Source organism: Domibacillus sp. PGB-M46, assembly GCF_022668875.1.
Taxonomy (GTDB): Bacteria; Bacillota; Bacilli; order Bacillales; family Domibacillaceae; genus Domibacillus.
Window position 1 is genome coordinate 1 of sequence record NZ_JAKGCR010000030.1, and the last position, 47,341, is coordinate 47,341.

Sequence of the window (47,341 nt, forward strand, 5' to 3'; positions counted from 1 at the left end):
GAACACGGCCGTTAAGCTCTTCAGCGCCGATGGTAGTTGGGGGTTTCCCCCTGCGAGAGCAGGACGCCGCCTGGCAATAGTGAAAAAGAGATGACCTCGTGTCATCTCTTTTTTTATATTGTTTATTCGATAAAGGAGAATTCGTAAATGAATCATTCCCATATGCCTCTGCTTGAAGCTTTAAAAAGGCATCAGCAGAAAAAGCCTCTTTCTTTTCACGTACCCGGTCATAAAAATGGATTGCTTGCTCCTTGGATGGAGCTTTCACTGGATGTAACCGAATTAACGGGCTTGGATGACCTTCATGCTCCAGAAGAATGTATTAAAGAAGCAGAAGACCTGCTTTCGGACTTACATCATACGGTGGAAAGCAAGTTTCTTGTGAATGGAAGTACAGTCGGCAACCTTGCCATGATTCTTGGCACCCTTTCCAAAGGTGATATTGTGTTTGTTCAGCGCAATTGCCATAAGTCTGTGTTAAACGCCTTAAAAATGGCTCAAGTCTTCCCCGTTTTTTTAACACCTGGTTTTGATGAACATACACAGACAGCAGCCCAAATATCAAAGGAAACATTAATGGAGGCATACAAAACATATCCTGAAAGTAAAGCGGTCATTTTTACGTATCCGACGTATTATGGAGTAACCGGTTCTTTTCAGGAATTGGCGGCTATTGCCAGGTCTCACGCTTCCTTGGTGCTTGTGGATGAAGCGCATGGAGCCCACTTTGGGGCTGTGAAAGGGGAAGTGCCCATGAGCGCCCTGCAGCTGGGTGGAGATATCGTTGTACAGTCTGCGCATAAAATGCTGCCTGCTATGACGATGGGTGCTTACCTTCATATTAATTCTTCCCAAATCGACCGCACGCGCCTTCAATTCTATCTGCAGGCTTTGCAGTCAAGCAGTCCATCTTATCCAATTATGGCTTCCCTGGATTATGCCCGTTTTTATGCGGCTTCCTATACGAGGATAGATCATACTTACTCTATGGCTGTAAAAAACAGAGTGATTCAGTTTCTCCAATTAGAGGGGTTCGCTTGTATATCTACAGATGATCCGTACAAACTGCTTGTAAGGGCTGAAGGGCTGACAGGATATGAGTTACAGGCTTTATTTGAAGAAGCAGGCATTTATATTGAACTCGCCGATCCTTATCAGATACTGCTCGTTTTTCCTCTTTTAAAAGCAGGAGAGAATCTCTTTGAAGCACAAGCCATGCAAAAATTGGGCAGCTTATCGTTTAAAGCAGGAAAAACATCTCCTTCATTTTCAGAAAAATTTCCGTCTGCTCATGTATCCACTCTCGACTTGCCTTATAATGAGCATAGTTGCTTCCAAAAAGAAGCTGTTTCCTTGAAAGACGCAGCCGGCGAAGTGGCAGCTGAAATGATTATTCCGTACCCGCCTGGTATACCGCTTGTAATGGAGGGGGAACGGATTTTAAAGGCTCATGTAGAGCAGATTGAGTGGCTGGTCAGTCAAGGCGCCCGCTTTCATGGGGGAGAAAGATTGAACGAACAGAAGCTTATGGTGTTTCGGAAGGAGAACTAACGTGCCGGGATTATTTATTACAATAGAAGGACCAGAAGGAGCAGGGAAAACGACCGTGCTACAGCGGATTGTTGAAGAGCTTGGAAAAAAGGGGTACCCGATTGTTCAAACGAGAGAACCGGGCGGCATAGCCATTGCGGAGCAGATACGCTCGGTTATTTTAAATAAACACAACACAAAGATGGATGCGCGCACGGAAGCACTTCTTTATGCAGCAGCCCGCCGCCAGCATCTGGCCGAAAAAGTCATGCCGGCCCTTCAAAAAGGCTTTATTGTCCTTTGTGACCGGTTTGTCGACAGCTCACTTGCGTACCAAGGCTATGCAAGAGGGCTTGGTATGGAGGAAGTGGCCTCTATCAATGCTTTTGCGATTGATGGCATGATGCCTGCCTTGACGTTATTATTTGATGTGCAGCCTGAAGTCGGGCTTGCCCGTATTCATCGCCATGAGGGACGGGAAGTCAACCGGCTTGATCTGGAGGACCTTTCTTTTCACCAGAAAGTACGGGAAGGATATTTGAAATTGGCCGAGGCCAACCGGGAGCGCATCGTGGTGATCGATGCCGGGCAGGAGCAGGAGCTCGTGTACCGAGCTGCACTTTCCGAAATTGAAAAAGTGCTTGGCTAAAAGATTTGGTATAATAGAAGAAATCCTGTAAGGGGGAAAAAAATATGAAATTGATTACCGCAGTCGTACAGGACCAGGATAGCAATAAATTATCACAGGCGCTGATTAAACATCAATTCCGCGCAACGAAGCTTGCTTCAACTGGTGGCTTTTTAAGAGCAGGCAATACAACATTCATGATCGGCGTAGAAGATGACCGTGTGCAGGAAGCACTAGAGCTCATCAGAAAAAATTGCCAGTCTCGTGAACAGGTTGCTCCTCCCGTATCGCCGATGGGCGGCAATGTGGATGCGTATGTGCCGTATCCGGTAGAGGTGCCAGTGGGCGGTGCGACCGTTTTTGTTCTGCCGGTTGAACAGTTTCATCAATTTTAAAGGGTGTGAAGTTCGTGTCTAACCCGTGGAAGGAAGCAGAAGGGCGCCAGCCGATCGTCATGAGGATGATTGAAAACAGTTTACTTCGTGACCGTGTAGCGCATGCTTATTTGTTTGAAGGCGATCCGGGAACCGGAAAAAAAGAAACAGCCCTGCTGTTTGCAAAAAGTTTGTTTTGCCGGGAACCACTGGATGGGTATCGGCCGTGCGGGGCATGTATTAACTGCCGCCGCATCCAAAATGGGAATCATCCCGACCTTCACATGATTGAGCCGGATGGCTTATCGATTAAAAAAGAGCAAATTCAATTTTTACAGCAGGAATTCAAAAAAACTGCGGTTGAATCCGGCTGGAAAGTATATATTATCAATCAGGCAGACAAAATGACGGCAAGTGCGGCGAACAGCCTGCTCAAGTTTTTAGAAGAGCCTTCTGCCCGCACCGCCGCCTTTTTATTAACAGAGCAAAGCAGTCTTGTGCTGCCGACCATTTTGTCGCGTTGCCAGCAGCTGACATTTCGTCCGGTTGATTCAAGCGAGCTTAAGCAGCGCTTGATCCAAGAAGAAATTAATGTGCCGATGGCTTCCATTGTCTCCAAATTAACCAATCATTTGGATGAAGCGCTCCGGCTTGCACACGATGAGTGGTTTGCACAGGCACGACTAGTAGTGTTAAAATTATACGAAGGTCTGAAAGGCGGCAGGCTCTCGGCTATTGTTTCGCTTTCAGAAGAATTTCACTCTCATTTTAAAGAGAAACAGCAGGTCAGTCTTGCCCTTGATCTTTTTGTTCTAATTCACAGGGATTTGCTTTCCATTATGACCGGGGAAGAAAAAGGTCTTGCATTTCCCGACCGTCTTGCTTCTTTTCAGCAGGATGCCCTGCATTTGTCAGCAGAAGCGCTGGCAGACCGGATGGCATTCATTCTAGAGGCAAAACGAAAGCTCAGCCGCAATATGAACCAGCAGCTGCTAATGGAGCAGCTTTTGTTAAAGTTACAGGGGGGACACGCCTTTGTGTAATGTAGTAGGTGTACGCTTTAAACAAGCGGGTAAAATATATTATTTTGATCCAGGTGACCTCGGGATCCAAAAGGAAGACCACGTTATTGTGGAAACGGTACGCGGGGTTGAATATGGACATGTTGTTGTCGGGCCAAAAGAAATCGATGAAGATGATGTCGTTCTGCCATTGAAAAAAGTGATCCGGGCGGCGGATCAGAAAGATCGTTTGGCTGTACAGGAAAACAGTGAAGCAGCTATACAGGCATTTGAAACTTGTACGAGTAAAATTGCCGAGCATAATCTAGATATGAAGCTTGTTGATGTAGAATACACCTTTGACCGCAATAAAGTGATTTTCTATTTCACAGCGGACGGGCGGGTGGATTTCCGAGAGCTCGTAAAAGATTTGGCTTCGATTTTCCGGACGCGCATTGAGCTGCGCCAAATTGGCGTTCGGGATGAAGCAAAAATGCTCGGCGGCATCGGGCCATGTGGACGGATGCTTTGTTGTTCAACATTCCTTGGGGATTTTGAGCCGGTCTCAATCAAGATGGCAAAAGATCAAAACCTCTCCCTGAATCCAGCTAAAATTTCCGGTTTATGCGGCCGATTAATGTGCTGCTTAAAGTACGAAAACGATGAGTATGAGGATGCGCGCCGTGAATTGCCGGATGTGGGCCAAAAAGTAACAACGCCAAGCGGGAACGGGCGTGTGACGGGCTTAAATATTTTAGAACGGCTCGTACAGGTGCATCTTCCGGAACTGGAACGGACGCTTGAATTCTCATCTGATGAGATCGGAAGAGAGGGAGCCGTTTCTGTGAAAGCAGGTGATTGAGACGGTGGAAAAGTTAGATAAAAAAGGTATTTTTGATTCTGTCAGCCATATGGAGCTGCAAATTGGTGAATTATATCAGCAGCTTGGCGAAGTAAAGGTACAGCTTGCGGAAATACTGGAAGAAAACAATTCATTACTGATTGAAAATGATCACTTGCGCCGCCGTCTTGAAGAATTAGACCATCAGGAGCAAAAAGTGTCAGGACCTGTCAGCGTGCAAGCACGCGGAGCGGATATCGGTGAAGGATATGATAATCTGGCCCGCTTGTACCAAGAAGGCTTTCATATTTGCAGTGTGCATTTCGGGAGCCCGCGTAAAGATGAAGACTGTCTATTTTGCTTGTCTTTTTTAAATAAAAAATAATGTGATCGAAGCCTTCCTTTTCAAAGGAAGGTTCTTTTGTGCAAAAGGAGAAACAAGTATGGTTGAATTAAAACAAGATGAGCGGCTTGATTATCTGCTGGCGGAAGAGCTGCGGATTATCCAAAGCCCGTCTGTTTTTTCGTTTTCGCTGGATGCCGTCCTGCTGGCACGGTTTGCTTCCGTACCTAAAACACGCGGCGCTATTATAGATCTTTGTTCCGGCAATGGTGTTGTGCCGCTTTTAATGTCAGCAAGAACAAAGGTGCCGATCATCGGGGTGGAAATACAGGAGCGCCTGTACGATATGGCGGTCCGCAGCGTAGCGTATAATGGCTTGGATGAGCAAATCGGGATGGTGCACGGTGATTTAAAGCAATCACCACAGCAGCTCGGAAAAGAAAAGTACACGCTGGTGACGTGTAACCCGCCTTATTTTTTAACGCCGTCTCAAAATGAAATGAATGCAAATGAGCATTTTGCCATTGCCCGTCATGAAATTATGTGCACACTCGAAGATTGTATCGTATCAGCTTCCCAGCTTTTAAAGCAGGGAGGAAAAGCCGCTTTTGTTCACCGGCCCGGCCGTCTGCTTGACATTGTCACGCTGATGAGAACATACCGGCTTGAGCCGAAGCGGATTCGCTTTGTGTACCCAAAAGCAGGAAACAAAGAAGCCAATACCGTTCTTGTGGAAGGGATAAAAGATGGAGCACCGGACTTAAAGATTTTGCCGCCGCTTTTTGTGTATGATGATAAAGGCGAATATACAGATGAAGTGAGGACTCTTCTATATGGAGACGAGCCACCATTTTTACGTCGTTAAATGCAAGGATGATTCTCTGTATGCAGGATATACAACTGATCTAAACAAGCGGATAAGCGTTCATAATTCAGGAAAAGGTGCAAAGTATACGCGAGCCCGCCGGCCTGTTACCCTTATTTACAGTGAATCGTTTGAAACAAAACAAGAAGCGATGCGGGCAGAATATGCGTTTAAGCAGCTATCGCGTCCCCAAAAAATGAATTATTTGCGGAAAAGAGGTGCAAAGGATGAAATCACAGAAAAGTTTTGACCGTGAAGAAGGGCTTCTTTACCTTGTTCCGGTTCCCATTGGCAATTTAGAAGACATGACAATACGGGCCCTGCGTATCTTGAAGGAAGCCGATGTTATTGCAGCAGAAGATACCCGCAATACGAAAAAGCTGTGCAATTATTTCGAGATCGCGACACCTGTTGTCAGCTACCATGAACACAGCAGTGAAGCAGCCGGCCGCAAGCTTATTGAACGCGTGCAATCCGGTGAAACCGTTGCGCTTGTGAGTGATGCCGGTACACCTTGTATTTCAGATCCAGGACATGAGCTTGTGCTGCTGGCCCTCCAAAATGAGGTGAATGTGGTGCCGCTCCCAGGAGCAAATGCTGCCGTAACGGCACTGATTGCATCAGGTATTGCGCCGCAGCCTTTTTATTTTTATGGTTTTTTAAATCGGGGGAAAAAAGAAAAAAAGAAAGAGCTTGAGAAACTGTCCTCTTGTCGCGAAACATTTATCTTATATGAATCCCCTCACCGTTTAAAAGAAACGCTGACGCTGATGGAAGAGTTTTTAGGAGCGGAACGGCAGATCGTTTTATGCCGGGAGCTGACGAAAAGGTTTGAAGAATTTTTGCGCGGGACGATCAGTGAAGCACGTGTGTGGGCCGAGGAGTCCAAAATAATGGGTGAGTTTTGTCTCATTATAGAAGGGAATCCAGAGGCATCAGACTCTTTGGAAAAAACAGCATGGTGGAGTGAGTTGTCCATTGAAGCGCATGTTGAACAGTATGTAACAGAGCAGAAAATGACGCCAAAAGAAGCGGTAAAGCAGGTGGCAAAAGAGCGTGGCCTGCCGAAGCGGGATGTATACACTGCTTATCATACATAAAATCTCTTTATTCATTCAAAACGTAGGCTGGCTGCCAAATGCAATAGGCGCCAGTTTTTTATTTTGTTTAACACCCTATACAATGCGTTCGGTCCAGTCCCTAAATCATATTGGGAGGCTTTAGGTAATAAGATGAATGGACATTGTGTTGGAAGGCGGGGCTGTAAAGATGAGAGTCCATGTAGTGAGAAGTGGAGATTTACTCTGGCGTATTGCCCGGCAATATCGAATAGATCCTGCCCTTATCGTTCGGGCTAATGATCTTGAACAGCCGGATCGGCTGGTGATTGGCCAGGCACTGGTGATTCCCGAACCTTATTTTCAATACCTTGTTCAGCCTGGAGATACGCTTGGAAACATTGGGAGTACGTACGGCGTAACGGTTCAAGAAATACTGCAGCTAAACCGACTCAACAATCCTTCTGCTATTTATCCAGGACAAATACTTACGGTTCCAGTGATTTATCACACCGTGATGGCCGGGGAGAGTCTTTCTGTTATCGCCAGCCGCTATGGAACAACCGTTCAATCAATCGTTCAGGTCAATCGGTTAACAGCACCATCACGTCTTTATATCGGCCAGGTTTTAAGAATTCCAGCCCCAACAAAGCCCGTTATTGATGTAAATGCTTTTACATATGCATTTGGGCAGACAGGAGCCAGAGAAGTACGTGAAGTCGCTTGCGATTTAACGTATATCAGTCCGTTTGCGTATAGGATGCAGGAAGACGGCGGTCTCGAACCAATTGATGATACTCCTGCTATAGAAGCTGCCCGCTCAAATGGCGTTGTTCCCATGATGGCTATTACAAACTTTTCAAGTACAGAAGCAGGGACTGAACTTGCCCACACGATCCTCTCAAGCCCAACTTTAGTTGAAACACTGTTAACGAATGTAATAGAGGTGATGAGGGAAAAGGAATACAGCGGTGTGAATATCGACTTTGAAAACGTAGCACCGGAGGATCGCCAGTTTTATAACCGATTTCTTGAAAGAGCGGTAGAACGGCTGCATGCTGAAGGTTATTTTGTTTCTTCTTCTCTCGCTCCAAAAACGAGCGGTGAACAGAGGGGATTGTTAGTTGAAGCGCAGGATTACCCGGCACACGGGCGCATTCTTGATTTTGTTGTGTTGATGACATATGAGTGGGGATATCGCAAAGGGCCTCCGCAGGCTATTTCACCTATTAACCAAATGAAGCGTGTTCTCGATTATGCGGTAACGGTTATTCCAGGAAATAAAATCCTGCTCGGTTTTCAGATCTACGCCCGGGATTGGCTTTTGCCTCACAGGGAAGGACAGGAAGCGGAAACATTCGATATGCAGGAAGCCATCAGGCGTGCGATTCGATATGGAGCAGAGATAAAATATGATCAGGTGAGTCAGTCACCTTATTACCGTTACGTAGACAATAGTGGACGGTCTCATGAGGTTTGGTTTGAAGACGCACGCAGTGCAAAAGCAAAATTCGACCTGGTCAACGCGTATAACCTTAGAGGACTCAGTTATTGGGTGCTTGGTTATCCATTTCCCCAAAACTGGGAACTTCTTGGAGATACATTTATTGTGCGGAAGAGGTAAGAATCATACGTTTTTGAAGATACACCATGGCGCGGCATAAGGGATCCCGTGTTTCTGCCGGTCATATGCGTGGGGGAACGGCTTATAAAAATACCCGGATACAACAAACACCCGGACTTTTTCATTAGATTTTTTATCTAATGTGAAGTCCGGGTGTTTGTTTTGCGATAACAGCGGATTACTTGCCGCTTTTGAATGCTTCCTGAATTTCTTTCATAAGAATTTCAGCGCCTTCATGGCTAAGGATCAATTTGCCGTCAGCAAGCTTGATGTTGTCATCAGATACTTCGCCTGTTACCTGGCAAGTCATGCTTGGCTTATATTTTTTAAGGATGATTTTATCGTCATCCACGTAAATTTCAAGTGCATCTTTTTCAGCGATGCCCAATGTGCGGCGCAATTCAATCGGAATAACAACTCGGCCGAGTTCGTCAACTTTACGTACAATTCCTGTTGATTTCATGTTAAAACTCCTCCCAAATGGATACATTTATTTTAAATAACTTCATATAAATTTAATTCGTCAATATTCGACAAAAAATTAATGCTTGACGTAATTGTACCAAGAGTTCCCATAGACGTCAACAATAAAATGTAATTTTTCAATTAACTGTAAGAAGAGAAAACGTTAGTATATCAACGTTTTAAAGGATACTCTGTAAAAGAGCTGGAAAAATATTTTTCGAATTTGTCGAAGGGTGTCGAATAAGGAAGAACATTCGACAAATAAATCAATAGAAAAAAAGGGGTTCATATTTACATTTATTCTTATATGGGGGACAATAAAAGAAGTGACTAAAAAAGCTTACGCCATATAAGTAGACGCTTTTTAAGGAGGATTTTCGAGTGAGTGAACATAAAAAAACGTTTTATTTAACAACACCTATTTACTACCCGAGCGGTAATTTGCATATCGGGCATGCGTATACAACAGTAGCAGGAGATGCCATGGCGCGCTACAAGCGTCTGCGTGGATTCGATGTTATGTATTTAACGGGAACAGACGAACACGGTCAAAAAATCCAGGAAAAAGCAGATGAAAAAGGCGTTACACCGCAGGAATATGTCGATGAAATTGTAGCCGGCATTCAAAAGCTTTGGAAAACGATGCATATTTCAAACGATGATTTTATCCGTACGACAGAAGAGCGCCACAAAAAAGTAGTCGAAAAGATCTTTCAGCGCCTGCTTGATCAGGGAGACATTTACCTTGGTGAATATGAAGGCTGGTATTCTGTTCCAGATGAAACTTTTTATACAGAAACACAGCTTGTTGACAAAGAACTGAATGATCAGGGAGAAGTCATCGGCGGGAAAAGCCCGGACAGCGGCCACCCGGTCGAAAAAGTACGGGAAGAGTCTTACTTTTTCCGGATGAGTAAATATGCGGACCGTTTGTTGAAATATTACGAGGAAAACCCGACGTTTATTCAGCCGGAATCACGCAAAAATGAAATGATCAATAACTTCATCAAACCAGGTCTTGAAGATTTGGCAGTATCCCGGACAACGTTTGACTGGGGCGTAAAAGTACCGGGTAATCCGAAGCATGTTGTATATGTATGGATTGACGCCCTTTCAAATTATATTACCGCACTTGGCTACGGAACAGAAAACGATACGAAATACAAACAGTACTGGCCGGCTGATGTTCATTTAGTCGGAAAAGAAATTGTCCGCTTCCATACTATTTATTGGCCAATTATGCTGATGGCGCTTGACCTGCCGCTGCCAAAGAAAGTCTTTGCTCATGGCTGGCTGCTGATGAAGGACGGCAAAATGTCTAAATCAAAAGGCAATGTTGTGGATCCTGTTACGCTTATCGACCGTTATGGCCTGGATGCGCTTCGTTACTATTTACTGCGCGAAGTGCCATTTGGCTCTGATGGCGTATTTACACCGGAAGGGTTTGTTGAGCGGATCAATTACGACCTTGCCAATGACCTAGGCAATCTGCTGAACCGGACTGTAGCGATGATCAACAAATACTTTGGCGGAGAGATCCCGGCATACAGCGGCTCAGAAGGTGAGTTTGAAAAAGCGCTTATGGCTGCAAACGAAAAAACGATCCGCGAGTATGAAGAAGCGATGGAAAACATGGAGTTCTCCGTCGCGCTGACATCCCTCTGGCAGCTTATCAGCCGGACAAACAAATATATTGATGAAACACAGCCGTGGGTTCTGGCGAAAGAAGAGAAAAAAGGTGAACTCGGTACAGTAATGTATCACTTAGCGGAATCACTGCGCCGTGCTGCTGTCCTGTTAACGCCATTTTTAACCGGAACACCGGAAAAGATTTTCGAACAGCTGGGATTAGCCGATAAAAGCCTTCAAGAGTGGGAAAGTCTTCAAACATTTGGAGCCATTCAAGCCGGCGTTAAAGTAGTGAAAAAAGGAGAGCCGATTTTCCCTCGCCTTGATATAGAAGAAGAAGTGAACTTTATCAAAGAAAAAATGCAGGACCCTGCTCCGGTTGAGGAAGAAAAACCAGCGGCGGAAGACTATGCTGCTGTTGGTGATGAGATCAGCATCGATGATTTTATGAAAGTGGATCTTCGGGCTGCAACAGTCATTGAGGCTTCTCCTGTTAAAAAAGCAGATAAGCTGTTAAAATTGCAGCTGGATCTCGGTTTTGAAAAACGCCAGGTTGTTTCCGGAATCGCCCAGTACTATAAACCGGAGGAGCTTGTTGGCCGAAAGGTTGTCGTTGTCGCTAACTTAAAGCCGGTAAAACTGCGCGGAGAACTGTCACAGGGAATGATTTTGGCCGGATCAAAAGATGGCATTTTAACCCTGGCCGAGGTGCCGGAAAACTTGCCAAATGGTGCAAAAATCAAATAATTGTTTCACGTGAAACAAAAGACGGGTGATAACATGCTGTTTGATACACACGTTCATTTAAATGCAGATCAGTTTCAAGAAGACATAGAAGAAGTAATCGGGCGCGCGCAGGAAGCGGGTGTTCATCGTATGGTTGTTGTCGGGTTTGACAGGCTGACGATCGAGCGGGCTATGAAGCTTATTGAAAAGTATGATTTTCTTTATGCTGCAGTGGGCTGGCATCCGGTTGATGCGATCGATATGACCGGTGAAGACCTGGCTTGGATTGAAGAGCTGGCAGCTCATCCAAAAGTTGTCGCGATAGGAGAAATGGGTCTCGATTATCATTGGGATAAGTCACCGAAAGACGTACAGAAGGATGTGTTTCGCCGCCAGATCGCTCTGGCAAAACGAGTGAAACTGCCGATTGTCATTCATAACCGGGAAGCAACGCAGGACATTGTTGATATCTTAAAAGAAGAAGGCGCGGAAGAAGTGGGCGGCATTATGCATTGTTTCAGCGGGAGTGCGGAGACGGCCCTTGAATGTGTTAAAATGAATTTTTATATTTCTCTTGGCGGTCCGGTTACGTTTAAAAATGCCAAAAAACCGAAAGAAGTAGCCGAAGCCGTACCGCTTGAGAAGCTGCTTATTGAAACGGACTGCCCGTACTTAGCGCCGCACCCTTACCGCGGAAAACGAAATGAACCTGCTTACGTCAAGCTCGTAGCCCAGGAGATCGCTGCGCTAAAGGGAATTACGTACGAGGAAGTAGCAGCTGCAACCACTCAAAACGCCAATACATTGTTTCAACTTAAATAAGCAGGGGGCTCACACAGCCTCCGCTTTTTTACATGTCCGGGCAGCATGGACTAAATGGAAGAATGGGATAACGCGTTTTGACCGACAGGATATAAGGTGATAAAAGGGCTGAAGTAAAAAATGGATTGACAGCTTTTCGTCATCATGGAGGAAAAATGAAAATAAAAGAAATTATTGTAGTGGAAGGAAAAGACGATACCGTTAAAATTAAACTGGCGGTAGATGCCGATACGATTGAAACGCGCGGATCGGCTGTGGATGACAGTGTGATCGAGCAAATTCGGCATGCCCAGGAAACGCGTGGTGTTATTATTTTAACAGACCCGGATTATCCCGGACAGCGCATTCGCAGTTTAATCGATGAAAAGGTACCGGGCTGCCGTCACGCTTTTCTGCCCAAAAATGAAGCCATTGAAAAGCACGGGCGCGGTGTAGGGATTGAGCATGCGTCGGTTGAATCAATTCGCAGAGCGCTTCGCCATGCGCAGTATACAGATGAAGAAGCAGTGGAAGAAATAACGAGAGAGGACCTGGTTACAGCCGGACTTATTGGCGGTCCAACGGCAAAATCACGCCGTGAAGCTATTGGACAAAAACTTAAAATTGGTTACGTAAACGGAAAACAGCTGCACAAGCGGCTGATGATGTTTCAGATCACAGGCGAGCATTTCGCCAAAGCATTGGCGGAAGTGCTGGAGGAGGAACAATCATGAAGGATATTGCAACACCCTCGCGGACAAAGGACATTCTGGCCCGTCATGGTTTTTCATTTAAGAAAAGCCTCGGTCAAAATTTCTTGATTGACCCAAACATATTACAGCGAATCACCGAAACAGCCGAGCTGACAAAAGAAACCGGTGTAATTGAAATTGGACCGGGAATTGGGGCCCTCACAGAGCATTTAGCCCGTTCTGCTGGAAAAGTGGTCGCATTTGAAATTGACCAGCGCCTGCTGCCTATTTTGGATGAAACGTTAGCACCGTACGATAATGTCACCGTTATTAATGAAGATGTGTTAAAAGCGGATGTAAAAGGAGTAGTAGAGCGGGAGTTTGCCGGATTTGACCGCTTAATGGTTGTCGCGAACCTTCCTTATTACGTGACAACACCGATTATTATGAAGCTGCTTGAAGATAAAATACCGGTAAACGGATTTGTGGTGATGCTGCAAAAAGAAGTAGGCGACCGTATTTCGGCCCGGCCGTCTTCAAAAGAATATGGATCGCTTTCGATTGCTGTCCAATATTACACAGAAGCCTCCATTGCGTTTATTGTCCCAAAAACGGTGTTTATGCCGCCTCCAAATGTGGATTCTGCCATTATTAAACTTGATGTGCGCAGTAAGCCGGCCGTCTCTGTAGAAGACGAAGACTTCTTTTTCCTTGTCACGCGGACATCGTTTGCCCAGCGCCGGAAAACGATTTTAAACAACCTGGTCAACGGTCTTCCGGGAGGGAAAGAGAAAAAAGAAGCGATTACCGAAGCACTTGAGGAAGCAGGCATTGAGCCATCGAGACGCGGTGAAACGCTGTCACTGGCTGAATTTGCTGCATTGGCTAAGGTATTAGCAGACAAAGGAATACGCCAATAAAAAACCGCTCTTTCAAAAAGAGCGGTTTTTTTTTAGAGGTTGGGAAATACTAGCGTTAGCGAAAAAAATCGTTATTTGCCGAATAAAAAATATTGACATTAGATGGACACGCTGATAAAATATTTTGTTTATTTGACTAAAACGAAAGTTTGTGCTACACTAAACATAGTGAGGTGGATGCAGATGCCGAAAACATTAGCTGACATTAAAAAAACGCTTGATTGTCATTTGGGTAAAAGATTATTGCTGAAAGCAAATGGTGGACGTCGGAAGACCGTTGAGCGTTCTGGTATTTTAACGGAGACGTATCCTGCTGTTTTTGTTGTAGAACTTGATCAGGACGAGAATTCATTTGAACGCGTTTCTTACAGTTACGCGGATATACTCACTGAGACAGTGGAACTAACATTTGAAGATACAGCGGCAGGCAGCGCAGTATAAATGACGTGCTTCTCGTAAAACAGCACATCGGAGAGCAGGCTCAAAAGATTCAATTCGAATCTTTTGAGCCTGCTCTTTTTCTTTTGTGATAAAATAAGACAATAATTTATTGTGTATAACGCAAAGTAGGTGGATTGAAATGAAATTAATGATTAAAGCGCCGGCGAAAATTAATTTAACGCTCGATGTGCTGCATAAACGGCCGGACGGTTACCACGAAGTAGAAATGATTATGACGACAGTTGATTTAGCAGACCGGCTTGAGCTGGAAAGCTTAAATAAAAATGAAATCCGAATCATTTCCCACAATCGGTTTGTGCCGGATGACAGCCGAAATCTCGCTTATCAGGCAGCAAGGCTGTTAAAGGATCGATATGGCATTAAAAAAGGTGTATCTATTCAAATCGACAAAATCATTCCGGTTGCCGCAGGGCTGGCAGGCGGAAGCAGTGATGCGGCAGCGGCACTCAAGGGATTGAACCAGCTGTGGGGCCTTGGCCTGTCACTTGATGAGCTTGCGGAGATTGGAGCAGAGATCGGTTCGGATGTTTCATTTTGCGTCTATGGAGGCACAGCGCTTGCGACAGGGCGCGGTGAAAAAATTGAACATCTGCCGGCTCCGCCCAACTGCTGGGTTGTTTTAGCCAAGCCGACGATTGGCGTTTCAACCGGTGAAGTGTATAAGAATTTAAAATTGGACCGCATGAAGCGGCCGGACACACGGGCGATGATCGAAGCCATCAAAGAAAGTAATTATGAGAAAATGTGCCGGAATATGGGTAACGTTCTGGAATCTGTCACCCTTCATGCTCATCCCGAAGTCGCTCTGATTAAAGAGCAGATGATTCGTTTCGGAGCGGACGCTGTACTGATGAGCGGCAGTGGTCCGACGGTGTTTGGCTTGATCCGTCATGATTCCCGCATGCATCGCGTGTATAACTGCCTGCGTGGATTTTGTGATCAGGTATACGCAGTGCGTATGCTTGGGGATACCGACCTGGTTGATTAAAACCGTATATTAAGATATATTGTAATTAAAATATTCGGTTTTACTCCCCAGGAGGTTTAAATAGAACGATGAAGTTTCGTCGAAGTGAACGTATTATTGATATGACACATTATTTGCTCGAACATCCGCACCAGCTTGTGTCACTGACTCTTTTTGCCAATCGGTTTGGTTCTGCCAAGTCTTCGATCAGTGAAGACTTGGCCATTATTAAAGAAACGTTTGAAAAGCGCGGTATCGGTACACTGCAAACGGTTCCGGGAGCAGCAGGCGGTGTAAAATTCTATGCCCGTGTTGATAAGGAAAGCGCAAAGGAATTTATTACCGATTTGTGCCGGAAGATTGAAAATCCGGACCGCCTTCTGCCAGGCGGCTATCTATATATTATGGATCTGCTTGGAAATCCTGCGGTGATGAATAAGATCGGCAAGCTTCTTGCTTCCGCTTATGCAGACAAAAAAATTGATGCGGTCATGACGGTCGCTACAAAAGGGATCCCGATCGCACATGCCATTGCGGCCCATTTAAATGTGCCGGTTGTTGTCGTGCGCCGTGACAGTAAAGTAACGGAAGGGCCGACGGTCAGCATCAATTATGTCTCTGGCTCTACAAAACGTATTCAGGCGATGGTGCTTTCTAAGCGCAGTTTAAAAGAAGGATCAAAAGTGCTTTTGGTCGACGACTTTATGAAAGGCGGCGGCACCATCAATGGGATGATCAGCCTGCTGGCTGAGTTTAACGCTTCTGTCGCAGGTATTGCCGTTTTAGTGGAAGCAGAATATCCGGATTGCTTGATTGAGGATTATATTTCACTTGTGAAGCTGAAGGATGTAGATGAAAAAAGCGCAGCGATCTCTATAGTAGAAGGCAACTATTTTGAAAAAAATACTGAATTTTTACAGGGGGAATCAGAATGAATATTGTAAACACAAAAAAAGCACCGGCTGCTATCGGTCCGTACGTACAGGGCGTTGTGGTTAACAACTTATTTTACAGCTCCGGCCAAATCCCTTTAACAGCTGAAGGAACACTTGTGGAAGGAACAATTGAAGAACAGACACATCAAGTGTTTGCCAATTTAAAAGCTGTTCTGGAAGAAGCAGGCGCTTCTCTTGAAACGGTTGTGAAAGCGACTGTTTTCTTATCGGATATGAACGAGTTCGTTCCATTCAATGAAGTATATGGCGAATATTTCTCGGCGCATAAACCAGCCCGTTCATGCGTAGAAGTTGCTCGTCTTCCGAAAGACGTGAAAGTAGAAATCGAAGTAATTGCACTTGTAAGAGCATAAACCGGCCTCGTGCCGGTTTTTCTATTTTATTTTTTTTCAAGAAAAAAGAGGGAATATTGCAACGATTATGGAATAAGTAGTTTAAGCTTTTTTAAATATGGGAAAAGGGGGTGAATATGCGTGGAAATAACAGATATAAGATTACGACGTGTTCAAACGGATGGACGAATGAGAGCGATCGCATCAATCACATTTGACGGGGAGTTTGTTATTCATGACATTCGGGTGATTGATGGCAACAATGGCCTGTTTGTGGCTATGCCAAGTAAACGAACGCCGGAGGGAGAATTCCGCGATATTGCGCACCCCATCAATTCCGGAACCCGCGGAAAAATTCAAGATACCGTTCTTGGTGAATACCACCGTATCTGCAAATTAGAGCAGGAAGAACTGGTTGTGCTTGAAGAAGCATAAATACAATATGTTTTATCTGCGAGGCGGTCTCCGCCTTTTCCACAAGAGCCTAGGGAATCCGATAGGCTCTTTTTTTGCGTTGTGAAAAATGTGTCAATTTCGGTCTAGCATTGAAATCGGCTGCTATTTAAGATATATTCAATAATGGATAATTAGGTGAGGAGGCCTTTTATGACGAATATTTACGCTGTCATTCTGGCTGCAGGACAGGGAACTCGCATGAAATCGAAGTTGTACAAAGTACTGCATCCAGTATGTGGAAAGCCAATGGTAGAACATGTTATCGATCAAATTTCAGATTTACATACAGAGCAGATTGTAACCATTGTAGGCCACGGGGCTGAGATGGTAAAAGCGCAGCTGGGCGAACGTTCTGCGTACGCACTACAGGCAGAACAGCTTGGAACGGCACATGCTGTGATCCAGGCGGAATCGATTTTAGGAGACAAAAAAGGCTGCACGCTTGTTGTATGTGGAGATACACCACTTATTCAAACATCGACAATGGAAGCGCTCGTGAAGCATCATGAAGAAACAGGTGCAAAAGCCACGGTTTTAACGGCTCATGCTGAAAGACCGGATGGATATGGCCGTATTATTCGCGGTGCAGATGGTTCTGTCAGCCGGATTGTGGAACATAAAGATGCATCGGCAGAAGAACGGGCGGTAAAAGAAATTAATACAGGTACGTACTGCTTTGATAACGAATCGCTGTTTCATGCGTTGAAAAACGTATCAAATGATAACGTACAAGGTGAATACTACCTACCAGACGTGATTGAAATCTTAAAAGAAGCAGGCGAAACGATTTCAGCGTATCAAACTGAAAGCTTTGATGAAACACTAGGTGTAAATGATCGTGTAGCCCTTAGCGAAGCAGAGCGAATTATGCGTGCACGTATCAATGAAAAGCATATGCGTGCAGGTGTGACACTCATTGATCCGCAGAATACTTATATCGGGCCGGATGTTGTAATTGGCTCAGATACGGTAATTCACCCTGGCACGGTTCTTTCCGGCGATACGTCTATCGGGGAAGATTGCGTTATTGGACCAAACAGCGAAATAGCAGCGTGCCAAGTGGGAGACCGGACTGTTATTCGTCAGTCAGCGGCTTTTGAAAGCCGAATTGGTTCAGATGTAGCGATTGGGCCATTCGCACACATCCGTCCAAGCTCGGCACTTGCTGATCACGTGAAAATTGGAAACTTCGTCGAAATAAAGAAAGCATCGTTTGGCGAAGGAAGCAAAGCTTCTCATTTAAGTTATATTGGCGATGCGAATGTTGGCAGTGATGTAAACATTGGCTGCGGAACCATTACGGTAAACTACGATGGGAAAAACAAATTTTTAACAACGATTGAAGATGGTGTTTTTATTGGCTGCAATTCGAATTTAATTGCGCCGGTTACGGTAAGAAAAGGCGCTTATGTAGCAGCTGGATCTACGATCACAAGTGAAGTACCAGAAGAAGCGATGGCAATTGCACGGGCCCGTCAAGTGAATAAAGAAAATTACGCTTCAAAAATATTTCCAAAATAATGAGTAAATCAGGACTGTGGAGGTCATCATGAGCAATCAGTATTTAGATCCAAACTTGAAAATCTTTTCGTTAAATTCAAATCCGGCACTTGCTCAGGAGATTGCAGAATTTATCGGAGTTGAACTTGGAAAATGTTCCGTTACCCGTTTCAGTGATGGTGAAGTACAAATTAACATTGAAGAAAGCATTCGCGGCTGCGACGTTTATATCGTCCAATCAACAAGCGGCCCGGTCAATGAACATTTGATGGAATTGCTCATTATGATTGATGCATTAAAAAGAGCGTCTGCCAAAACAATCAATGTTGTACTTCCGTACTACGGCTATGCACGCCAGGATCGTAAAGCACGTGCCCGTGAGCCGATTACAGCCAAGCTTGTGGCAAATCTTCTTGAGACAGCAGGAACAACCCGTTTAATCACATTGGATCTTCATGCGCCTCAAATTCAAGGCTTCTTCGATGTACCAATCGATCACTTAATGGGTGTGCCGATTTTAGGTGATTATTTTAAGAAAAAAGAATTCAACAAAGACGAAGTGGTCATTGTATCGCCAGATCATGGCGGTGTAACACGTGCGCGTAAGCTGGCGGACCGTCTAAAAGCACCAATTGCCATTATTGACAAACGCCGTCCCCGCCCGAATGTTGCTGAAGTGATGAACATTGTCGGAAACGTCGAAGGAAAAATTGCGATTTTAATTGATGATATTATTGATACAGCGGGTACGATTACACTTGCAGCAAACGCTATTTCAGAAAGCGGAGCGAAAGAGGTGTATGCGTGCTGTACACATCCAGTGCTTTCAGGTCCGGCAATGGAACGTATTGAGAACTCAAATATTAAAGAGCTTGTTGTAACAAACTCCATTTCACTTGCTTCTGAAAAGAAAACAGACAAGGTTGTTGAATTATCCGTGGCGCCGCTTCTTGGTGAAGCGATTATCCGCGTTCATGAAGAACAATCTGTCAGCACATTATTTGATTAATAACTGCTCGAAGGCCGGTGCCGTTTTAAAGCGCCGGCTTTCTTTTTTGCCGCCATGTTTATAAGTCAGCGATTTAGGGAATAAACAGTGATGTACAGATAAAAGCGTTCGATTTATTAACAGGAGGGTGAAGGAGTTTATGACTACATTACAAGCCAAAAAACGTGAAGGATTTACAAGAGCAGCACTAACAGAGATTCGTACATCCGGTTCTTTTCCCGCTGTTGTATACGGAAAAGGTGTAGAATCAAAACCGGTTTCTGTAGAGGAAGCTGAATTTATTAAAACGATCCGTGAAGTGGGAAGAAACGGATTGATTTCATTACAAGTAGATGGAAGCCAGCATGACGTAATTCTGCAGGAATATCAGCAAGATCCGATCAAAGGATTTATCGTCCATGCAGATTTTCTCGCAGTTGACCGTTCTTCTGAAATCACATCACAAGTACGTGTTGATCTTGAAGGAGAAGCGGCCGGAGCGAAAGAAGGCGGCGTTATTCAGCAGCCGTTGTTCGAATTAAACGTAACGGCAAAAGTATCCGAATTCCCTGAGAGCGTAACAGTGGACGTCTCAGAACTTTCAATCGGCGATTCAATCTCGGTTGGTGATATTCGCGATAAATACGCCTTTGCTATCGAAAACGAAGATGAAGAAACGATCGTTTCTGTTCTTCCTCCACAAAAAATTGAAGAAGGAACAGAAGAAGGTGCGGATGAAGCTGCAGAAGCAGAAGAAACAGACGTACCTGCTGAAGAGGAAACAAAAGAGGCGTAATTTTTCGGACAAACAAAAACAGGCAGAGCGATCTGCCTGTTTTTTTTGCATGCAGTCATGTATACTAAGAATAACTGTGAAAATTGAGGTGCAAGAAGAATGAAATTAATCGTAGGCCTTGGCAATCCAGGTGCGAAGTATGCCGGGACGCGGCATAATATCGGTTTCGATGTGATTGATGAACTAGCAAAGCAGCTCGGTGCAGAATTAACTGAAGCAAAGCATAAAGGGCTGTATGGCGTTACCCGTAAAGGATTAGAAAAAGTCATTTTGCTAAAGCCGCTCACTTACATGAATTTATCAGGTGAAAGCATTGGCGAAGTGATGCGTTATTATAATATTGACACAGATGATGTGATCGTCGTGTACGATGATCTTGATTTACCGCAGGGAAAAATAAGGCTGCGCCAAAGAGGCAGTGCAGGCGGTCATAATGGCATCAAATCAACAATTGCTCATTTAGGCACCGATCAATTTAAGCGGGTGCGGGTAGGAATTGGCCGGCCGGACGGACCAATTAAAACCGTTGACTATGTGCTGGGCAAATTCAGCAGCGAGGAACAAATCGCGATGAATGAAGCCGTTCAAAAAAGCGCAGATGCGTGCTTGTATGCAATAGATCATTCATTCATTGAAGTTATGAACGAATTTAACCAATAAGAATCAGCATAAAAAGCTTTGGGTGTATGCCCCAAAGCGTTTTTCTGTTTTGGAAAAGGGGGAACAGCAGGGATGAACCATTTACTTGATTTATTTTTAAAAAATGACGAGGCAAAATCGATTATTGATGGAATGAAAGCAGGAATGAAAGAACAGCTGGCTGCAGGCCTGTCCGGCTCATTGCGGGCTGTTTTTGCTGCTGCAGCCCACCGAAAGCTTCAAAAGCCGGTTATGATCGTCACCTATAATATGCTGCAGGCTCAAAAGCTGTATGATGATATGGTACAGTTTGTGCCGGAAGATGAAGTGTATTTGTATGCAGCTAACGAGCTGATTGCAGCGGAAATCAGCGTAGCCAGCCCAGAGCTGCGTGCACAGCGTATTGAAATGCTGAATCACCTTGCGCTGAAGGGGACAGGGGTTTACATCGTTCCTGTAGCGGGACTGAAAAAATTACTGCCTTCTAAAGAAATATGGAAGCGACTTCAAAAAACATTTACAACGGGAGAAGAAGTCGAGCTGGAGAGCTTGAAGCACGAACTGGTGGAAATGGGCTATGAGCGGGCTGATATGGTATATGCACCAGGAGAATTCAGCATCCGGGGCGGTATTGTCGACCTGTATCCACTGACCTCGGAGCATCCGGTTCGGATTGAGCTGTTTGATACAGAGATTGATTCTATTCGGACATTTGCACCCGATACACAGCGCTCCATTGAAAATATGACCTCCATCTTAGTAGGCCCGGCAGCGGAAATGCCTGCTTCAACAGAAGACCTGGCTGCGCTTGCCGGCCGCCTGCAGGAAGCGCTGGATGCGACCATTCAAAAAATCGGCAGTGCAGAAGTAAAGCAGCAGCTGTCTTCTTATGTAGGAGGAGATATTGAAAAGCTGAAGCAGGGCATTCGGATTGATGAATTGGGTAAGTACACATCGCTTCTTTACAATCAAACGTCGGTCGTAACCTCGTATTTGCCAGAGGGCGGACTTGTTTTTTGGGATGAAATGAGCAGGATTAAAGAAATTAGCGAATCACTTGAGAAAGAAGAAGCAGAATGGTATACGGCTCTTATTGAAGAAGGCAGAGCCGTTCACGGTTTAACGCTTGCCCACACGCTTCAGGAAGCGATGCAGGCGACCGTGCAGCCGTCCGTTTATTTGTCGCTGTTTATGCGTCAGACGGCAGGTGGAAAGCCAGAAAACATCGTGAACTTTTCTGCCCGTCCTATGCAGAGTTTTCACGGGCAGATGAATGTGCTCGAAGGCGAAATGGAGCGATGGAAAAAGTCTGGAACGACAGTACTGTTCCTGGGTGAAACAGCCGAACGGGTCGAGAAAATCAAAACGACCCTAAATGACTACGGCATGGAAATTACGATGCTCAAAGATCAAAATGAAGTGATCGAAGGAGTTGTTCAAACGGGTCCAGGTACCCTGACGGCCGGGTTTGAGTTTCCATTGCTGAAAATTGCCGTTGTGACTGAGCAGGAGCTCTTCAACAAGAAAGCGCCAAAAAGCAAGCGGCGCCAGAAGCTTTCGAATGCAGAGCGAATCAAGAGCTATTCCGAGCTGAAGGCCGGGGACTACGTTGTTCACGTAAACCACGGAATCGGTAAGTATCTCGGAATTGAGACACTTCAAATTAATGGGATTCATAAAGATTATTTAAAAATCAAATACCAGGGCACAGATGAACTGTTTGTACCGGTCGATCAAATTGAGCTTGTTCAAAAGTATGTAGGTTCGGAAGGAAAAGAGCCGAAAATTTACAAGCTTGGCGGCAGTGACTGGAAACGGGTGAAGCGAAAAGTTGAATCGTCTGTACAAGATATCGCTGATGATTTAATCAAGCTGTATGCCGAAAGGGAAGCGGCGCGTGGTTACGCTTTTTCACCGGACGGAGATATGCAGCGGGAATTTGAAGCAGCTTTTCCGTATGAAGAAACAGAAGATCAGCTGCGTTCGATTCAGGAAATTAAACGGGACATGGAGCGGGAGCAGCCGATGGACCGCCTGCTTTGCGGCGACGTTGGCTACGGCAAAACAGAAGTGGCCATTCGTGCAGCGTTTAAAGCAACCGCGGACGGCAAGCAGGTCGCGATCCTCGTTCCTACGACAATTCTTGCCCAGCAGCACTACGAAACACTGAAAGAAAGACTTCAGGACTTTCCGGTGAATGTCGGCCTGCTCAGCCGTTTCCGTACGCGCAAGCAGCAAACGGAAACATTAAAAGGCGTCAAGGCCGGCACCGTTGATATTGTCATCGGTACACACCGTCTCCTGTCTAAAGATGTGCAATATCAGGATTTAGGCCTTTTAATTGTCGATGAAGAGCAGCGCTTCGGAGTCACCCATAAAGAAAAAATCAAACAGCTAAAAACGAATGTGGATGTGCTGACACTGACGGCAACACCTATTCCACGGACTCTTCATATGTCGATGCTTGGTGTACGGGATTTGTCCGTTATTGAAACACCGCCGGAAAACCGTTTCCCTGTGCAAACGTATGTAGTGGAACATAACCTTGGTCTTGTCCGTGAAGCAGTCGAGCGGGAAATTGCCCGCGACGGGCAGGTATTCTATTTGTATAACCGGGTGGAAGATATCGAACGGCGAGCTGAGGAAATCTCGATGCTTGTGCCGGATGCCAAGGTTGCTTATGCTCATGGTCAAATGACGGAAACAGAACTTGAGGCAGTGATTCTTAGCTTTTTAGAAGGAGAATCTGATGTTCTGGTTACAACGACTATTATTGAAACCGGCGTTGATATTCCAAATGTGAATACGCTGATCGTGCACGATGCGGACCGGATGGGGCTGTCACAGCTCTACCAAATCCGTGGACGCGTCGGCCGTTCAAACCGGGTGGCATATTCTTACTTTATGTACCGAAAAGACAAAGTGCTGTCTGAACCGGCGGAAAAGCGCCTGCAGGCAATTAAAGAATTTACCGAACTCGGTTCCGGATTTAAAATTGCGATGCGCGACTTGTCAATCCGTGGAGCAGGAAATCTGCTCGGCTCCCAGCAGCACGGATTCATTGATTCGGTCGGCTTCGATTTGTATTCACAAATGCTGAAAGAAGCAATCGAACAAAAACAAGGCGGCGACAAGGAAGAAAAAGCGCCGGTCTTTGAAGTGGATGTTACGATTGATGCGTACATTCCGGATGCGTATATTACGGACAGCGCCCAGAAAATTGACATGTACAAACGGTTCCGCTCAGCAGATTCATTTGAGGAAATTGACGAGCTGAAAGAAGAAATGACAGACCGCTTTGGCGACTATCCGCAGGAAGTGGCCGACTTGTTCCGGGTAGCAGAAATGAAAATTTACGCAGCCCGGACAAAGCTGGAGTCGATGAAGCAGTCGAAGGACGTTATTACTTTGTTAATGAGCGAAGAAGGTACAAAAGAAATAGATGGGCCCAAAGTATTTGCGGTTTGCAACAAATTTGGGAATATGTGTGGAATCGGCATGGAAGAGCAGCGGCTGAAGATCACCATTGATCAAAGAAAAGCACCGGAGCAAGGCTGGTTTGCAGCTGTATTTGAATTGATAAAAGAACTGGAAGGCGCAAAAAAACAAATGTAATTTCATGTATAGAATGTTTCCTCTTGAAAGATAATAACGCCAAGAAATGGTTTCGATATTTTGATGGTGAAAGAGAGGCATTCGATGATGAAAGCTACAGGTATTGTTCGACGCATTGATGATCTTGGCCGTGTGGTCATTCCGAAAGAAATTCGCCGTACCCTTCGTATTCGTGAAGGAGACCCGCTTGAAATATTTGTGGATCGTGACGGCGAAGTAATTTTGAAAAAATATTCACCTTTTACAGAACTCGGTGACTTTTCCCAGGAGTATGCAGAAGCACTGCATGACAGTTTAAACTATTCAGTGCTGATCTGTGACCGTGATACAGTCATTTCGGCTGCCGGTGTTAAAAAGAAAGACTTCGTGGAACGAAAAATCGGCCCGGTAGTCGAATCGGTTATTCAGGAAAGACGCTCAGCTGAGAGCAGTGAGCAGCGCAGCGTAGAATTCGCGGATGGCCGCACGGTAGAAGCCCAATCTTATTTTATTACGCCGATTATTGCGGCTGGTGATACGATCGGAGCAGTTGCCCTGTTTTCAGAAGACCGCACGGCAGGTGAAGCGGAACAAAAAGCCGCTTTTGTCGCAGCTTCTTTTTTTGGGAAACAAATGGAACATTAACCCGGACTCCCGCCTTGGGAGGCCGGGTTTTTCTTTTCAAAGCAGAAAAAAATCGGTAAAGTAGTCACTGAGGTGGTTGCGTGAATGGGGAAAAATCATTTTTAAAAGGCGCTTTTTTATTAACAGCCGCCGCATTGTTTGTGAAAGTATTAAGCGCGGTGTACCGGGTCCCTTTTCAAAATATCGTTGGAGACACCGGCTTTTATATTTACCAGCAGGTGTATCCATTTTATGGGATTGCAGCGGGGCTTGCGGTATCTGGATTTCCAGTGGTACTTTCCCGGCTGACATCAAGTACGGATGAACGAAGAGAGAGGGTCATCATTCATACGGCCTTTATAACGATTGGGGCGATGGGCTTCGCTGCTTTTTTGCTGCTTTTTTTGGGTGCCGGCTGGATCGCCCAAGCGATGGCGGATGAAGCGTTGAAGCCGCTTATCGAGTGCAGCGCCCTGTTTTTTTTAGTTGTTCCGTATATTGCGGTCCGGCGGGGTGCATTCCAGGGAGCGGGGAACATGGTGCCGACCGCTTCTTCTCAAATGATTGAACAGTCGGTACGGGTGGCAGGAATTTTATTCTTTTCTTTTTTTATTGTTTTTTCAGGCAGGTCGCTTTATGATGCAGGTCTTGGTGCCGCCTTCGCATCGCTTTTAGGAATGGCCGCTTCCGCTATTGTATTATGGAAACATAGCAGGAAGGGCCGGCAGGCGATTTTATTTTTGTTTGACCGCCGGACGGCTGTTCAAGTAGCACTGCACGGGACAGCTATTTGTGTGTCTGCCCTAACGCTCGTTCTGCTTCAGCTGGCCGACTCATTTCAAGTATACAGCGGTCTTCTTGCCGCTGACATGACAGAAACAAGCGCTAAAACGTGGAAAGGTATTTTTGACCGCGGCCAGCCTATGCTTCAGCTCGGTGTAACCGCAGCCGTTTCTATTTCTCTTACGATTGTGCCGCTTATTTCAAGAGCGCGTAAGGAGCAAAACAAACAAGCGGAGGCTTCTTTCAGCCAGCTGGCACTTCGGGTGAGTTTTGCGCTGGGGCTGGCTGCTTCAGCTGGCTTAGCGGCTGTGATGGTTCCCCTTAATGTGATGCTGTTTAAAACAACTGATGGATCAGGCTTTCTGGCTGTTTTCGGTTTATCGATCTTTTTTTATTCGATCATGGCAACAATGAACGCCGTTTTCCAAGGGAAGGGAAATGACTGGGTGCCGGCCGCTGGAACGGTGTTAGCAGTTGTTGTGAAGTGGGGGGGCAATGCGCTGTTGATCCCGCTCTGTGGCCTTTACGGTGCAGCCTTTGCGACAGCAGGCTCTCTTTTAGCCGGTGTTTGCTTTTTAATCATCATGTGGAAAAGAAAGCGTGAGCCGTTTTTACCTTTCGTATTTATATGGAAAACCACAGCAGCGGCTTTTTTAATGGCAGGTCTTGTTTTTCTTTTTATACATGGTATGGTTACGCCCGAATCAGGAAGACTCTGGAGCGGCTTGGCGGCTGTAAGCGGAGCACTGCTCGGCGCCTGTTTGTTTTTGGTTTTCATGGTAAAATGGAGAATATGGAATGATGACGATTTGCGTATCCTGCCGTTCGGCGAAAAATGGATTAAACGGGCAGGAATGCGGATAAGAAGGAAGTGATAGACAGTGACAAACCAAATTACGATTGTCGGTCTTGGCGCGGCGGATTTAAACCAGATGCCGCTTGGCGTTTACCGGCTTCTTAAAGAAGCAGAGGTTGTTTGGCTGCGAACGAAGGAGCACCCGGCTGTAGCAGCGTTAGAGAAAGAAGGAGTCCGCTTTCAAAGCTTTGATGCCATTTATGAAAAGCACGGCCGGTTTGAAGAAGTATACGATGAAATCGTAGCAGCACTGCTTCAAAAAGCAGAGCAGGGACCCGTCCTTTATGCAGTTCCGGGTCATCCAATGGCCGCGGAAAGAACGGTGCAGCTTTTATTAGAACGAAAGCAGAAAGGTGAAGCAGAGGTGGTCATTGGGGGAGGACAAAGCTTTCTCGATGCTTTATTTACAAGTGTTGGAATCGATCCAGCAGACGGTTTTCAGCTGCTCGATGGGACGGCTCTAAACCGTGACGACATCCGAATTGCCGGTCACTTGATTATTGCCCAGGTATACGACGCTTTTGTGGCCTCTGACGTGAAGCTGACATTGATGGAGAAGTATCCGGATGAGCATGAAGTAACGGTCGTGACAGCGGCGGGAAGCGAGCAGGAAATAGTGCGCAAGGTGCCGCTTTATGAGCTGGATCACGGTATGGAACTAAATAACCTGACGAGCGTTTATGTGCCGCCTGTCCAAAGAGAAGAAGATACGTACCGGGAATTTTCTGTGCTGCGCGGGATTATTGCGCGCCTCCGGGATCCAGAAGGCGGATGCCCTTGGGATATCAAACAGACACACGCTTCGCTGAAAAAGTATCTGCTTGAGGAAACATATGAATTGTTTGAGGCAATCGACAACGAAGATGATGAAGAAATGGCAGCTGAGCTCGGTGATGTTCTGCTTCAAGTGCTTCTTCATGCACAAATCGGGGAAGACGAAGGCCTGTTTACGATTGAAGACGTGATTGCATCCACATCTGCCAAAATGATTCGCCGGCACCCTCACGTATTTGGTGATGCAACAGCTGAAACGGCTGAAGAAGTCAAAGTAAACTGGCAGGAAATCAAAGCCGCTGAAAAAGGGCACAAAGAAGAACGAATCCTAGACGGCATTCCAAAAGGGCAGCCGGCATTGATGGAAGCATATGATCTTCAGAAAAAAGCGGCGAAAACAGGCTTTGACTGGCCGGACGCAGAAGGCATCATTGAAAAAGTAAAAGAAGAATGGGCTGAATTTTTAGCAGAAACCGAAACAGGTCAGCCAGACCGGCTTCGGGAAGAATTTGGCGATGTTTTATTCACGTTGATCAACGCAGCGCGGTTTTGGGATATTCATCCGGAAGAAGCCCTTCAAGCGGTTAACCGTAAATTCCGGCGCCGCTTCGGGTTTGTGGAAGACAGGGTGAAAGAAAGCGGACGCCCATTTTCTGATTTTACCTTAAAAGAATTAGATGAATTTTGGGATTTGGCCAAAGGAGAGGAACGAGCATGAGACTTGATAAATTTTTAAAAGTATCCCGCATTATTAAACGGCGCACACTGGCAAAAGAAGTAGCTGACCAGGGGCGTATTCTCATTAATGGCACGGAAGGAAAAGCAAGTTCCAACGTAAAAGTGGGAGATGAGCTGACGGTTCGTCTCGGCCGCCGTGTCATGACTGTAAAAATCGAAAAGCTGCTCGATACAACGAAAAAAGAAGAAGCAGCCGGCATGTACACCGTATTAAAAGAAGAACACATTGGCGAATAAGAAAAAGCACCCGTTTCAGGCGGGTGTTTTTTTCATGAAAGCCCCTTGCTGTGCATAGGATGTCCATAAAGGGGATGGATGCAATGGATATGAAACAAGGCCATACCGTAAAAATGGACGGGCGTAAAATGATTGAGATGACAGGCGTCATTCAGGTGGAACGATTTGACAGCACGGAATTTGTGCTTGAGACCATTATGGGAAAGCTGAAGATCCGCGGCACTGGTTTAAAAATGAAATATTTTGACACAGTCAATAAATCAGCAGCCATTGAAGGGCGCATTACTGCTTTTATGTATGTGGAAGGCGGTATGGGCAAATCATTTTTTAGACGGTCGACATGAATATTCACGTACAATTTGATACAGCTCTCGCGATGGTCAGCATGGGCATTTGTTTTGGGCTGCTGCTTGAATGCTACCGCCGTATTCGTCCCAAAAAAACCGGTCTGGTATTTGTAACAGATGTATTGTTTTGGATTTTGTATGCGATCTTGCTGTTCACTTCCCTGTACAAAGTAAATGATGGTATTGTTCGGCCGTCTTTTTTCCTTTTTTGGACGGCCGGCTGCCTGATGTATGGCACATTCCTGCGACGGTTTTTTCTCCCGCTCGTAGATGGTCTTTTTTTCTCGATTCGTTTTTTGTATCGAATGATTTCAGGAATCATCCGTATCTTTCTTGTTGCTCCGCTTCTTTTTGCCGTAAAATGTATCCTTTCTCTTGCCAAAATGAGTAAGTTTCTATTATCATGGTTGGTAAAGGTAGTGATCGTACGGCCATGGACGGCTATACGCCGTCCGAAAAAATAAAAGCGGAGGAACATTGATGCGCGGATTCAATAAAGAAAAAGTAGCTTCCTTAAAAAACGCTTTTGTCCTAAGTGAAGAAAGAAAATCAATGTTTAAGATGAAGCATAAACAGAAATTAATGCGCAGGCTGGCTGCTTTTGGTGTAGTGGCATTGATCATTTTAGGTACGGTGTCATCTGCTTTGTTTTCACAAATGGGCAATTTAAATGAGAAGAAGGAAGAGCTGGCAAAAGCAAAACAGTCACTGGCTGAACTAAAGCAGCAGCAAAAAGAGTCGGAGGAAGAGCTGGTCCGGCTGCAGGATGATGAGTATATTGCGAAGCTTGCCCGGAAAGAATATTTTTATTCAGAAGATGGAGAAATTCTCTTTAATATTCCAGAAGATGAAGAAAAAGCCAAAGATACAGAATAGTAAAGAAAGCATGTCATGTTGACACGCTTTTTTTACGTACTATAATAATAAGTAAAGTTCGAACAATTTTAAGGAGGAACAATTTTTTTATGTCAATCGAAGTGGGCAGCAAGTTACAGGGTAAAGTAACCGGCATTACAAAATTTGGCGCATTTGTACAATTGCCGGAAGGTTCGACGGGTCTTGTTCATATTAGTGAAGTGGCGGATAATTACGTCAAGGACATCAACGACCATCTAACTGTTGGCGATGAAGTGGAAGTAAAAGTTTTGAATGTGGAGAAAGACGGTAAGATCGGCTTATCGATTCGTAAAGCAAAAGATAACCCGCCGCCGCAAACGCAATATCGTCCGCGTCCACAACGCCAGGGTGATTTCCGTCAAAAAGGACCGCGCGGCGGCCAGCCGCCTGTCGAGAACTTTGAATCGAAGATGGCCCGTTTCTTGAAAGATAGCGAAGAACGCATTTCAACGTTGAAGCGTCAAACAGACTCACGCCGAGGCGGAAGAGGCGGAAGACGCGGATAACGCTTGCTCCCTGTCGATCTCAATAAATGTGTACTAAGCATAAGCACTTATTTTTAAAGTCCCGAATACTATAATTCGGGGCTTTTTTATTTTTTATTGGGGAAAAGAGGGATTGCGTTTTGCTTATTCAACATCTATACGTTGAGCGTCGTTCTGCGGCATTAATAAAACCGTTTATTACGGCATTAAGAACGGTTACGTCCATTGAGTTTATAGTGGTTCGCCTTTTGCTGGAGGATGGGACAGAGGGCATTGGGTCTGCTGCACCAACGATGGTGATTACGGGAGACTCAATTCAGAGTATGCAAGAGGCTGTTCAAACGATAATCTCTCCCCTCCTGATAGGCAAAGAAGTGAATGATATCAGAGCGCTTTCACAGGCGGTTCAGCAATCTTGTGTAGGAAACACGGGTGCCAAAGCAGCTGTAGAAATCGCTTTGTTTGATGCTTATGCTAAAGGAATGAACATACCGCTTTATCAAGTGTTTGGCGGTAAAACAAACGTCCTTCAAAATGATCTGACCATCAGCATCAATCAAACCGGCAGGATGGTGAAGGATGCGGTCGATGCTGTTCAAGACAGGTTTACTGCATTGAAAGTAAAAGCCGGGCTGAATGCAGAAGAAGATCTTAAAAGGATTACGGCTATTCGTGAAGCCGTTGGAGAAGCCATTGAAATCCGCGTGGATGCCAATCAAGGCTGGACAAAAAAAGAAGCAGTGCGCATCATTCACCGGTGGCAGCATGAGGGACTGAATATTGCAGTGGTTGAGCAGCCAGTAGCAGCGGGAGATCTGGAGGCTTTAAAATATGTAACAGACCGTGTTGAAACGCCGATTATGGCAGATGAAAGTGTTTTTTCGCCCGAGCAGGCAATGGAGCTCGTGCAAAGGAAAGCGGTAGATTGGCTGAATATTAAGCTGATGAAAACAGGAGGTATTGTAAGAGCTTTGCAAATCGCAGACATTGCACAGGCAGGCGGAGTTCCCTGTATGGTCGGAAGCATGATGGAAAGCAGTATTAGCGTGATGGCTGCTGCTCACCTGGCCGCTGCCCATCCAAATATTAAAAAGATCGATCTGGACGCGCCGCTGTGGCTTAAGGAAAGCCGCGTAAAAGGTTTTCCTTTTAACGGACCGGCGATTATGCTGGGTGAACAGCCGGGCATTGGCTATCACTTTTTAAAAGATGATAAAGAAAAGGGGACATAGTATCCTCTTTAAATATTCGAGAAAAAGCAAAAAAAAGACCGGCAAGCTTTTGCCTGCCGATCTTTTTGCTTGTATGACCCCTACGGGATTCGAACCCGTGTTACCGCCGTGAAAGGGCGGTGTCTTAACCGCTTGACCAAGGGGCCGTTATAAAAATAAAGTATGTCTGGCTTTAACGGCCAGCTCCTCAAGTTGTAAGCAGTGAAGTCTTACGTCTGTTGGAGCTGGACAATCGTTTCAGCTCTTGTTTTATAGCGGCGGAGGGGATCGAACCCCCGACCTCACGGGTATGAACCGTACGCTCTAGCCAGCTGAGCTACACCGCCAAGTTGTGGTTGTCTGTAACAGCACAAAATCTATAATAATGGCGGGGCGAAAAAAAGTCAACACTATTTCCGGAATTTTTTCATTCTAATTTTGTCGAACGATTTTTCTTGCCTATTTCCTTCGTTTGACAAAGTTTTGACAATCAATCTTTTATACTTCTCGATAACGATTAAAAGGGAGTGGTATTGTGCAAAGAGCGGAGCTGGGAATGACAGGAGAAGCGGTTCTAGGCCATGGATGGGGAAAAGGGTTTGCAGGAAAAACGGCCTTTGTTTTGCTGGATCGTGGATGGATTTTAGTGCCGGCCGGCTTTTTGTTTGGACGGGCACTGCTGCTTTCGCAGCTGTCGCCATTCGCGCTTGCCTTTTTTGCAGCCGTCTTTATGCTGAAGAAAGAAGTCGCCCCTCGGGTATTTTTAGCTATACTAGCCGGAGCGCTTACGATTTCGCCTGTTCAAGCATCAATAGCTTTCACTTTATTATTTTGTTTTCTGATCGTTCATCGGGTGTTTCGATCCCTTCATAAGGGAGAAATAGCGCCTGTCCCATTCTTTGTTTTTTTTACAACACTCGCTGTGAAAAGTGTTTTTTCTTATATTATAAACGGATCCCAGTTTGTGCCTGCATATGATCTGGTGCTGGCGGCTGTAGAGGCCTCACTTGCGTTTGTACTGTCGCTTATCTTTATGCAGTGTATGCCGTTTTTATCCCTTTCCGGACGAATTCGGACATTGAAAACGGAAGAATGGATCAGCTTGTTAATTGTTTTCGCTTCTGCCGCGACCGGTATGGCCGGCTGGGCGGTTGGGGGGCTGGAAGCCGATCATATTGCTGCCCGCTATTTAGTTACAGTGGTTTCTTTTTTATCTGGCGCTGCATTTGGATCGGCAGCGGGTGTGGTCAGCGGACTGGTCTTAAGCCTTTCGGGGGTAAATGATTTTCATGAAATGAGCATCCTGGCTTTTGCGGGCCTGCTTGGGGGGCTGTTTAAAGAGTGGAGGAGGGGCGGTGCGATTGCGGGCTTGATGACGGCCACTGTCCTTGCTGGTTTTTATGGAGAAGGCAGCCTGACCAATATGGATGCCTTATACGAATCAGCCATTGCGGCTGTCCTGTTATGCTTAACGCCAAAAGCCTGGACAGACCACCTGTCAAAATTAATACCAGGCACAACCGAACATTCGATTGAGCAGCAGCGCTACCTGCGGAAAGTACGGGATGTAACAGCCAATCGGATGGAACAGTTTTCGGATTTATTTGATGCGCTTTCAAAAAGCTTTTCTCAGTCGGGCCATTTTCATGAAACCGCTGAACGGGAAGTGGACCTGTTCCTCAGCGGAATCACAGAGAAAACGTGTCAGACCTGCTTTAAGAAAGAGCAGTGCTGGGCCCATCAGTTTGATGAAACGTACAAGCTGATGAAAGATATATTGGAAGACGCCGACCAAGGGGCTGACGCGCTTTCTCCTCATTTAGCAAAAGAGCTGGAGCAATACTGCTTCCGTCCAGCCAGGGTTGAAGCAGAGATTCGCTCGCAGCTGACCTATTACCGGGCAAACAAAAAGCTGAAGCAGCAAATGAGAGAAAGCCGGACAATTGTGGCTGATCAGCTTGAAGGCGTTTCAAAAGTGATGCAGGATTTTGCCGCCGAAATGAAACGGGAGGAAGAAACACATATTTCTCAGGAAGAAAAAATTACAACAGCCATTGAATCGTTTGGAATGGAAATTACGGATATCAGTGTTTTTAGTGTTCAAAAAGGTGCGATCGATATTGAGATGACACTTCCTCATTCAAAAGTGCACGGAGAGAGCGAGAAAATTATCGCACCCATTCTTTCTGATCTGCTGAACGAATACATCATTGTTGTGGACGAGCAGCAGGATGGCTCTGGTGTTCGAAGCGTGTTTCGTTCGGCTAAAGCTTTTCGCGTTGTAACAGGCCTTGCCCATGCAGCAAAAGGCGGCGGCTTAATTTCAGGGGACTCCTTTTCTGCTATTGAAATCGGGACAGGAAAATTTGCTCTGGCGATCAGCGATGGAATGGGAAATGGAGGACGGGCCCACGATGAGAGCAGCGCAACGATCAGCCTGCTGAAGCAAATTCTTCAGTCAGGTATTGAAGAAACAGTAGCTGTAAAGTCGATTAATTCCATTCTTTCTCTTCGGACGAATGATGAGGTGTTTTCTACGCTTGATTTGGCGATTATTGATCTGCAGGATGCCCGCACGGTCTTCTTGAAAGTCGGTTCCTCACCAAGCTTTATTAAACGGGGCAGCCAGGTTATCAAAGTAGAAGCGGGCAATGTGCCGATCGGTATTTTACAGCAGCTTGAAGTGGAGACGGTTCATGAACAGCTGAAGTCAGGAGATTTACTGATTACGATGAGTGATGGTGTATTTGAAGGACCTGAATTTATCGAAAACGCCGACGTATGGATGAAGAGAAAAATTAAATCTATTGAAACCAATGATCCGCAGACGTTTGCTGATTTATTAATGGATGAAGTAATGCGGGCGCAGTCCAATGAAATCCGGGATGATATGACGCTTTGTGTAGCACGTATTGAACACAATGTACCGGAATGGGCGGCTATTCCTATTTATGACATTGAGCCGTCTGCAAAAACAAAAAAACGGTCTGGAAGACGCCGGGCTGTATAAAATTTCCCTTTTCAGTCGAATATGAAGAAAACGAGTGAAAGGCGGGCGTAATCATGAAAATGGGTACGATGAAGCAATTGCTTTTACTGACGGACGGCTGTTCGAATACAGGGGAAGATCCAGCAATGATGGCCGCTTTTGCCCGGCGGCGTGGTATTACCGTCAATGTGATTGGGATTGTCGATGGAAACGGAACGGATCCAGGACTTGCTGAGATTGAAGCGATCGCCAAAGCGGGAGGGGGAGAAAGCCGGATTGTGCAGGCAGCGGCCCTGTCAGAGACCGTGGTAAATGTGACAAGGCAGGCAATGACGGGCACTATTTACAGCATTATTAACGAAGAACTGCGCGGTATTTTAAACAAAGAAGCAAACGTTGAGTCTCTGCCGCCGGCTACAAGAAGCGAGATTGCCGAAAAGGTGGAGGACATTAGCGAAGAAGCAGCGCTTGAGCTGCTCGTTCTGACAGATATGAGTGCCAGTATGAAGTTAAAGCTGCCGGCAGTAAAAGAAGCGCTGTATGATCTTTCTATGTCCATGCAGTCACGTATCGGCCCATCTTCTTTTTCGCTTTGGACATTTCCAGGGAAATATAGTGCAGCAGAAGAGCGGATTGGCTGGACCAACGATGCCGGTAAATTAGCAGAGTCATTTCCGCAGCTTCTGTCGGGAGGTATCACACCGACTGGACCGGCTATTCGCCAGGCGCTGTCTTCCTTTATGGAAATGAGCGAATACGATGAAAAATCGATATGAAGCAAGCCCTGGTGAACAGATTAAGGGAAAATGGACGGGGCATGTATGGCGAGTCGAGCGGGAAATTGGCCGCGGAGCGAATGGAATTGTTTATCTTGTAAGAGGGTCGGCTGGACGAGCTGCACTCAAATTTGCAGATTCCGCTTCTGTTGCGTCTGAGACAAATGCTTTAACAGCACTTGAGCGGGTCAGGGGAGCATCTCCCGGCCCTTTTTTCATTGAAGCGGACGATCTGGAAAAAGAGGGTGCCGTGTATCCATTTTTTTTAATGGAGTTCATTGATGGGCCGATGCTTCATACATTTATAAAAGGCAAAAAAGAAGAATGGGCCATTATTTTATTAATCTGGCTTCTTACCTTTTTGGAGTCCCTTCACCGGCTGGGGCATGTAATGGGTGATTTGAAGCCAGAAAATTTCATTGTTGTGAGCCGAAAAGCGATTCGGGCTGTTGATGTGGGGGGCATGACAAAATTTGGGCGGTCTATCAAAGAGTACACAGCGCTTTATGACCGGGCGGCATGGCAGGCCGGAACAAGAAGAGCTGAACCCGCGTATGACTTGTTTGGAGCGGCAGTGCTCACGGTTTCCCTCCTTCATAAACAGACTGTGCAAAGGGTGCTCGGGAATATCGACGATCTAAAAAGCATCGTTCAATCGTCTCCAGCCCTGCAGCTGATTGAGCCTGTTTTATTCAATGCGTTTGCAGGCAAATACGAGAGTGCCTCCGCTATGAAAAGAGACTTGCTTCTCTGCTTTGCGAAAACAAAAACAAGGACAAGAACAGGAAGGCAAAAAAGAAAAACCTTTTGGGCAGGGAAATGGTTCGTACTGGCAGGCGCTTTGGCCGCCATCTTGATGCTGTTTTTGTTAAACTAAAAGAAAACGCGGAGAGGCGGCGCAGGAGCTGTGCATTTTTTTGAAGAAAGTATTAAGCGGTTTATCGAGAAAAAAGAAATGATCAAAAAGGGAGATCATGTAGCTGTGGCCGTTTCAGGCGGCGTGGATTCAATGGTGCTTCTTTCTGTTTTGCATAAGCAGCGGAACCGGCTTGGCATTACGGTGAGTGCTATCCATGTGGATCATATGCTTCGGGGGGAGGAATCTTATGAGGATTTCCGTTTTGTAGAATCCTTTTGCCAGAAGCATGATATTTCTTTTTTTGGCCGCCAGGCAGATGCCGGCCGGAAAGCGAGTGAAAGCGGTATGGGTATTCAAGTCGCAGCCAGAGAAGTGCGTTATGCCCTTTTTCGAGAAGGAATGGAGAAGCTTGGAGCGAATAAACTGGCGACGGCCCATCACGCAGATGATCAAGCGGAAACGGTGCTTATGCAGCTGTCGCGGGGCGGCCACACACACTCTGGCATGCCGGCGGTGCGGCTTTTTGCGGGTGGCATGCTAATCCGTCCTTTGTTATGTGTGGAAAAGGAGGAAATTGCTGCCTACGCGGCGAAGCATTCTATTTTATATAGGGAAGATCCGAGCAACGCAAAAAGTACGTATACGAGAAATCGATATCGTCATCAGCTTCTTTCATTTTTGAAAAATGAAAATCCAAAAGCTGCGGTGCACATTGGCTACTTTGCCCAGGATCAGCAGGAAGACGAACTTTTTTTACAGGCGATGGCCAAGGAAAAAATAAAGAATATGGCGGTCTGGAAACAAGAATCGGTTTCACTGCAAATTGAACCGTTTCGCGAGGTGCCTTTGCCTTTACAAAGAAGGGCGATTCATCTAATATTAAACTATCTTTATCATGGAAAAACAGCGTTTTCTTTCCTACATATTCACCATATTTTACAACTGCTTCAATCAACTGCCCCATCAGGGAAACTAAACCTTCCATCACGCCTTTCCGTACGCAAACTAAACGAACAGTGTGTCTTTGCTTACGAAGCGGATGACAGGCCGAATAACAGAACTGATTTGTTATTTGCCGAAGATCGGCTGTACAGGCAGGGTGCCGGCACATTTAAGCTGGAGGAAGCCAGTGAGTGCCCGGACGGAGCAGAGTGTTTTCGTTTGAAGCACAACACGCCTCTTCCGCTTACGATTCGGATGCGGCAGGATGGAGATCGAATTCAGCTAAAAGGAATGAGTGGTTCGAAAAAGCTTGCGCGGCTTTTAATCGATGAAAAGATTCCCCTTGCCTTTCGCGACCGCGTTCCGGTGGTAACGGATGCAGATGGTAAGATTCTTTGGATACCGGGAATCCGCAAGTCAGTTCATGAAGGTGACGGGCCGCTGCTGTTGATTTATGAAAAGGAATGAACCAACTTTGGGAGGAAAATCTATTGCTACGTAACGATATCGAAGAAATATTAATTTCGGAAGAAGAAATACAAGAAAAAGTGAAAGAGCTCGGGGAGCAGCTCACTGAGGAATATAACGACCGCTTTCCACTTTTCGTTTGTGTGTTAAAAGGCGCTATGCCGTTTATGTCTGATTTGGTTAAGCGGATCGATACGCATCTTGAAATGGATTTTATGGACGTGTCAAGTTATGGGTCTTCAACCGTATCGTCTGGGGAAGTGAAAATCGTTAAAGATTTAAACACTTCCGTAGAAGGCCGTGATGTCTTGATTATTGAAGACATTATCGACAGCGGACTAACATTAAGCTATCTGGCGGAGCTGTTTCATTACCGGAAAGCAAAATCTGTGAAGATTGTCACGCTTCTGGATAAACCAACTGGCCGAAAAGCGAAAATTAAAGCAGATATGATCGGCTTTACGGTACCGGATGCATTCGTTGTCGGCTACGGTCTTGATTACGCTGAACGCTACCGGAACCTGCCGTATATCGGTGTTTTAAAGCCATCTGTTTACACGGCAGCCGAAGAGGAATAAGGGAGCCGGATGAATAGGCTAAAAGAAGGTTCAAATAGTTGTAAGGCCAACTTTTTGTGTGATAACATTGCATATAGTCAGTTTTTCTCGGGAGGAGGTAAGGGATGAACAGAATTTTTCGCTACACCATATTTTACCTATTGGTTTTTCTTGTTATTATCGGCGTTGTGAGTTATTTCAATAACAACAACGCGCCAACAAACAATGTCACATACAATGAATTCCTGACATATCTTGAGCAGGATGACGTTGAAAAATTTACTATTCAGCCTGAGCGCGGTGTTTATGAAATACGCGGCCAATTAAAAGGGGCAGAGGAAAATGAAATGTTTGTTGCGTATGCAACAGGCAATGACTCTACTTTAAACCGCATTAATGAAGCGTCTCAAAACACACAGGCAGAAGTTCTTCCAGCGAAAGAAACAAGTGGATGGGTGCAGTTCTTCACAACCATCATCCCATTCCTTATCATTTTTATTTTCTTTTTCTTCTTACTGAACCAAGCGCAGGGCGGCGGTGGCGGCCGTGTGATGAACTTCGGTAAAAGTAAAGCTCGTCTTTACAACGATGAAAAGAAAAAAGTCCGGTTTAACGATGTAGCCGGCGCAGATGAAGAAAAGCAGGAGCTTGTCGAGGTTGTAGAATTTCTAAAAGACCCGCGTAAGTTTTCTGAGCTTGGCGCCCGTATTCCAAAAGGGGTTCTATTAGTTGGACCTCCAGGTACCGGTAAAACTTTGCTTGCCAAAGCGGTAGCCGGAGAAGCAGGCGTACCATTCTTCTCCATCAGTGGTTCTGACTTCGTTGAAATGTTTGTCGGTGTCGGGGCTTCCCGTGTTCGTGATTTGTTTGAAAATGCGAAGAAGAATTCCCCTTGTATTATCTTTATCGATGAGATTGATGCGGTGGGACGTCAGCGTGGTGCCGGTCTTGGCGGTGGTCACGATGAGCGCGAACAAACACTGAACCAGTTGCTTGTAGAAATGGATGGCTTCAGTGCCAACGAAGGAATCATTATGATTGCCGCAACAAACCGCGCAGACATTTTGGATCCTGCCCTTCTTCGTCCAGGCCGTTTCGACCGTCAAATTACGGTTGACCGTCCAGACGTAAACGGCCGTGAAGCAGTTCTGCGTGTACATGCGCGTAACAAACCGCTTCACGAATCAGTAGATTTAAAAGCGATTGCTCAGCGGACGCCTGGATTCTCCGGTGCGGATCTTGAAAACTTATTGAACGAAGCAGCGCTTGTGGCTGCCCGTGCCGATAAAAAGAAAATTGACATGAGTGATGTGGATGAAGCGACGGATCGTGTAATTGCCGGTCCAGCGAAAAAGAGCCGTGTGATTTCCAAGAAAGAACGGAAAATCGTGGCATTCCACGAAGCTGGTCATACTGTAATTGGTCTTGTTCTTGATGATGCCGACATCGTTCATAAAGTAACCATTGTCCCTCGTGGCCAGGCAGGCGGCTATGCCGTAATGCTTCCAAGAGAAGACCGCTACTTTATGACAAAGCCGGAACTTTTGGATAAAATCACGGGCCTTCTTGGCGGCCGTGTAGCCGAAGATATTATTTTCGGTGAAGTTTCAACAGGAGCTCATAACGACTTCCAGCGTGCGACAGGCATTGCCCGCCGTATGGTAACGGAATTTGGTATGAGTGACAAGCTCGGACCGCTTCAGTTCGGACAGTCACAGGGACAGGTGTTCCTTGGCCGTGACTTTAACAGTGAGCAAAACTACTCTGATCGGATTGCCTATGAGATTGATACGGAAATCCAGACGATCATTAAAGAGTGTTATGAGAGAGCGAAACAAATTCTAACAGAGAACCGTGATAAGCTCGAACTTATTGCGAATACACTTTTAGAAGTTGAAACGCTTGATGCAGCACAAATTAAGCATTTATCAGATCACGGAACGCTGCCGGACCGCAATTACAGCGACAACCAAAGCAAAACCGTGAAAGAGAATGCAGATCAAGCGGGTGAAACAGCGCAAACAGCTCAAACACCGGCAACTGAAACAACCAATCTGCCGGCTGAGCCAGCTGATCAACCAGAAGTGCGCGACGATCTTCAAAATCCACCGAACAATGGTGGACCGAAAGCATAATCATAAAGACGCCTGAAAAGCATTTCTTTCAGGCGTCTTTTCTCTTCTTTTCGAGAAGTGTATGTTATGATAAAACACGAAAATTAGACGGACAGGTGTGGTGAAGGTGATTTTTGTACTGGATGTAGGGAATACCAATACTGTGCTCGGTGTATACAAAGGGGAAACGTTAGAACATCACTGGCGCATTGAAACGAACCGGAATAAAACCGAAGATGAATACGGCATGATGATTAAAAGCCTGTTTCAGCATGATGGCCTGCAGTTTGAACAAATTGAGGGCGTAATTATTTCTTCTGTTGTTCCGCCAATTATGGCAGCACTCGAGCGCATGTGTGAAAAGTATTTCCACACAAAGCCGCTTGTCGTCGGACCAGGTGTGAAGACCGGCTTGAATATTAAATATGAAAATCCGCGTGAAGTTGGAGCCGACCGGATTGTAAACGCAGTGGCCGGCATCCATGAATATGGCACGCCGATCATTATTGTTGATTTTGGAACAGCGACGACCTATTGTTATATCGATGAAAGCAGCCATTACATGGGCGGTTTGATTGCACCGGGCATTGGCATTTCTACAGAAGCCCTTTATACAAGAGCTTCTAAGCTGCCACGTATTGAAATTGCCCGTCCGGAAACTGTAGTCGGGAAAAATACGGTTTCGGCTATGCAGGCCGGCATTTTATACGGCTATGTAGGCCAGGTTGAAGGAATTGTCAGCCGAATTAAAAAGGAATATAACGCGGACCCTACTGTTATTGCCACAGGTGGTCTTGCTGGTCTGATTGCAAAGGAATGCAGCATGATTGATGTAGTGGATCCTGATTTAACGTTAAAGGGCCTTCGGTTAATTTATAAGCGAAATACCCAATAAGAGAGGAAGAGGACTGTGAGCGATTATTTAGTAAAAGCATTAGCTTTTAATGGACAGGTTCGTGCGTATGCAGTGGATACAACGAAAACGGTCGGGGAAGCGCAAAGAAGACATGCTTCATGGCCGACTGCTTCTGCAGCGCTTGGACGTACAATGACAGCAGGCGTCATGATGGGTGCGATGATGAAAGGTGAAGAGAAAATCACCTTAAAGGTTGAAGGGAATGGTGAAGCTGGTCCCATTCTTGTAGACAGCGATGCGAAAGGCAATGTGCGCGGCTATATTACGCGCCCGCAAACGCATTTTGATTTAAATGAACAAGGGAAGCTGGATGTGCGCCGGGCGGTCGGCACAGAAGGAATGCTGACTGTCGTCAAAGACTTGGGCCTGCGTGAAAATTTCAGCGGCCAGACGCCAATCGTCTCTGGAGAATTGGGCGAAGATTTTACGTACTATTTCGCTGTTTCTGAACAGATTCCTTCCTCTGTGGGAGTAGGCGTGCTTGTTAATCCAGATAATACTATTTTAGCTGCCGGCGGATTTATCGTGCAGCTGCTGCCGAATACAGATGATGCGACGATTACGATTTTAGAGGAGCGCATCACAACGATGGAGCCAATATCAAAACTGATCGAACGCGGATTAACGCCTGAGCAGATCTTGATTTACATCCTCGGTGAAGAAAACGTTAAGTTTTTAGAAACGATGCCAATCCAGTTTAACTGCAAGTGTTCAAAAGAGCGCTTCGGGAATGCAATTATCAGCCTGGGACGCGGGGAAATCCAGGAAATGATCGATGAAGACCACGGAGCAGAAGTGCAATGCCATTTCTGTAATGAGAAATACCAATTCTCTGAAGAAGAGCTGGAGCAATTAAAGCAAGAAGCATAAAAGTAAAAAAACCTGCCTTTAAAGGCAGGTTTTTTTGTAGCTTCCTCGAACTTAAATTAAAGTAATTGACTTTTCACTAAAAAGCTGGTAAATTCTATATAACCAATAAAAATACTCGGCATTTAACTGGAGGTAACAAATTCATGGTACGTGTGGCAAATTCAGTAGCAGATTTAGTTGGTCAAACACCTGTTGTAAAACTAAACAGTGTGGTGGGCGAAAACAGTGCAGATGTTTACGTAAAACTTGAATATATGAACCCGGGCAGCAGTGTAAAAGATCGTATTGCGCTTGCGATGATCGAAGCAGCTGAGAAAAAAGGCAACCTGCAGCCAGGCGGTACACTTATTGAACCAACAAGCGGAAACACGGGAATCGGTCTTGCAATGATCGCAGCTGCAAAAGGCTATAAAGCGATTTTAGTTATGCCTGAAACAATGAGCATGGAGCGCCGCAATCTTCTTCGTGCTTACGGTGCAGAGCTTGTGCTTACACCGGGTCCTGAAGGCATGGGTGGTGCAATCCGTAAAGCAAAAGAGCTTGCAGAAGAGCATGGCTATTTCCTGCCTCAGCAATTTGAAAACGAAGCAAATCCTGAGGTTCACCGCTTAACAACAGGAAAAGAAATCACAGAGCAATTTGATCAGCTTGATGCGTTTGTATCGGGTATCGGTACAGGCGGTACTATTACAGGAGCAGGCCAGGTGATCAAAGAAAAATGGGAAAATGCAAAGGTTTTTGCAGTAGAGCCGAAAGATTCACCGGTTCTTTCAGGCGGAAAACCAGGCCCGCATAAAATTCAAGGGATCGGTGCAGGCTTTGTGCCAGCGATCCTTGATACACAAATTTATGATGAAGTCATTCAAATTGATAACGACACAGCATTTGAAACAGCACGCCGTGTTGCGCGCGAAGAAGGAATTCTTGGCGGGATTTCATCTGGTGCCGCTATTGCAGCTGCGATTCAAGTCGCTGAAAAGCTTGGCAAAGGCAAAAAAGTATTGGCGATTCTTCCATCAAACGGAGAGCGCTACTTGAGTACACCGCTTTATCAATTCGATTAATTGAGCTTCGGCCAGACTGCTAAAAGCAGTCTGGCTTTTTTTCATGTTAAAATAGGGAATGGAAAAGGAGCGGTGTAAAAATGAAGGCAGGAAAGTTCATTCTTAATTTTGAAGAAGCGGTTCACGTAATGGGAATTTTAAATATTACACCCGATTCGTTTTCGGATGGCGGCCGTTACAACGAGAAGGAAGCAGCCGTACAACGTGCCGCACAAATGGTTGCAGACGGTGCACACATCATCGATATCGGCGGTGAATCCACACGTCCGGGTTATACACCGGTTTCTGTTGAAGAAGAAATCAGCAGAACGGTCCCTGTTATTGAAGCTGTATCTCGGGAAGTGGACGTCCCTATTTCTATAGATACATTTAAAGCGCGTACAGCCGAAAAAGCAGTAGAAGCAGGTGCGTCCATTATTAATGACATTTGGGGAGCGAAAAAGGAGCCGGATATTGCCGTGGTGGCGGCCCAAAAGCAGGTGCCGATTATTTTAATGCACAATCGTGAAGAAAAGAATTACACCAGCTTTATGAAGGACTGCTTAAACGATCTGGACGAAAGTATTACAATTGCCAAAAAAGCGGGAGTAGCCGATGACCAAATTATCGTCGATCCGGGCATTGGGTTTGCCAAAACAATGGAGCAAAATATTGAAATGATGCAAAATCTTGATCAGATTGCTGCTCTTGGTTATCCCGTCTTGCTCGGCACCTCGCGTAAACGGGTAATCGACTATGTTTTAAATGTGCCTGTAGAAGAACGGATGGAAGGAACAGGCGCTACCTGCTGCTTCGGAGCGCAAAAAGGCTGCCGCATTATGCGGGTTCATGACGTTAAGCCAATTGCCAGAATGATGAAGATGATGGATGCTTTAATCGGAAAGGAGCCGGATCGTGGATAAGATATACGTTACAGGAATGGAGTTTTGGGGCTACCATGGTGTATTTCCGGAGGAAAACAAGCTTGGCCAGCGGTTTGGTGCTGATGTAACCCTGCACGTTTCTTTGAAGAAAGCAGGTCAAACCGATAACCTGGAGTATTCCGTTAATTATGCAGACGTTTACCATGCATGTAAAAAAGTCATTGAAGGCGAGCCGGTCAAACTTGTTGAAACATTGGCGGAGCGAATCGCTGCCAGCATTTTAGGAGATTTTTCAGCTGTGAAGTCCTGCACGGTGAAAATTATAAAGCCGGATCCTCCTATTCCAGGTCATTACGACTTTGTTGCTGTTGAAATTACACGGGGGCGCGAAGAATGATCCACAAAGCTTATTTATCACTCGGCACTAATATGGGAAACAGGGAAGAACAGTTGAGGGAAGCTGTTCGTCAGCTGCAGGAGCAAAAAAACCTGCAGCTGCTGGCAGTCTCTTCTGTTTATGAAACAGATCCTGTCGGCTTCACGGACCAGCCGTCTTTTTTTAATATCGTGGTTAAGCTGAAAACATCCATGACACCATATGAACTGCTTGCAGCCTGCCAGGAAATCGAAAATAAACTAGGTCGTGAACGGATCGTTCGATGGGGTCCCCGTACAATAGACCTTGACATTTTACTGTATAATCACGACAATATTGAATCAGATAGTCTTATTATTCCTCACCCGCGAATGATAGAACGTGCTTTTGTGCTCATTCCGCTGGCAGAAATAGATACAGCAATAATGCTTCCTGGTACAAGTTTGCCGCTGGAGCAATACGTAGAAAGTGTACAAGGGAGAGAAGGCGTCAAGCTATGGAAAACAGCAGACGCCTTTTACCGCTTGTAATAACAGAAAGGTGATTATACATGTTCAATATCGGACCGGTTGAAATCAAAAACCGGGTAGTGCTTGCGCCGATGGCTGGCGTATGTAACTCTGCTTTTCGCCTTACAGTCAAAGAATTTGGCGCCGGCATGGTGTGCGCTGAAATGGTTAGTGACAAAGGGATTATTCTTCAAAACGCAAAAACAATGAATATGCTTTATATCGATGAGCGTGAAAATCCGCTTAGCCTGCAGATTTTTGGCGGCGAAAAAGAAACGCTCGTTCAAGCGGCAAGCTTCGTTGACAAAAATACGAACGCAGATATTATCGATATCAATATGGGCTGCCCGGTTCCAAAAATCACAAAATGTGACGCTGGAGCTAAATGGCTGCTTGACCCTGATAAAATTTACGAAATGGTTTCTGCAGTCGTAGATGCGGTGGACAAGCCGGTTACGGTAAAAATGCGTATGGGCTGGGATGAAGATCATATTTATGCAGTTGAAAATGCCCGTGCAGTAGAGCGTGCCGGCGGCCAGGCTGTTGCGCTTCATGGACGTACGCGTGTACAAATGTATGAAGGCCATGCGAACTGGGATATTATTAAAGAAGTAAAGCAGGCCATTAATATTCCGCTTATCGGAAATGGTGATGTTCAAACGCCGCAGGATGCTAAACGTATGCTTGAGGAAACAGGCTGTGATGGTGTTATGATCGGCCGGGCAGCGCTTGGAAACCCGTGGATGATTTATCAAACAGTTCATTACCTTGAAACAGGTGAACTGATTGGGGAACCAACACCCCGCGAAAAAATTGACGTATGCCTGCTTCATTTAGATCGCCTGATCGGCTTGAAAAATGAAAATGTAGCTGTACGTGAGATGAGAAAGCATGCGGCTTGGTACTTAAAAGGAATCCGTGGAAACGGTACAGTGCGTAAAGAAGTTAATAAATGTGAAACGCGTGACCAGCTTGCAACACTGTTAACCACATTTGTAAATGAAGTAGAAGAAAAAGAAGCGTCCAATCAGGCGGTTTAATTAGGAGTGAACGGAATGAGTGAAGAATTAAACGACCAGTTGTTAGTCAGAAGAGAGAAAATGCGGGCATTACAGGAAAAAGGCTTAGACCCGTTTGGCGGCCGTTTTGAGCGGAGCCACACAGCGGAAAGTATTGCTGCTGAATTCGAATCTTTTTCGAAAGAAGAGCTTGAAGAAAGAGGAGCGGAAGTAGTCGTTGCCGGCCGTATTATGACAAAACGCGGTAAAGGAAAAGCTGGATTCGCTCACGTACAGGACTTAACTGGACAAATTCAAATTTATGTACGAAAAGATGCAGTAGGTGAAGAACAATACGATTTGTTTACTTCAACAGACCTTGGCGACATTGTGGGCGTGAGAGGGAAAGTGTTTAAAACAAACGTAGGTGAGCTGTCTGTTAAAGCAACAGAATATGTGTTTTTAACAAAAGCGCTTCGTCCGCTTCCAGACAAGCACCATGGGCTGAAGGATGTTGAACAGCGTTACCGTCAGCGTTATTTGGACTTGATCACTAATCAAGAAAGCCAAAAAACGTTTATCACACGCAGCCGTATTATTCAATCAATGCGCCGCTACCTTGATAACAATGGTTATTTAGAAGTGGAAACACCAATGATGCATGCGATCGCTGGTGGAGCTGCAGCTCGTCCGTTCGTCACTCATCATAATGCACTTGATATGGAACTATATATGCGGATTGCGATTGAGCTGCACTTGAAGCGTTTAATCGTAGGTGGTATGGAAAAAGTGTATGAAATTGGCCGCGTATTCCGTAACGAAGGTGTATCGACACGCCACAATCCTGAATTTACAATGATTGAGCTGTATGAAGCATATGCAGATTATAAAGATATCATGAGCTTAACTGAGAATGTAATTGCTCACGTGGCGCAGGAAGTGCTCGGTACGACAACGATTCAATATGGAGAAGATACAGTAGAATTAAAACCAGAATGGCGCCGTCTTCATATGGTGGATGCAGTAAAAGAATATACAGGCGTTGATTTCTGGAAAGAAATGAGCGATGAAGAAGCACGGGCACTTGCGAAAGAACACGGCATTGATTACAAAGAAACGATGCAATATGGACATATTGTCAACGAGTTCTTTGAGCAGAAAGTAGAAGAAGAGCTTGTTCAGCCTACGTTCATTTATGGACACCCGGTTGAGATTTCACCACTGGCGAAAAAGAATCCGGAAGATCCTCGTTTCACGGATCGTTTTGAGTTGTTTATCGTTCGTCGTGAACACGCTAATGCTTTCACAGAGCTCAATGATCCAATTGATCAGCGTGAACGGTTTGAAGCGCAATTAAAAGAGCGTGAACAAGGAAATGATGAGGCGCATGAAATGGATGATGATTTCATCGAAGCATTGGAATACGGTATGCCTCCAACAGGCGGTTTAGGTATCGGCATCGACCGTTTGGTTATGCTTTTAACGAATGCTCCATCTATTCGTGACGTTCTTCTATTCCCGCATATGAGACATAAAGATTAATAAATAAATCTCCGGTGAAAACACCGGAGATTTTATTTTGAAAAAACTTTTAAAAAAAGCTTGCGTCGGGTGAATCACGATGGTATATTTATATTCGTTGTCAGCAACATAGAACAACAAACTGAAAAAACATTTCAAAAAAGCGATTGACTTCACTTGAAAGAAATGTTAAGATATTAAAGTCGCAAATGACACATTGAACATTGAAAACTGAACAAAATCAATAAAAACGTCAACGTTTTAAATTTTTATCTTCTATTAAAAACACCCCGTGTTTTAATAGAAACAAATGAGCAAGTCAAACTTTTTTGGAGAGTTTGATCCTGGCTCAGGACGAACGCTGGCGGCGTGCCTAATAC

General features: G+C 45.5%; 47 protein-coding genes, 2 tRNA genes, 1 rRNA gene and 1 pseudogene. 48 read left to right on the forward strand and 3 right to left on the reverse strand.

The genetic code is table 11. The features are described 5' to 3' along the window. The 11 genes from rrf to L2D08_RS21150 form a co-directional block, all read left to right on the forward strand. A 5S ribosomal RNA gene (gene rrf / locus L2D08_RS24715) occupies positions 1-75 on the forward strand; the annotation flags it as partial. A 72-nt stretch (positions 76-147) separates the two neighbouring features. After that, a complete protein-coding gene (locus L2D08_RS21105) occupies positions 148-1,551 on the forward strand; it encodes an aminotransferase class I/II-fold pyridoxal phosphate-dependent enzyme (protein WP_242236972.1) in 1,404 nt (467 codons plus the stop codon). Between the two features lies 1 nt (position 1,552). Beyond that, the gene (gene tmk, locus L2D08_RS21110; RefSeq protein ID WP_242236975.1) at positions 1,553-2,179 is read left to right on the forward strand and encodes a dTMP kinase; all 627 of its coding nucleotides are present in this window, start codon (positions 1,553-1,555) and stop codon (positions 2,177-2,179) included. 44 nt (positions 2,180-2,223) lie between these two features. Next, positions 2,224-2,553 (forward strand): cyclic-di-AMP receptor, encoded by a 330-nt coding sequence (locus L2D08_RS21115; RefSeq protein WP_242236976.1) that lies wholly within the window; start codon positions 2,224-2,226, stop codon positions 2,551-2,553. Between the two features lie 14 nt (positions 2,554-2,567). Continuing rightward, positions 2,568-3,575: a DNA polymerase III subunit delta' gene (gene holB / locus L2D08_RS21120; protein ID WP_242236977.1), complete on the forward strand. Its 1,008-nt coding sequence runs from the start codon at positions 2,568-2,570 to the stop codon at positions 3,573-3,575. After that, on the forward strand, positions 3,568-4,395 hold the full coding sequence (locus L2D08_RS21125) for a PSP1 domain-containing protein (RefSeq protein ID WP_242236979.1): 828 nt from the start codon (positions 3,568-3,570) through the stop codon (positions 4,393-4,395). Before holB ends, L2D08_RS21125 begins: the two co-directional genes overlap by 8 nt. A 49-nt stretch (positions 4,396-4,444) precedes the next feature. After that, the gene (gene yabA / locus L2D08_RS21130) at positions 4,445-4,759 is read left to right on the forward strand and encodes a DNA replication initiation control protein YabA (RefSeq protein WP_242237068.1); all 315 of its coding nucleotides are present in this window, start codon (positions 4,445-4,447) and stop codon (positions 4,757-4,759) included. A 58-nt stretch (positions 4,760-4,817) separates the two neighbouring features. Beyond that, positions 4,818-5,582: a tRNA1(Val) (adenine(37)-N6)-methyltransferase gene (locus L2D08_RS21135; protein WP_242236981.1), complete on the forward strand. Its 765-nt coding sequence runs from the start codon at positions 4,818-4,820 to the stop codon at positions 5,580-5,582. Continuing rightward, on the forward strand, positions 5,551-5,832 hold the full coding sequence (locus L2D08_RS21140; protein WP_242236983.1) for a GIY-YIG nuclease family protein: 282 nt from the start codon (positions 5,551-5,553) through the stop codon (positions 5,830-5,832). Before L2D08_RS21135 ends, L2D08_RS21140 begins: the two co-directional genes overlap by 32 nt. Then, complete coding sequence (gene rsmI, locus L2D08_RS21145) at positions 5,810-6,682, forward strand: 16S rRNA (cytidine(1402)-2'-O)-methyltransferase (RefSeq protein WP_242236985.1); 873 nt, start codon at positions 5,810-5,812, stop codon at positions 6,680-6,682. Before L2D08_RS21140 ends, rsmI begins: the two co-directional genes overlap by 23 nt. Before the next feature lie 169 nt (positions 6,683-6,851). Then, positions 6,852-8,264 (forward strand): glycoside hydrolase family 18 protein, encoded by a 1,413-nt coding sequence (locus L2D08_RS21150; protein ID WP_242237071.1) that lies wholly within the window; start codon positions 6,852-6,854, stop codon positions 8,262-8,264. A 178-nt stretch (positions 8,265-8,442) separates the two neighbouring features. Here L2D08_RS21150 and L2D08_RS21155 read toward each other — a convergent pair whose 3' ends face one another. Next, positions 8,443-8,727, reverse strand: a complete 285-nt coding sequence (locus L2D08_RS21155; RefSeq protein ID WP_242236988.1) for a transition state genes transcriptional regulator AbrB — start codon at positions 8,725-8,727, stop codon at positions 8,443-8,445. 374 nt (positions 8,728-9,101) lie between these two features. Between L2D08_RS21155 and metG the strand changes: the two are divergent. The 23 genes and pseudogenes from metG to L2D08_RS21270 all read left to right on the forward strand — a co-directional run. Further along, positions 9,102-11,105: pseudogene (metG, locus tag L2D08_RS21160) on the forward strand (methionine--tRNA ligase); the annotation flags it as partial. A 33-nt stretch (positions 11,106-11,138) separates the two neighbouring features. Next, positions 11,139-11,906 (forward strand): TatD family hydrolase, encoded by a 768-nt coding sequence (locus tag L2D08_RS21165; RefSeq protein ID WP_242236993.1) that lies wholly within the window; start codon positions 11,139-11,141, stop codon positions 11,904-11,906. 155 nt (positions 11,907-12,061) lie between these two features. Further along, entirely contained in the window at positions 12,062-12,619 is a 558-nt protein-coding gene (gene rnmV, locus L2D08_RS21170; protein ID WP_242236996.1) for a ribonuclease M5, read from the forward strand. Further along, on the forward strand, positions 12,613-13,497 hold the full coding sequence (gene rsmA / locus L2D08_RS21175) for a 16S rRNA (adenine(1518)-N(6)/adenine(1519)-N(6))-dimethyltransferase RsmA (protein ID WP_309241452.1): 885 nt from the start codon (positions 12,613-12,615) through the stop codon (positions 13,495-13,497). Before rnmV ends, rsmA begins: the two co-directional genes overlap by 7 nt. Positions 13,498-13,680: 183 nt before the next feature. Further along, positions 13,681-13,938: a biofilm formation stimulator Veg gene (veg, locus tag L2D08_RS21180; protein WP_242237000.1), complete on the forward strand. Its 258-nt coding sequence runs from the start codon at positions 13,681-13,683 to the stop codon at positions 13,936-13,938. A 139-nt stretch (positions 13,939-14,077) separates the two neighbouring features. After that, complete coding sequence (ispE, locus tag L2D08_RS21185) at positions 14,078-14,947, forward strand: 4-(cytidine 5'-diphospho)-2-C-methyl-D-erythritol kinase (RefSeq protein WP_242237002.1); 870 nt, start codon at positions 14,078-14,080, stop codon at positions 14,945-14,947. A gap of 68 nt (positions 14,948-15,015) precedes the next feature. Then, positions 15,016-15,861 (forward strand): pur operon repressor, encoded by an 846-nt coding sequence (purR, locus tag L2D08_RS21190; protein WP_242237004.1) that lies wholly within the window; start codon positions 15,016-15,018, stop codon positions 15,859-15,861. After that, positions 15,858-16,235, forward strand: coding sequence for a RidA family protein (locus L2D08_RS21195; RefSeq protein WP_242237007.1), 378 nt, complete (start codon positions 15,858-15,860; stop codon positions 16,233-16,235). Before purR ends, L2D08_RS21195 begins: the two co-directional genes overlap by 4 nt. 120 nt (positions 16,236-16,355) lie before the next feature. Further along, complete coding sequence (gene spoVG, locus L2D08_RS21200; protein ID WP_242237009.1) at positions 16,356-16,649, forward strand: septation regulator SpoVG; 294 nt, start codon at positions 16,356-16,358, stop codon at positions 16,647-16,649. 171 nt (positions 16,650-16,820) lie between these two features. Further along, positions 16,821-18,191, forward strand: a complete 1,371-nt coding sequence (gene glmU, locus L2D08_RS21205) for a bifunctional UDP-N-acetylglucosamine diphosphorylase/glucosamine-1-phosphate N-acetyltransferase GlmU (protein WP_242237011.1) — start codon at positions 16,821-16,823, stop codon at positions 18,189-18,191. 28 nt (positions 18,192-18,219) lie between these two features. After that, complete coding sequence (locus L2D08_RS21210; RefSeq protein WP_242237013.1) at positions 18,220-19,179, forward strand: ribose-phosphate diphosphokinase; 960 nt, start codon at positions 18,220-18,222, stop codon at positions 19,177-19,179. A gap of 139 nt (positions 19,180-19,318) precedes the next feature. After that, positions 19,319-19,954 (forward strand): 50S ribosomal protein L25/general stress protein Ctc, encoded by a 636-nt coding sequence (locus L2D08_RS21215; RefSeq protein WP_242237015.1) that lies wholly within the window; start codon positions 19,319-19,321, stop codon positions 19,952-19,954. A 99-nt stretch (positions 19,955-20,053) separates the two neighbouring features. Continuing rightward, positions 20,054-20,614: an aminoacyl-tRNA hydrolase gene (gene pth, locus L2D08_RS21220; protein ID WP_242237018.1), complete on the forward strand. Its 561-nt coding sequence runs from the start codon at positions 20,054-20,056 to the stop codon at positions 20,612-20,614. Positions 20,615-20,686: 72 nt separating this feature from the next. Continuing rightward, a complete protein-coding gene (mfd, locus tag L2D08_RS21225) occupies positions 20,687-24,208 on the forward strand; it encodes a transcription-repair coupling factor (RefSeq protein ID WP_242237021.1) in 3,522 nt (1,173 codons plus the stop codon). 87 nt (positions 24,209-24,295) lie between these two features. After that, on the forward strand, positions 24,296-24,832 hold the full coding sequence (spoVT, locus tag L2D08_RS21230) for a stage V sporulation protein T (RefSeq protein ID WP_242237073.1): 537 nt from the start codon (positions 24,296-24,298) through the stop codon (positions 24,830-24,832). A gap of 80 nt (positions 24,833-24,912) precedes the next feature. Then, the gene (locus L2D08_RS21235) at positions 24,913-26,469 is read left to right on the forward strand and encodes a putative polysaccharide biosynthesis protein (protein WP_242237024.1); all 1,557 of its coding nucleotides are present in this window, start codon (positions 24,913-24,915) and stop codon (positions 26,467-26,469) included. Positions 26,470-26,475: 6 nt separating this feature from the next. Then, complete coding sequence (gene yabN / locus L2D08_RS21240) at positions 26,476-27,942, forward strand: bifunctional methyltransferase/pyrophosphohydrolase YabN (RefSeq protein ID WP_309241451.1); 1,467 nt, start codon at positions 26,476-26,478, stop codon at positions 27,940-27,942. Further along, complete coding sequence (locus L2D08_RS21245) at positions 27,939-28,199, forward strand: RNA-binding S4 domain-containing protein (RefSeq protein WP_242237027.1); 261 nt, start codon at positions 27,939-27,941, stop codon at positions 28,197-28,199. The genes yabN and L2D08_RS21245 overlap by 4 nt, the downstream gene beginning before the upstream one ends. Positions 28,200-28,282: 83 nt before the next feature. After that, positions 28,283-28,543, forward strand: a complete 261-nt coding sequence (locus L2D08_RS21250; RefSeq protein WP_242237028.1) for a YabP/YqfC family sporulation protein — start codon at positions 28,283-28,285, stop codon at positions 28,541-28,543. Beyond that, complete coding sequence (gene yabQ, locus L2D08_RS21255) at positions 28,540-29,010, forward strand: spore cortex biosynthesis protein YabQ (protein ID WP_242237031.1); 471 nt, start codon at positions 28,540-28,542, stop codon at positions 29,008-29,010. Before L2D08_RS21250 ends, yabQ begins: the two co-directional genes overlap by 4 nt. 16 nt (positions 29,011-29,026) lie before the next feature. Then, complete coding sequence (locus L2D08_RS21260) at positions 29,027-29,422, forward strand: FtsB family cell division protein (protein ID WP_242237034.1); 396 nt, start codon at positions 29,027-29,029, stop codon at positions 29,420-29,422. Positions 29,423-29,511: 89 nt separating this feature from the next. Then, the gene (locus L2D08_RS21265) at positions 29,512-29,949 is read left to right on the forward strand and encodes a S1 domain-containing RNA-binding protein (protein WP_050183679.1); all 438 of its coding nucleotides are present in this window, start codon (positions 29,512-29,514) and stop codon (positions 29,947-29,949) included. 119 nt (positions 29,950-30,068) lie between these two features. After that, the gene (locus tag L2D08_RS21270; RefSeq protein ID WP_242237036.1) at positions 30,069-31,160 is read left to right on the forward strand and encodes a dipeptide epimerase; all 1,092 of its coding nucleotides are present in this window, start codon (positions 30,069-30,071) and stop codon (positions 31,158-31,160) included. 74 nt (positions 31,161-31,234) lie between these two features. Here L2D08_RS21270 and L2D08_RS21275 read toward each other — a convergent pair. Next, positions 31,235-31,306, reverse strand: a tRNA-Glu gene (locus tag L2D08_RS21275). A gap of 106 nt (positions 31,307-31,412) precedes the next feature. Then, positions 31,413-31,486 (reverse strand) — tRNA-Met (locus L2D08_RS21280). A 188-nt stretch (positions 31,487-31,674) separates the two neighbouring features. Between L2D08_RS21280 and spoIIE the strand changes: the two genes are divergently transcribed. The 14 genes from spoIIE (at position 31,675) to lysS (ending at position 46,982) form a co-directional block, all read left to right on the forward strand. Beyond that, positions 31,675-34,149: a stage II sporulation protein E gene (gene spoIIE, locus L2D08_RS21285; protein WP_242237038.1), complete on the forward strand. Its 2,475-nt coding sequence runs from the start codon at positions 31,675-31,677 to the stop codon at positions 34,147-34,149. A 53-nt stretch (positions 34,150-34,202) separates the two neighbouring features. After that, positions 34,203-34,904, forward strand: coding sequence for a vWA domain-containing protein (locus tag L2D08_RS21290; protein WP_242237041.1), 702 nt, complete (start codon positions 34,203-34,205; stop codon positions 34,902-34,904). Next, positions 34,888-35,781, forward strand: coding sequence for a protein kinase domain-containing protein (locus L2D08_RS21295; RefSeq protein ID WP_242237043.1), 894 nt, complete (start codon positions 34,888-34,890; stop codon positions 35,779-35,781). The genes L2D08_RS21290 and L2D08_RS21295 overlap by 17 nt, the downstream gene beginning before the upstream one ends. Before the next feature lie 30 nt (positions 35,782-35,811). Further along, positions 35,812-37,173, forward strand: a complete 1,362-nt coding sequence (tilS, locus tag L2D08_RS21300) for a tRNA lysidine(34) synthetase TilS (RefSeq protein WP_242237045.1) — start codon at positions 35,812-35,814, stop codon at positions 37,171-37,173. Between the two features lie 23 nt (positions 37,174-37,196). Next, entirely contained in the window at positions 37,197-37,751 is a 555-nt protein-coding gene (gene hpt, locus L2D08_RS21305) for a hypoxanthine phosphoribosyltransferase (protein ID WP_242237047.1), read from the forward strand. Positions 37,752-37,855: 104 nt separating this feature from the next. Continuing rightward, the gene (ftsH, locus tag L2D08_RS21310; RefSeq protein WP_242237048.1) at positions 37,856-39,865 is read left to right on the forward strand and encodes an ATP-dependent zinc metalloprotease FtsH; all 2,010 of its coding nucleotides are present in this window, start codon (positions 37,856-37,858) and stop codon (positions 39,863-39,865) included. A 106-nt stretch (positions 39,866-39,971) separates the two neighbouring features. Continuing rightward, positions 39,972-40,739, forward strand: a complete 768-nt coding sequence (locus L2D08_RS21315; RefSeq protein WP_242237050.1) for a type III pantothenate kinase — start codon at positions 39,972-39,974, stop codon at positions 40,737-40,739. Positions 40,740-40,754: 15 nt separating this feature from the next. Further along, entirely contained in the window at positions 40,755-41,630 is an 876-nt protein-coding gene (gene hslO / locus L2D08_RS21320; protein ID WP_242237052.1) for an Hsp33 family molecular chaperone HslO, read from the forward strand. 143 nt (positions 41,631-41,773) lie between these two features. Further along, positions 41,774-42,694: a cysteine synthase A gene (cysK, locus tag L2D08_RS21325; protein ID WP_242237054.1), complete on the forward strand. Its 921-nt coding sequence runs from the start codon at positions 41,774-41,776 to the stop codon at positions 42,692-42,694. Between the two features lie 80 nt (positions 42,695-42,774). Continuing rightward, positions 42,775-43,596: a dihydropteroate synthase gene (gene folP, locus L2D08_RS21330; RefSeq protein ID WP_242237056.1), complete on the forward strand. Its 822-nt coding sequence runs from the start codon at positions 42,775-42,777 to the stop codon at positions 43,594-43,596. After that, entirely contained in the window at positions 43,589-43,954 is a 366-nt protein-coding gene (gene folB, locus L2D08_RS21335) for a dihydroneopterin aldolase (protein ID WP_242237058.1), read from the forward strand. The genes folP and folB overlap by 8 nt, the downstream gene beginning before the upstream one ends. After that, positions 43,951-44,463: a 2-amino-4-hydroxy-6-hydroxymethyldihydropteridine diphosphokinase gene (gene folK, locus L2D08_RS21340; RefSeq protein ID WP_242237060.1), complete on the forward strand. Its 513-nt coding sequence runs from the start codon at positions 43,951-43,953 to the stop codon at positions 44,461-44,463. Before folB ends, folK begins: the two co-directional genes overlap by 4 nt. A gap of 20 nt (positions 44,464-44,483) precedes the next feature. Continuing rightward, entirely contained in the window at positions 44,484-45,482 is a 999-nt protein-coding gene (dusB, locus tag L2D08_RS21345) for a tRNA dihydrouridine synthase DusB (RefSeq protein WP_242237062.1), read from the forward strand. 15 nt (positions 45,483-45,497) lie between these two features. Then, positions 45,498-46,982: a lysine--tRNA ligase gene (gene lysS / locus L2D08_RS21350; RefSeq protein ID WP_242237065.1), complete on the forward strand. Its 1,485-nt coding sequence runs from the start codon at positions 45,498-45,500 to the stop codon at positions 46,980-46,982. Positions 46,983-47,341: the final 359 nt, after the last annotated feature.

Excerpts from the sequence above, each read along its gene's own strand:
- L2D08_RS21105 (WP_242236972.1), top strand. The coding sequence starts at position 148 with ATGAATCATTCCCATATGCCTCTGCTTGAAGCTTTAAAAAGGCATCAG.
- L2D08_RS21115 (WP_242236976.1), top strand. The coding sequence starts at position 2,224 with ATGAAATTGATTACCGCAGTCGTACAGGACCAGGATAGCAATAAATTA.
- yabA (WP_242237068.1), top strand. The coding sequence starts at position 4,445 with ATGGAGCTGCAAATTGGTGAATTATATCAGCAGCTTGGCGAAGTAAAG.
- L2D08_RS21135 (WP_242236981.1), top strand. The coding sequence starts at position 4,818 with ATGGTTGAATTAAAACAAGATGAGCGGCTTGATTATCTGCTGGCGGAA.
- L2D08_RS21140 (WP_242236983.1), top strand. The coding sequence starts at position 5,551 with ATGGAGACGAGCCACCATTTTTACGTCGTTAAATGCAAGGATGATTCT.
- rsmI (WP_242236985.1), top strand. The coding sequence starts at position 5,810 with ATGAAATCACAGAAAAGTTTTGACCGTGAAGAAGGGCTTCTTTACCTT.
- L2D08_RS21150 (WP_242237071.1), top strand. The coding sequence starts at position 6,852 with ATGAGAGTCCATGTAGTGAGAAGTGGAGATTTACTCTGGCGTATTGCC.
- L2D08_RS21155 (WP_242236988.1), bottom strand. The coding sequence starts at position 8,727 with ATGAAATCAACAGGAATTGTACGTAAAGTTGACGAACTCGGCCGAGTT.
- L2D08_RS21165 (WP_242236993.1), top strand. The coding sequence starts at position 11,139 with ATGCTGTTTGATACACACGTTCATTTAAATGCAGATCAGTTTCAAGAA.
- rnmV (WP_242236996.1), top strand. The coding sequence starts at position 12,062 with ATGAAAATAAAAGAAATTATTGTAGTGGAAGGAAAAGACGATACCGTT.
- veg (WP_242237000.1), top strand. The coding sequence starts at position 13,681 with ATGCCGAAAACATTAGCTGACATTAAAAAAACGCTTGATTGTCATTTG.
- ispE (WP_242237002.1), top strand. The coding sequence starts at position 14,078 with ATGAAATTAATGATTAAAGCGCCGGCGAAAATTAATTTAACGCTCGAT.
- purR (WP_242237004.1), top strand. The coding sequence starts at position 15,016 with ATGAAGTTTCGTCGAAGTGAACGTATTATTGATATGACACATTATTTG.
- L2D08_RS21195 (WP_242237007.1), top strand. The coding sequence starts at position 15,858 with ATGAATATTGTAAACACAAAAAAAGCACCGGCTGCTATCGGTCCGTAC.
- glmU (WP_242237011.1), top strand. The coding sequence starts at position 16,821 with ATGACGAATATTTACGCTGTCATTCTGGCTGCAGGACAGGGAACTCGC.
- L2D08_RS21210 (WP_242237013.1), top strand. The coding sequence starts at position 18,220 with ATGAGCAATCAGTATTTAGATCCAAACTTGAAAATCTTTTCGTTAAAT.
- L2D08_RS21215 (WP_242237015.1), top strand. The coding sequence starts at position 19,319 with ATGACTACATTACAAGCCAAAAAACGTGAAGGATTTACAAGAGCAGCA.
- pth (WP_242237018.1), top strand. The coding sequence starts at position 20,054 with ATGAAATTAATCGTAGGCCTTGGCAATCCAGGTGCGAAGTATGCCGGG.
- mfd (WP_242237021.1), top strand. The coding sequence starts at position 20,687 with ATGAACCATTTACTTGATTTATTTTTAAAAAATGACGAGGCAAAATCG.
- spoVT (WP_242237073.1), top strand. The coding sequence starts at position 24,296 with ATGAAAGCTACAGGTATTGTTCGACGCATTGATGATCTTGGCCGTGTG.
- L2D08_RS21245 (WP_242237027.1), top strand. The coding sequence starts at position 27,939 with ATGAGACTTGATAAATTTTTAAAAGTATCCCGCATTATTAAACGGCGC.
- L2D08_RS21250 (WP_242237028.1), top strand. The coding sequence starts at position 28,283 with ATGGATATGAAACAAGGCCATACCGTAAAAATGGACGGGCGTAAAATG.
- yabQ (WP_242237031.1), top strand. The coding sequence starts at position 28,540 with ATGAATATTCACGTACAATTTGATACAGCTCTCGCGATGGTCAGCATG.
- L2D08_RS21260 (WP_242237034.1), top strand. The coding sequence starts at position 29,027 with ATGCGCGGATTCAATAAAGAAAAAGTAGCTTCCTTAAAAAACGCTTTT.
- L2D08_RS21265 (WP_050183679.1), top strand. The coding sequence starts at position 29,512 with ATGTCAATCGAAGTGGGCAGCAAGTTACAGGGTAAAGTAACCGGCATT.
- L2D08_RS21290 (WP_242237041.1), top strand. The coding sequence starts at position 34,203 with ATGAAAATGGGTACGATGAAGCAATTGCTTTTACTGACGGACGGCTGT.
- L2D08_RS21295 (WP_242237043.1), top strand. The coding sequence starts at position 34,888 with ATGAAAAATCGATATGAAGCAAGCCCTGGTGAACAGATTAAGGGAAAA.
- ftsH (WP_242237048.1), top strand. The coding sequence starts at position 37,856 with ATGAACAGAATTTTTCGCTACACCATATTTTACCTATTGGTTTTTCTT.
- cysK (WP_242237054.1), top strand. The coding sequence starts at position 41,774 with ATGGTACGTGTGGCAAATTCAGTAGCAGATTTAGTTGGTCAAACACCT.
- folP (WP_242237056.1), top strand. The coding sequence starts at position 42,775 with ATGAAGGCAGGAAAGTTCATTCTTAATTTTGAAGAAGCGGTTCACGTA.
- folK (WP_242237060.1), top strand. The coding sequence starts at position 43,951 with ATGATCCACAAAGCTTATTTATCACTCGGCACTAATATGGGAAACAGG.
- dusB (WP_242237062.1), top strand. The coding sequence starts at position 44,484 with ATGTTCAATATCGGACCGGTTGAAATCAAAAACCGGGTAGTGCTTGCG.
- lysS (WP_242237065.1), top strand. The coding sequence starts at position 45,498 with ATGAGTGAAGAATTAAACGACCAGTTGTTAGTCAGAAGAGAGAAAATG.